At 68.6% G+C, this 54,059-nt stretch carries 58 protein-coding genes (2 of these 58 only partly in view); 24 read left to right on the top strand and 34 right to left on the bottom strand.

Annotated elements, in window-relative coordinates:
• Positions 1 to 103: the 5' portion of a transglycosylase SLT domain-containing protein gene (locus tag P0Y50_10985; GenBank protein ID WEK39070.1), read on the bottom strand. 695 nt of this gene lie to the left of the window's left edge; only the first 103 of its 798 coding nucleotides appear in the window; its start codon is at positions 101 to 103; the stop codon falls past the left edge of the window.
• A gap of 166 nt (positions 104 to 269) precedes the next feature.
• On the opposite strand from P0Y50_10985, the gene P0Y50_10980 reads away from it, so the two are divergent.
• Positions 270 to 1,004 (top strand): TonB family protein, encoded by a 735-nt coding sequence (locus P0Y50_10980; GenBank protein ID WEK39069.1) that lies wholly within the window; start codon positions 270 to 272, stop codon positions 1,002 to 1,004.
• Here the strand turns inward: P0Y50_10980 and P0Y50_10975 are convergent.
• Together P0Y50_10975 and P0Y50_10970 are read right to left on the bottom strand one after the other, a co-directional pair.
• Positions 1,001 to 2,014 (bottom strand): FAD-binding oxidoreductase, encoded by a 1,014-nt coding sequence (locus tag P0Y50_10975; GenBank protein WEK39068.1) that lies wholly within the window; start codon positions 2,012 to 2,014, stop codon positions 1,001 to 1,003. The genes P0Y50_10980 and P0Y50_10975 overlap by 4 nt on opposite strands.
• Before the next feature lie 47 nt (positions 2,015 to 2,061).
• A complete protein-coding gene (locus tag P0Y50_10970; protein WEK39067.1) occupies positions 2,062 to 3,909 on the bottom strand; it encodes a phosphoenolpyruvate carboxykinase (GTP) in 1,848 nt (615 codons plus the stop codon).
• A 195-nt stretch (positions 3,910 to 4,104) separates the two neighbouring features.
• Here P0Y50_10970 and P0Y50_10965 point away from each other — a divergent pair, with 195 nt between their 5' ends.
• Entirely contained in the window at positions 4,105 to 4,740 is a 636-nt protein-coding gene (locus tag P0Y50_10965; GenBank protein WEK39066.1) for a DUF938 domain-containing protein, read from the top strand.
• A gap of 14 nt (positions 4,741 to 4,754) precedes the next feature.
• Here P0Y50_10965 and P0Y50_10960 read toward each other — a convergent pair whose 3' ends face one another.
• On the bottom strand, positions 4,755 to 5,252 hold the full coding sequence (locus P0Y50_10960; GenBank protein WEK39065.1) for a hypothetical protein: 498 nt from the start codon (positions 5,250 to 5,252) through the stop codon (positions 4,755 to 4,757).
• Positions 5,253 to 5,531: 279 nt separating this feature from the next.
• Between P0Y50_10960 and P0Y50_10955 the strand changes: the two genes are divergently transcribed.
• A complete protein-coding gene (locus tag P0Y50_10955) occupies positions 5,532 to 6,305 on the top strand; it encodes a pseudouridine synthase (GenBank protein WEK39064.1) in 774 nt (257 codons plus the stop codon).
• Positions 6,306 to 6,401: 96 nt separating this feature from the next.
• On the opposite strand, the gene P0Y50_10950 is transcribed toward P0Y50_10955, so the two are convergent.
• Genes P0Y50_10950 through P0Y50_10920 form a run of 7 tightly spaced genes read right to left on the bottom strand, consistent with a single transcriptional unit; the run spans position 6,402 to position 11,630 of the window.
• Entirely contained in the window at positions 6,402 to 7,154 is a 753-nt protein-coding gene (locus P0Y50_10950; protein WEK39063.1) for an ATPase, read from the bottom strand.
• A 40-nt stretch (positions 7,155 to 7,194) separates the two neighbouring features.
• Positions 7,195 to 8,220 carry an RluA family pseudouridine synthase gene (locus tag P0Y50_10945; GenBank protein ID WEK39062.1) on the bottom strand — a complete coding sequence of 342 codons (1,026 nt, stop codon included), beginning with the start codon at positions 8,218 to 8,220 and terminating at the stop codon, positions 7,195 to 7,197.
• Positions 8,217 to 8,612 carry a fluoride efflux transporter CrcB gene (gene crcB, locus P0Y50_10940; GenBank protein ID WEK39061.1) on the bottom strand — a complete coding sequence of 132 codons (396 nt, stop codon included), beginning with the start codon at positions 8,610 to 8,612 and terminating at the stop codon, positions 8,217 to 8,219. Before crcB ends, P0Y50_10945 begins: the two co-directional genes overlap by 4 nt.
• A gap of 40 nt (positions 8,613 to 8,652) precedes the next feature.
• The gene (locus tag P0Y50_10935) at positions 8,653 to 9,141 is read right to left on the bottom strand and encodes a hypothetical protein (GenBank protein ID WEK39060.1); all 489 of its coding nucleotides are present in this window, start codon (positions 9,139 to 9,141) and stop codon (positions 8,653 to 8,655) included.
• 49 nt (positions 9,142 to 9,190) lie between these two features.
• A complete protein-coding gene (locus P0Y50_10930; GenBank protein WEK39059.1) occupies positions 9,191 to 9,544 on the bottom strand; it encodes a DUF1304 domain-containing protein in 354 nt (117 codons plus the stop codon).
• A gap of 27 nt (positions 9,545 to 9,571) precedes the next feature.
• Complete coding sequence (locus tag P0Y50_10925; protein WEK39058.1) at positions 9,572 to 10,297, bottom strand: RluA family pseudouridine synthase; 726 nt, start codon at positions 10,295 to 10,297, stop codon at positions 9,572 to 9,574.
• A gap of 16 nt (positions 10,298 to 10,313) precedes the next feature.
• Positions 10,314 to 11,630, bottom strand: coding sequence for a replication-associated recombination protein A (locus tag P0Y50_10920; protein WEK39057.1), 1,317 nt, complete (start codon positions 11,628 to 11,630; stop codon positions 10,314 to 10,316).
• A gap of 75 nt (positions 11,631 to 11,705) precedes the next feature.
• On the opposite strand from P0Y50_10920, the gene P0Y50_10915 reads away from it, so the two are divergent.
• Positions 11,706 to 12,128, top strand: coding sequence for a VOC family protein (locus P0Y50_10915; protein ID WEK39056.1), 423 nt, complete (start codon positions 11,706 to 11,708; stop codon positions 12,126 to 12,128).
• Positions 12,129 to 12,140: 12 nt separating this feature from the next.
• Here the strand turns inward: P0Y50_10915 and P0Y50_10910 are convergent, their stop codons facing one another.
• A complete protein-coding gene (locus P0Y50_10910) occupies positions 12,141 to 13,544 on the bottom strand; it encodes a Do family serine endopeptidase (protein WEK39055.1) in 1,404 nt (467 codons plus the stop codon).
• A gap of 161 nt (positions 13,545 to 13,705) precedes the next feature.
• Between P0Y50_10910 and mutL the strand changes: the two genes are divergently transcribed.
• The gene (mutL, locus tag P0Y50_10905) at positions 13,706 to 15,607 is read left to right on the top strand and encodes a DNA mismatch repair endonuclease MutL (GenBank protein WEK41565.1); all 1,902 of its coding nucleotides are present in this window, start codon (positions 13,706 to 13,708) and stop codon (positions 15,605 to 15,607) included.
• 7 nt (positions 15,608 to 15,614) lie between these two features.
• Here the strand turns inward: mutL and P0Y50_10900 are convergent, their stop codons facing one another.
• A complete protein-coding gene (locus P0Y50_10900) occupies positions 15,615 to 17,117 on the bottom strand; it encodes a hypothetical protein (protein WEK39054.1) in 1,503 nt (500 codons plus the stop codon).
• Positions 17,118 to 17,320: 203 nt separating this feature from the next.
• On the opposite strand from P0Y50_10900, the gene P0Y50_10895 reads away from it, so the two are divergent.
• On the top strand, positions 17,321 to 17,782 hold the full coding sequence (locus P0Y50_10895) for a low molecular weight phosphotyrosine protein phosphatase (GenBank protein WEK39053.1): 462 nt from the start codon (positions 17,321 to 17,323) through the stop codon (positions 17,780 to 17,782).
• On the opposite strand, the gene P0Y50_10890 is transcribed toward P0Y50_10895, so the two are convergent.
• Positions 17,763 to 18,053: a hypothetical protein gene (locus P0Y50_10890; GenBank protein ID WEK39052.1), complete on the bottom strand. Its 291-nt coding sequence runs from the start codon at positions 18,051 to 18,053 to the stop codon at positions 17,763 to 17,765. The genes P0Y50_10895 and P0Y50_10890 overlap by 20 nt on opposite strands.
• 96 nt (positions 18,054 to 18,149) lie before the next feature.
• Here P0Y50_10890 and P0Y50_10885 point away from each other — a divergent pair, with 96 nt between their 5' ends.
• Both P0Y50_10885 and P0Y50_10880 read left to right on the top strand, forming a co-directional pair.
• On the top strand, positions 18,150 to 18,668 hold the full coding sequence (locus P0Y50_10885; GenBank protein WEK39051.1) for a sigma-70 family RNA polymerase sigma factor: 519 nt from the start codon (positions 18,150 to 18,152) through the stop codon (positions 18,666 to 18,668).
• Positions 18,665 to 19,249 (top strand): hypothetical protein, encoded by a 585-nt coding sequence (locus tag P0Y50_10880; GenBank protein ID WEK39050.1) that lies wholly within the window; start codon positions 18,665 to 18,667, stop codon positions 19,247 to 19,249. Before P0Y50_10885 ends, P0Y50_10880 begins: the two co-directional genes overlap by 4 nt.
• A 161-nt stretch (positions 19,250 to 19,410) precedes the next feature.
• Here the strand turns inward: P0Y50_10880 and rsmD are convergent, their stop codons facing one another.
• The 3 genes from rsmD to P0Y50_10865 are packed head-to-tail and all read right to left on the bottom strand — an operon-like array spanning position 19,411 to position 21,988.
• Positions 19,411 to 19,983, bottom strand: coding sequence for a 16S rRNA (guanine(966)-N(2))-methyltransferase RsmD (gene rsmD, locus P0Y50_10875; GenBank protein ID WEK39049.1), 573 nt, complete (start codon positions 19,981 to 19,983; stop codon positions 19,411 to 19,413).
• Positions 19,984 to 19,987: 4 nt separating this feature from the next.
• Positions 19,988 to 20,398, bottom strand: a complete 411-nt coding sequence (locus tag P0Y50_10870) for a GFA family protein (protein WEK39048.1) — start codon at positions 20,396 to 20,398, stop codon at positions 19,988 to 19,990.
• 21 nt (positions 20,399 to 20,419) lie between these two features.
• Positions 20,420 to 21,988: a pseudouridine synthase gene (locus P0Y50_10865; protein ID WEK39047.1), complete on the bottom strand. Its 1,569-nt coding sequence runs from the start codon at positions 21,986 to 21,988 to the stop codon at positions 20,420 to 20,422.
• On the opposite strand from P0Y50_10865, the gene tadA reads away from it, so the two are divergent.
• From tadA to P0Y50_10850, 3 genes are read left to right on the top strand one after another with little or no spacing between them, the layout of a single operon-like run.
• Entirely contained in the window at positions 21,977 to 22,459 is a 483-nt protein-coding gene (gene tadA, locus P0Y50_10860) for a tRNA adenosine(34) deaminase TadA (protein WEK39046.1), read from the top strand. The two genes, P0Y50_10865 and tadA, sit on opposite strands and share 12 nt — an antisense overlap.
• A gap of 37 nt (positions 22,460 to 22,496) precedes the next feature.
• Positions 22,497 to 22,922, top strand: a complete 426-nt coding sequence (locus P0Y50_10855) for an MliC family protein (GenBank protein ID WEK39045.1) — start codon at positions 22,497 to 22,499, stop codon at positions 22,920 to 22,922.
• A gap of 40 nt (positions 22,923 to 22,962) precedes the next feature.
• Positions 22,963 to 24,009, top strand: coding sequence for a nitronate monooxygenase (locus P0Y50_10850; protein WEK39044.1), 1,047 nt, complete (start codon positions 22,963 to 22,965; stop codon positions 24,007 to 24,009).
• 167 nt (positions 24,010 to 24,176) lie between these two features.
• On the opposite strand, the gene P0Y50_10845 is transcribed toward P0Y50_10850, so the two are convergent.
• From P0Y50_10845 to P0Y50_10835, 3 genes are read right to left on the bottom strand one after another with little or no spacing between them, the layout of a single operon-like run.
• On the bottom strand, positions 24,177 to 24,764 hold the full coding sequence (locus P0Y50_10845; GenBank protein WEK41564.1) for a GNAT family protein: 588 nt from the start codon (positions 24,762 to 24,764) through the stop codon (positions 24,177 to 24,179).
• Positions 24,764 to 25,870: a 3-dehydroquinate synthase gene (aroB, locus tag P0Y50_10840; protein ID WEK39043.1), complete on the bottom strand. Its 1,107-nt coding sequence runs from the start codon at positions 25,868 to 25,870 to the stop codon at positions 24,764 to 24,766. Before aroB ends, P0Y50_10845 begins: the two co-directional genes overlap by 1 nt.
• Complete coding sequence (locus tag P0Y50_10835; protein ID WEK39042.1) at positions 25,867 to 26,433, bottom strand: shikimate kinase; 567 nt, start codon at positions 26,431 to 26,433, stop codon at positions 25,867 to 25,869. Before P0Y50_10835 ends, aroB begins: the two co-directional genes overlap by 4 nt.
• 125 nt (positions 26,434 to 26,558) lie before the next feature.
• Between P0Y50_10835 and P0Y50_10830 the strand changes: the two genes are divergently transcribed.
• From P0Y50_10830 to P0Y50_10805, 6 genes are all read left to right on the top strand, one after another.
• Positions 26,559 to 27,470, top strand: a complete 912-nt coding sequence (locus tag P0Y50_10830) for a site-specific tyrosine recombinase XerD (GenBank protein ID WEK39041.1) — start codon at positions 26,559 to 26,561, stop codon at positions 27,468 to 27,470.
• Between the two features lie 17 nt (positions 27,471 to 27,487).
• A complete protein-coding gene (locus P0Y50_10825; protein WEK39040.1) occupies positions 27,488 to 27,712 on the top strand; it encodes a DUF1902 domain-containing protein in 225 nt (74 codons plus the stop codon).
• A 68-nt stretch (positions 27,713 to 27,780) separates the two neighbouring features.
• On the top strand, positions 27,781 to 27,972 hold the full coding sequence (locus P0Y50_10820; protein ID WEK39039.1) for a type II toxin-antitoxin system HicA family toxin: 192 nt from the start codon (positions 27,781 to 27,783) through the stop codon (positions 27,970 to 27,972).
• A 91-nt stretch (positions 27,973 to 28,063) separates the two neighbouring features.
• On the top strand, positions 28,064 to 29,011 hold the full coding sequence (locus P0Y50_10815; protein WEK39038.1) for an acetyl-CoA carboxylase carboxyltransferase subunit alpha: 948 nt from the start codon (positions 28,064 to 28,066) through the stop codon (positions 29,009 to 29,011).
• A gap of 127 nt (positions 29,012 to 29,138) precedes the next feature.
• Entirely contained in the window at positions 29,139 to 29,690 is a 552-nt protein-coding gene (locus P0Y50_10810; GenBank protein ID WEK39037.1) for a response regulator, read from the top strand.
• Complete coding sequence (locus P0Y50_10805; protein ID WEK39036.1) at positions 29,687 to 30,166, top strand: chemotaxis protein CheE; 480 nt, start codon at positions 29,687 to 29,689, stop codon at positions 30,164 to 30,166. Before P0Y50_10810 ends, P0Y50_10805 begins: the two co-directional genes overlap by 4 nt.
• On the opposite strand, the gene P0Y50_10800 is transcribed toward P0Y50_10805, so the two are convergent.
• From P0Y50_10800 to P0Y50_10770, 7 genes are all read right to left on the bottom strand, one after another.
• On the bottom strand, positions 30,151 to 31,974 hold the full coding sequence (locus tag P0Y50_10800) for an ABC transporter ATP-binding protein/permease (protein WEK39035.1): 1,824 nt from the start codon (positions 31,972 to 31,974) through the stop codon (positions 30,151 to 30,153). The two genes, P0Y50_10805 and P0Y50_10800, sit on opposite strands and share 16 nt — an antisense overlap.
• A gap of 137 nt (positions 31,975 to 32,111) precedes the next feature.
• Entirely contained in the window at positions 32,112 to 33,128 is a 1,017-nt protein-coding gene (locus P0Y50_10795) for a beta-eliminating lyase-related protein (protein ID WEK39034.1), read from the bottom strand.
• Positions 33,128 to 34,051 (bottom strand): mechanosensitive ion channel family protein, encoded by a 924-nt coding sequence (locus tag P0Y50_10790; protein WEK39033.1) that lies wholly within the window; start codon positions 34,049 to 34,051, stop codon positions 33,128 to 33,130. Before P0Y50_10790 ends, P0Y50_10795 begins: the two co-directional genes overlap by 1 nt.
• Positions 34,052 to 34,114: 63 nt before the next feature.
• Entirely contained in the window at positions 34,115 to 35,803 is a 1,689-nt protein-coding gene (locus P0Y50_10785; protein ID WEK39032.1) for a cisplatin damage response ATP-dependent DNA ligase, read from the bottom strand.
• Positions 35,804 to 35,901: 98 nt separating this feature from the next.
• Positions 35,902 to 36,432 carry an RcnB family protein gene (locus P0Y50_10780; GenBank protein ID WEK39031.1) on the bottom strand — a complete coding sequence of 177 codons (531 nt, stop codon included), beginning with the start codon at positions 36,430 to 36,432 and terminating at the stop codon, positions 35,902 to 35,904.
• Positions 36,433 to 36,567: 135 nt separating this feature from the next.
• On the bottom strand, positions 36,568 to 38,388 hold the full coding sequence (locus tag P0Y50_10775) for an ATP-binding protein (GenBank protein ID WEK39030.1): 1,821 nt from the start codon (positions 38,386 to 38,388) through the stop codon (positions 36,568 to 36,570).
• 74 nt (positions 38,389 to 38,462) lie between these two features.
• Positions 38,463 to 38,762: a BolA family transcriptional regulator gene (locus tag P0Y50_10770; protein WEK39029.1), complete on the bottom strand. Its 300-nt coding sequence runs from the start codon at positions 38,760 to 38,762 to the stop codon at positions 38,463 to 38,465.
• Between the two features lie 45 nt (positions 38,763 to 38,807).
• On the opposite strand from P0Y50_10770, the gene P0Y50_10765 reads away from it, so the two are divergent.
• Positions 38,808 to 39,476: a J domain-containing protein gene (locus P0Y50_10765; GenBank protein WEK39028.1), complete on the top strand. Its 669-nt coding sequence runs from the start codon at positions 38,808 to 38,810 to the stop codon at positions 39,474 to 39,476.
• A 20-nt stretch (positions 39,477 to 39,496) separates the two neighbouring features.
• Here P0Y50_10765 and P0Y50_10760 read toward each other — a convergent pair whose 3' ends face one another.
• Positions 39,497 to 40,675, bottom strand: coding sequence for an N-acetylmuramoyl-L-alanine amidase (locus tag P0Y50_10760; GenBank protein WEK39027.1), 1,179 nt, complete (start codon positions 40,673 to 40,675; stop codon positions 39,497 to 39,499).
• 509 nt (positions 40,676 to 41,184) lie between these two features.
• Here P0Y50_10760 and P0Y50_10755 point away from each other — a divergent pair.
• The 4 genes from P0Y50_10755 to P0Y50_10740 are packed head-to-tail and all read left to right on the top strand — an operon-like array spanning position 41,185 to position 46,726.
• On the top strand, positions 41,185 to 43,887 hold the full coding sequence (locus tag P0Y50_10755; protein ID WEK39026.1) for an Rne/Rng family ribonuclease: 2,703 nt from the start codon (positions 41,185 to 41,187) through the stop codon (positions 43,885 to 43,887).
• A 59-nt stretch (positions 43,888 to 43,946) separates the two neighbouring features.
• Positions 43,947 to 45,347 (top strand): M48 family metalloprotease, encoded by a 1,401-nt coding sequence (locus P0Y50_10750; GenBank protein ID WEK39025.1) that lies wholly within the window; start codon positions 43,947 to 43,949, stop codon positions 45,345 to 45,347.
• Positions 45,348 to 45,369: 22 nt separating this feature from the next.
• Complete coding sequence (locus P0Y50_10745) at positions 45,370 to 46,161, top strand: thioredoxin domain-containing protein (GenBank protein ID WEK39024.1); 792 nt, start codon at positions 45,370 to 45,372, stop codon at positions 46,159 to 46,161.
• Positions 46,162 to 46,168: 7 nt separating this feature from the next.
• Positions 46,169 to 46,726 carry a CDP-alcohol phosphatidyltransferase family protein gene (locus P0Y50_10740; protein ID WEK39023.1) on the top strand — a complete coding sequence of 186 codons (558 nt, stop codon included), beginning with the start codon at positions 46,169 to 46,171 and terminating at the stop codon, positions 46,724 to 46,726.
• 88 nt (positions 46,727 to 46,814) lie between these two features.
• Here the strand turns inward: P0Y50_10740 and P0Y50_10735 are convergent, their stop codons facing one another.
• Positions 46,815 to 48,536, bottom strand: coding sequence for a hypothetical protein (locus P0Y50_10735; protein WEK39022.1), 1,722 nt, complete (start codon positions 48,534 to 48,536; stop codon positions 46,815 to 46,817).
• A gap of 67 nt (positions 48,537 to 48,603) precedes the next feature.
• Positions 48,604 to 49,848, bottom strand: coding sequence for an ectonucleotide pyrophosphatase/phosphodiesterase (locus P0Y50_10730; protein WEK39021.1), 1,245 nt, complete (start codon positions 49,846 to 49,848; stop codon positions 48,604 to 48,606).
• Between the two features lie 99 nt (positions 49,849 to 49,947).
• Between P0Y50_10730 and P0Y50_10725 the strand changes: the two genes are divergently transcribed.
• Both P0Y50_10725 and P0Y50_10720 read left to right on the top strand, forming a co-directional pair.
• Complete coding sequence (locus P0Y50_10725) at positions 49,948 to 50,859, top strand: ABC transporter ATP-binding protein (GenBank protein ID WEK39020.1); 912 nt, start codon at positions 49,948 to 49,950, stop codon at positions 50,857 to 50,859.
• Positions 50,849 to 51,706 (top strand): ABC transporter permease subunit, encoded by an 858-nt coding sequence (locus tag P0Y50_10720; GenBank protein ID WEK39019.1) that lies wholly within the window; start codon positions 50,849 to 50,851, stop codon positions 51,704 to 51,706. The genes P0Y50_10725 and P0Y50_10720 overlap by 11 nt, the downstream gene beginning before the upstream one ends.
• Here the strand turns inward: P0Y50_10720 and P0Y50_10715 are convergent.
• The 4 genes from P0Y50_10715 to P0Y50_10700 all read right to left on the bottom strand — a co-directional run.
• Positions 51,678 to 52,592 (bottom strand): LysR substrate-binding domain-containing protein, encoded by a 915-nt coding sequence (locus P0Y50_10715; protein WEK39018.1) that lies wholly within the window; start codon positions 52,590 to 52,592, stop codon positions 51,678 to 51,680. The two genes, P0Y50_10720 and P0Y50_10715, sit on opposite strands and share 29 nt — an antisense overlap.
• 176 nt (positions 52,593 to 52,768) lie before the next feature.
• On the bottom strand, positions 52,769 to 53,143 hold the full coding sequence (locus tag P0Y50_10710) for a DUF4180 domain-containing protein (GenBank protein ID WEK39017.1): 375 nt from the start codon (positions 53,141 to 53,143) through the stop codon (positions 52,769 to 52,771).
• A gap of 76 nt (positions 53,144 to 53,219) precedes the next feature.
• The gene (gene rplQ, locus P0Y50_10705) at positions 53,220 to 53,639 is read right to left on the bottom strand and encodes a 50S ribosomal protein L17 (GenBank protein ID WEK39016.1); all 420 of its coding nucleotides are present in this window, start codon (positions 53,637 to 53,639) and stop codon (positions 53,220 to 53,222) included.
• 109 nt (positions 53,640 to 53,748) lie between these two features.
• A protein-coding gene (locus P0Y50_10700; GenBank protein ID WEK39015.1) for a DNA-directed RNA polymerase subunit alpha crosses the window boundary here: on the bottom strand, positions 53,749 to 54,059 show its final stretch. Its footprint extends 709 nt past the window's final position; 311 of the gene's 1,020 nt are visible here — the last part of the coding sequence; the start codon falls outside the window, past its right edge; the stop codon is at positions 53,749 to 53,751.

Below are 54,059 nucleotides of genomic sequence, written 5' to 3'. Positions count from 1 at the left end.
GAGCGGTCTTGACCATGAAGTCGTAGTCGACGCCCACGGCCGCCGAGGCGCGCCTGATCGCCGCCTCCACGCCGCCCGCCGATGGAATCGCTCCGATGCCCATGCGCGCGATGGTCGGCGAACGTGGTTAACCAATCCCTAATCCTTAACGACAGCGTAACGGATCGACATTGGTCGAACGCGGGCGTCCTGCCGCAAAGCCGCCACAACCTGCGCGCTCAACTTGGCCTTACGGGCGCTGCGGGGGCGGTGAACGAGGGAGTTAGGCCATGATGATGCAAACCGCCGGCGGACCCGGCTTGATCAGCCCCATCGACTTCGGGGAACGCAAGAAACCCATCCCGCGCTGGATGCTGGCCGCCATCGGCGTCTCGGTGATCCTGCACGTCGGGGCCGGGATCGTGCTTTACAATCAACGGTTCGAGCTGAGCGGCCTGGCCGATCAGCCGGTGGTCGATGACCCGCCCTTCATCGTCACGATGGAGACGCCCAAGCCCAAACCCCTCCCGCCCACGGTCACGGCGGCCCCGCCGACGCCGATCCACAAGCCGACCCTGACCGTGCCGACCACCGTTCCGCCCGTCGCCCTGACCCCGCCCGAGAACCCGGCGAACACGGCCCCGCCCGGACAGCTGATCGTCAGCACGGCGCCCACGGGCGTCGAAGGCGGCACGGCGACGGTCGAGACCCCGCCCCGTGCGCCCTCGGTGATCAACAATCCGAGCTGGGCCAGCCGTCCGTCTGCGGCGCAGATGGCGCGGGCCTATCCGACCCGCGCGGCCGAGAACGGCACGCCGGGCTCCGCCAGCCTCAGCTGCGTGGTGCGGGTGGACGGCGGCCTGACCGGCTGCCGCGTCGTCGGTGAAACCCCGAACGGCCAGGGCTTCGGCCGCGCGGCCCAGAGCCTGACGCGCGACTTCCGCATGAACCCGCGCACCGTGGACGGCCGCCCCGTCGACGGCGCCACGGTCAACTTCACCGTCCGCTTCGCGATGGCGGACTAGAACCGGCCGGGATCGAGGGTGCGGGCGTGCGGCGACGCAGGCTCCCCCTCGATCGCATCGGCGACCGCCGCCCCGACCAGCGGCCCCAGCAGCCAGCCGTTGCGACGCGGCGCCAGGGCCATGAACACCCCCTGCCCGCCCGGCGCGGCGCCCGCCAGCGGCAGGCCGTCGGCGCTGGACCCGCGCACGCCCGCCCGCCATTCGATCTCCAGGGGCTCGGGCGGTCGGCCCAGCACGCGCCAGGCGGCCTCCAGCAGCCGTTCGCCCGTCGCCACATCCGGCCTCGTATCGCGACGCCCCGACTCCATCGTCGCGCCCACGACCACCCCCGCCCCCATCGGCGCGATATAGGCGCCCGGCCCGCGCACCACATGGCCGGCCAGCGCCTGTTTCGTCATCCCGATCTGACCGCGAACGGGCTGGATCGTGTCGACCTGTTCGCGCACCGCCTCGGGCAGGCCCGGAATGGCGGGATCAGCGCCCGTCGCCAGCACCAGGGCGCTCGCCGTCAGCGTCCCGCGATCCGTCGTCACGCGCCAACCGTCGGTCCAGCGCGAAACCGCCTCCACGCGGCCGATCACCGCCGCATCGCCCAGGGTCGCCCTCATCGCCGCCAGCGCCTGGGCGGGATCGACCTGATAATCCTCGTCCGTGACGACCCGGTCGCCGTGCAAATGCGCCTGAAACCCCAGCGACCGCATCCGCGCCGCGATCCCGGCCGCATCCCCGCCGCGCCACTCCGCCCGGCGTCTCGCCAAAGCGATTCCGGCGGCCGTGGCGAAATCGGGCCACAGGTCGCGCGCGGCGCGAAACAGGGCGGCGCATTCTGGCGAGGCGTCGTCGATCGCCGCCTCCATGGCCGGGGCGATCATGCCCGCAGCAACGGCCGAGGCGTTCGCTCCGCCCGGATCGATCACCACGACGGATCGCCCGCGCCGATGCAGTTCGAACGCGGTGCATAGGCCCAGCACGCCCGCGCCGACGATCACGATGGGAGGAGAAGACGTCACGGCCCGTCTGATCGGCCCGCGACGCCCTCAATGCAAGCCTCGGCTGACTATTCCGCCGCCATAGCCGCGCCCGCCGCCCGGTCCAGCCGCGCGACCAGCGCCGCGTGCTGGTCCCACAGGGCGGTCGGCAGCCGCTCGCCGAACCGGCGATAGAAGTCGGGGATCAGCGCCGCCTCCTCGACCCAGACGCCGGTGTCCACGTCCAGCAGGATCGCCATCTGCTCCGGCGTCAGCGTCAGACCCGACAGGTCCAGCGCCTCGGGCGACGGCGTCCGGCCGACCGGCGTGTCCACCGCCTCGGCCTCGCCGTCGATCCGCTCGGCGATCCACTTCAGCACACGAAGGTTGTCGCCGAAGCCCGGCCAGACGAACCGCCCATCCTGATCCTTACGGAACCAGTTGACAAAGAAAATGCGCGGCAGTTTCGACGCCTCGCGCCCCTGCCCCATCTTCAGCCAGTGGGCGAAATAGTCCCCCATGTTGTAGCCGCAGAAGGGCAGCATGGCGAACGGGTCGCGACGCAGTTCGCCGACCTTGTTCTCGGCCGCCGCCGTGCCCTCCGACGCCACGGTCGAACCCATGAAGACGCCGTGCTCCCAGTCGAACGCCTCCGTCACCAGCGGCACCGCGCTGGCCCGACGCCCGCCGAACAGGATGGCGTCGATCGGCACGCCCTTCGGGTCTTCCCATTCCGGCGCGATGGCCGGGCACTGGCTGGCGGGCGAGGCGAAGCGCGCGTTCGGATGCGCCGCCGGTTCGCCCGACGCCGGATCGTGCGGCTGCCCCTTCCAGTTGGTCAGGCCCTCGGGAGGGGTCCTGGTCATCCCCTCCCACCACACGTCGCCGTCGGCGGTCAGGGCGGTGTTGGTGAAGATGGTGTTGGTCGCCAGGGTCTCGAGCGCATTGTGGTTGGTGTCGCGGCTGGTGCCTGGCGCCACGCCGAAGAAGCCCGCCTCCGGGTTCACCGCATATAATCGCCCGTCGTCGCCGAACCGCATCCACGCGATGTCGTCGCCGATGGTCTCGGCCGTCCAGCCCGGCAGGCTGGGCTGAAGCATCGCAAGATTGGTCTTGCCGCACGCACTCGGGAAGGCCGCGGCCACATATTTCGCCCGGCCCTTCGGATCGGTCAGCTTCAGGATCAGCATATGTTCGGCCAGCCAGCCCTCGTCGCGGGCCATGACCGAGGCGATCCGCAGCGCATAGCATTTCTTGCCCAACAGGGCGTTGCCGCCATAGCCCGAACCATAGGACCAGATTTCGCGCGTCTCGGGGAAATGGACGATCCATTTGTCGTCGTTGCAGGGCCAGGCCACGTCCGCCTGCCCCTCGGCCAAGGGCGCGCCCAGCGTATGGACGGCGGGCACGAACACCCCCTTGTCGCCCAGCTGATCCAGCGCCGGCTTGCCCATCCGGGTCATCACCCCCATCGACAGGGCGACATAGCCGCTGTCGGTGATCTCGACGCCCAGGGCGCTGATTTCCGAGCCCAGCGGCCCCATGCAGAAGGGCGCGACATACATCGTCCGCCCGGCCATGCAGCCGTCGAACAGGCCCGCCAGACGGTCGCGCATCTCGATCGGATCGGCCCAGTTGTTGGTCGGCCCGGAGTCCGCCTCGTCCTCGGAACAGATGAAGGTCCGGCTTTCGACCCGCGCCACGTCGCGCGGATCGGAGGCGGCGTAGTAGCAGCCCGGCCGCCTGTCCTGATCCAGTTCCTTCAGCGTGCCCTTGGCCAGCAGATCGGCGACGATGGCCTGTTTCTCGGCCTCCGATCCGTCGCACCAGTGCACGCGGGCGGGCCGGGTCAGGGCGGCGATCTGCTCGACCCAGGCGATCAGCCCGGCATGGGCGGTGGGCGCCGGACGCAATCCGGGCGTGGTGGAAATGGACAAGGACGTCTCCTGAGCAAAGGAGGCCTGGCGATCTGACGCCGCCATGGCCCGAAAACATTACGATCACGCACTGTTACAGGCGAATTGCGCCCCCGGCCCTTCGGCGTCAAATCGTGCAAGAAATCGGCGGATCGTCCGTCTTTGGCGGTGAGAAATCACAGATGCCCTGAGCGCCGTCTGGCGGTATCAGGGCGTATGAACAGTCTGGATTCCATCGCCGCCCTGCCGGACGGCGCCCTGACCTCGCCGGCCGCGCGCCGCAATGCGGAGCCGATCCTGCGCGTCCTGCGCGCCCATCTCCCGGCCGCCGGATCGGTGCTGGAGATCGCCTCGGGATCGGGCGAACACGCCGTCGCCTTTTCGTCAGCGATGCCCGGCCTGCGCTGGACGCCCAGCGACCCCAGCGCCGAGGCGCGCGACAGCATCGCCGCCTGGACCCGCACTGCCGCCCTGCCCAATCTTGCGGCGCCGCTAGACCTGGACGGCCAGGACCCGACGACATGGCCGACCGGACCGTTCGACGCCCTCTATTGCGCGAACATGACGCACATCAGCCCCTGGTCGGCGACCGAGGGGCTGATGGATCTGGCGGGCCGGGCCCTGAGACGTCCGGGCGGCCTTCTGGTTCTGTACGGCCCCTATCGCGAGGCGGAAGTCCCATTGGCGCCGTCCAACGCCGCCTTCGACACCAGTCTGAAGTCGCGCAATCCCGACTGGGGCCTGCGCGACCGCGACGCCGTTCAGGCCCTGGCCCGCGCCCACGGCCTGATCGCCACGCTGCGCGTCCCCATGCCGGCCGAGAACCTGATGCTTCTGTTCAGAACTGTCTGATCAGGTCCATTCAATCAGGACAGGGCCGCGACCGCCTTGGACAGGTCCGCCCGTTCGTTCAGCACGGTCGGCTGACCGCCGCCAAAAATGGCCGCCTCGGCCTCGGCTTCGACCTCCACCCCGAACCGTTCGGCCGTCAGGGCGACGCCGTCGGCGAAGGCGAGGATGGTCAACTCATTGGCGCGGGCCAGATCGATCAGCGAACGCACCGCCGCCAGCGACGCCTCGTCGCTCGATCCGCCGGGCACGACCAGCCCCTTCAACCGGCCTTCCGCAATGTCCCTGGCCGTCGCGGTGGCCAGCACGGTCACGCCGCCCGCCGACAGACTGGCCTCGCCGGTCGACATCGGCGCCAACCCGACGCCCTCGCCCCGCAACGCCCCTTCCACATCGCCCAGCGCCCCGAACTCCATATTGCGCCGCATCACCAGACCCATGCGCAGACGGATGGGAACGGGGCGGTTGAAGCCGTTGCGGCGCGGTCCAGCGGAAGATTTGTTTTGAGCGTACAAGACGTATCCTTTGTGGGTTTCAATAATGTCTCGGATTCACCGCCCGAAGCGCACAAATCCTTCACCCCGATCGCCAGAAAAACAGACATCGACGGACCCGACAAAAGCCGTCCGGCACTCTGACTGATTTGGGGTGTTCCGAGGGATATAGTGTCGATGCGTCGCGCATCAACCCGCAGACCGGGAATCACATGGCCATGATTGCTGAAATCCAGCCCCCGCCTTGCCCGCGCCAGGCCCCGCCCCTAGACAACCGCATCGACTGGACGACGGAATCGCATGGCCTTCACCCGCACCTATGACGGCGACGAACCCGTTCGCGTGAACAAATGGCTGGGCCAAACCGGCGTCTGTTCCCGGCGCGAGGCCGACAGCCTGATCGCCAACGGCCTGGTCTCCATCGACGGCGAGACCATCGCCGATGCGGGGCGCAAGATTCAGCCCGGCGAAACCCTGACCCTGAACGACACCGCCCAGGCCGCCCTGGCCACCGGCATGACCCTGGTGCTGCACAAGCCGGTCGGCTTCGTCTCGGGCCAGCCCGATCCCGGCAAGGTTCCCGCCGTGCGCCTGTTGAAAACGCCCAATCGTATCGGCCAGGGCGAAACCCCCGCCCGCGACGCCTCCCTGCCCCCCATCGGCCGCCTGGACGAGGATTCGCGCGGTCTTCTGCTGCTGTCGTCCGACGGCGTGGTGGCCAAGGCCGTGATCGGACCCGCGTCGGAACTGGACAAGGAATACCTCGTCGTCGTCGAAGGCCAGATCACCGAGGGCAAGCTCAGCAAGCTGCGCCACGGCCTGTCCCTGAACGACAAGCCGCTGAAGCCCGCCCGCGTCACCCAGATCGAACCGCAACGCCTGCGGTTCATCCTGACCGAGGGCAAGTATCGCCAGATCCGTCGCATGTGCGAGCTGGTCGGGCTGGAGGTCGTGGACCTATACCGTATCCGCATCGGCCCGCTTGAGTTGGGCGACCTGCCCGAAGGCCGCTGGCGTCACCTGACCGATCAGGAACGCGCGGCTATCATCGCGGCTTCTACGGCCTCGGCCTGACACCGGGTTCAGTCGACCGGAATCCCAGGTCATCATTCCGGGGCGTCCGAAGGACGAACCCGGAATGACGTTATCCGGCTGAATGTCGTTTGGCCCTCAGTCCAAGGCCCTGAACCACCGATCCAGCAGCTCCGCCTCGGCGCGGCGCGCCTGGGTGCGTTCGGACGCCTCGGCGTCCACGCCCCATTGATCCTCCTGGAACGCCTCGTCGATCCGCGACAGGTCGAACGCCTCTCCCCCGCTGAGCGCGCCCCGCTCGACCGCCAGCGCCAGCACCGCCGACCCCAGCAGGGGCACGGCCGTCGCAAGGCCGGTCAGGCGGAAATCATCCAGCGTCAGGGCGTGGGCCTTGACCCTCGCGATGGCCTCGGGCGACTGCGGCCGGTGGACGATGCCGCTGGTCGGCTCCAGCACGACCCCCATCTCGCGCGCGGCCCAGTCTCGCCAAGGCCCCCATTCGCGGGCCTGCCGCTCGACCAGGGTGGTCGGATGCTCGGCCAGGTAACAGACCACGTCCGATCCGGCATAGGCCGCGATCTCGTCCGCCACAGCCTCGCGCGCGGCTCCGATGCGGTCGATGGCGGTCGAGGCCAGCCGCGTCGCCGGCATGGTCGACGGGTCCAGAAACTCCCCCTGCGCCGCCCACTCCTCCGCCGCCATCCGGGCCGCCGCCTCGGTCGGCAGCGTCAGCGGCGCCTTGTCCGGCGTCTTGGGCGTGCGCCCATCCAACTGCACCGCCCACCCCCCGCCTGGATGCGCGCCCACGCTCGCCTCGGTCCAGAACCGCGCAATACGATCCGGCGAAAGCTCCACGAAGCGCGGACGATGCGGGGCAGGCTGGTCGGTCATGGAAACTCCGTCGAAGATCAGAGGTGGAACGGCCGGACCGTCACCGGATTCGCTTCACGCCCAGGAAGGGGTCGTCTTCGGCCTCGTCCTCGGTGAAGCCGAAGTGGGCGAAGCCGGCCTTCATTTCGGGGCTGAGGGGCGCCGTGACCTTCAGGACGCCGCCGCGCGGGTGGTCCAGTTCGATGCTGCGGGCGTGCAGTTGCAGCTTCAGCGGCCCCGACAGTTCGCGCGACTTCTCGTCGCCGTATTTCGGGTCGCCCAGGATCGGGTGGCCGATCCCCGCCATATGGGCGCGCAGCTGGTGCGTCCGACCGGTGAAGGGCCGCAGCGCCATCCACGCCGCCCGGTGCGAGGCGCGGCTGATCGTCGAGAAGGCGGTTTCCGCCGGTTCGGCGCGCGGGTCCTTGCGCTCGGCCGGGCGCATCATCTCGAAGTCGTTGATGCCGGTCTTCTTCAGCGGCATGTCGATCTGGCCCGAATAGGGTTTCGGATTGCCGATGACGATGGCCCAATAGGTCTTCTTGGCCTGACGCCGCGCAAAGGCGCCCGCCAGCCGCTTGGCCGCCTCTGGCCCCTTGCCCAGCAGCAGGACGCCGGATGTGTCGCGGTCCAGCCGGTGAACCAGACGCGGCCGCGCCAGCCCCTCGCCCCAGGCCGACAGCAGCCGGTCGACGTGGCGGCTGGTCTTGGTGCCGCCCTGAACCGCCAGCCCGTGCGGCTTGTTGATGGCGATCACCATATCGTCTTCGTACAGCACCAGCGACTTGGCGAAGGCGATGTCCTTCTCGGTCAGGGTGTGGGCGTCCCCGGCCTGGCGCGAAGTGTCGTCAGGGATCGGCGGCACGCGCACGGCGGCCCCGGCGGTCAGGCGGCCTTCGGGCTTGATGCGGGCGCCGTCCACGCGAATCTGGCCGCTGCGGGCCATCTTCTGCACCTGGATGTTGGACAGGTGCGGCCAGCGCCGGCGGAACCAGCGGTCCAGGCGGATGCCGTCCTCGTCCTCAGCGACATAGATCGTCAGGACTTCGCGCTTGGGGGCGTCTGCTGCGGGTGGCTGGTCGGTCAAACGGAAACTCCAAGGGCGCGGCGGGCGATCATCAGGCCGACAAACAGGGCGCCGATAGCCAGAACCACCGAGCCGATCACATAGGCGGCCGCCAGGCCGATCTGACGGCGCTCGATCATCTGCACCGCCTCCAGCGAATAGGACGAAAAGGTCGTGAACCCGCCCAGCACCCCGACGGCGGCGAACAGCCTGACCGCCTCCTGCTGCGCGCCGCCCCGGAACGCCAGCCAGCCGGTCAGCAAGCCCATCAACAGGCCGCCCGCGACATTGGCGGCGAATGTGCCGACCGGCCATCCGGCGTTCGGCGCCCATCGACCGGCCGCGACGCCCAGCCCATAGCGCGCCATCGAACCGATGGCGCCGCCGGCCGCGACAAGAAGAAAACGTGTCATCGTGCGGCCTTCTATACGCGGACCGCGGCGAAAGCGATGGTCAGCGCGGGATGGAGCTCTGCACCGACCGCGCATCGTAGGCATAGGGGCTGTCAGGCTTGGCGCCCCGGCCCATGACGACCTCCAGCGTGGTCGAGGTCGGCTGCGGCCCGCTGAAGTTCAGGCCCACGCCCACCCCGACGCCCGATGCGGAATAGCCGCCGTAACGGCTGCTGCCGCCGCCGATGGATACGCTGGGGCTGACGCCGCCCGCGCCGCCGGGACGGCCGTCGGTCCAGCTCTGCGTCACCTCGAACCAGCTATAACCCTGTTCGGTGGTCAGGTCCGCCGCCCGCACCAGCGCCCAGTCGGCGACACGACCCGCCGCGCCCACGCCATTATAGGTCACGCGGTATCGGTTGCTCTCGATCCGCTGCTCGGAATACCCCTGCCCGCCGCTTCCCCGCTGCTGGCCATAGGGCGCCAGGCTGGCGCAGGCGGTCAGGGCCAGGGCGGACAGGCCGGTCAGGGCGATGGCGAGACGTTTCATCGGGTGAATCCTTTCAACGACATAGCGTCGCAATGAGACGGGCGTTCCCTCATACACGCAAGGCCAGCGCGATCAGAGCCAAGGCCGCAGGAACCGCCTGCACCAGCAGAATCTTCCGGCTGACCGTCGCGGCCCCGTAAAGCCCCGCGACCACCACGCAGGCCAGAAAGAAGACCTTGATCTGAAACCCGCCCGCGCCCAGCCACAGCCCCCACGCCAGACCCGCGACCAGAAACCCGTTGTACAGGCCCTGGTTGGCGGCCATCACCTTGGTCGCCTCGGCCTTTTCCACACTCAGGCCAAAGGCTTTTCGCCCGCGCGGCGTGGTCCACAGCGCCATTTCCAGCACCACGATATAGGCGTGGATCAGCGCCACGATGACGATCAGCAGGGTCGCGATCACGGGCGGCTTCTTGAGGTTCGAACCGTCTTATAGACCCAGCGCGCGCCGCAGCGTCTGGAAATCTTCCGGCGGCGGGGCCTCGACTGTCGTGGTCCCCCCTTCGGGATGCGGAAAGCTCAGTTTCGCCGCGTGCAGCATCAGGCGCGGCGCGGGTCCGACCGGCGTGGTCAGGGCCCCGCCATAGCGCACGTCTCCGATCAGCGGCCGCCCCAGATGCGCCATATGCACCCGCAACTGATGCATCCGCCCGGTCAGCGGCTCCAGTTCCATCACCGCCCCGTGATCGCTGGCGGCCAGGGTGCGGTATCGGCTCTGTGACCCTTGCGCGCCCGGCGCGTCGAAGGCGACGACCCGCATATAGGATTCGCGCCCGATCTCCTCGCGGCGCAGGGGCGCATCGACCGTGCCGGATCGCGGGTCCGGCGCCGCCGACAGCAGGGCCAGATAGGTTTTCCTGAACCGCCGCATCTGCAACGCCTTGCCCAGAAAACCGGCCGCCGGCTTGGTCTTGGCCGCCAGGATCACGCCCGAGGTGTCGCGGTCCAGCCGATGCACCAGTTCCGGCCGCTTGCCGTTCGACCGCGCAAACGCCCACAACAGGTCGTCCAGCGTGTGCGCCTTGATCCGTCCGCCCTGGCTGGACAGGCCGCTGGGCTTGGAAAAGGCGAAGATATGGGCGTCCTCGTGGATCACCCACGACCGGACGGCGGCGATCTCATCTTCGGACAGGGCGACGGGCTGGCGTTCGGACATCGGGCGCTTCTAGAGGTCAGTCCGCCGGATCGTCCACCGCCATCCGCGCCCGCATCGCGGCCCAGCGCTCCAGCCGCGCCTTGACCTTCTCCTCGTGCCCCTCGCCCTTGGGCTGATAGAAGGTGCGACGCTCCATCTCGTCGGGGAAGAAGTTCGCGCCCGAAAACCCCTCGGGCGTCGAGGGGTCGTATTGATAGCCCTTGCCGTAGCCCAGCGACTTCATCAGCTTGGTCGGGGCGTTGCGGATATGGGCGGGCGGCATCAGCGATCCGGTCTCATAGGCCGCCTTCTTGGCCGCCTTGAACGCCTCATAGACCCCGACCGACTTGGGCGCAGTGGCCAGATGCACCACTGCCTGCGCCAGCGCCAGTTCGCCCTCGGGGCTGCCCAGGAAGTCGTAGGTGTCCTTGGCCGCATTGGCGACCAGGATCGACAGGGGGTCCGCCTCGCCAATGTCCTCGACCGCCATCCGCACGATCCGCCGCGCCAGATACAGCGGATCCTCGCCCCCGTTCAGCATCCGCGCCAGCCAATAAAGCGCCGCGTCCGGGTCCGACCCCCGCACCGATTTATGCAGGGCTGATATGAGGTTATAGTGTTCTTCTCTACTCTTGTCGTAGGCGGGCGCCCGGCGCTGCAGCACCCCCGCCAGCCCCTGCACGTCCAGCCGCTCGTCCTCTGGCAGGTCGAACAGCACCTCCGACATGGTCAGCAGATAGCGCCCGTCCCCGTCCGCCAGCGCCAGCATCGCCTGACGCGCCTCGGGCGTCAGCGGCAGGGCCCGCTCCATATGCGCCTCGGCGCGGCCCAGCAGCTGATCCAGCGCCGCATCGTCCAGCCGTTTCAGCACATAGACCTGGCTGCGCGACAGCAGGGCCCCGTTCAGCTCGAAACTGGGGTTCTCGGTCGTGGCCCCGACCAGTGTGACCACCCCCGCCTCAACGAAGGGCAGGAAGCCGTCCTGCTGGGCGCGGTTGAAGCGGTGAATCTCGTCCACGAACAACAGGGTCGACTGCCCCGCCGCCCGTCGCATCCGCGCCGCCTCGAACGCCTTTTTCAGGTCCGCGACGCCGGAGAAGACCGCGCTGATCGCCTGATATTCATAGCCCGCCGCCTGGGCCAGCAGCCGCGCGATGGTGGTCTTGCCCGTCCCCGGCGGCCCCCACAGGATCATCGACCCCAGCCGCCCGGCCTCGATCATGCGCCGGATCGGCCCGCCCGGCCCCAGTAGATGGTCCTGCCCCACCACCTCGTCCAGCGTGCGCGGGCGCAGCCGGTCGGCCAAAGGGGCGTCGGGGGGCAGAATGCCGGAGGCTTCGAACAAATCGCTCATGGGTGCGACCTATGTAGGCGTTCGCCTTCGGCTTTTCACGCGCTAGTATCGCATCCCGACACGGAGACCGCCCTCATGACCGACGCCCGCCCCGACCAAGGCCCGACTTCCGGCGTGACGCCCCGTCTGACGATCCCGTCGCGCGGCGCCTCGGCGGCGGTGGACTTCTACATCATCGCCTTCGGGGCCGAGGTTCTGGATCGCCGCCTGGCCGACGACGGCGAGCGGCTGATGCACGCCCATCTGCGGATCAACGGCGCCAGCGTCATGGTGAACGACGAGTTCCCGGAATACACCGGCGTCCAGGACGTACGTCCCGCCGGCGTGACCCTGCATCTTCAGGTCGCCGACCCCGACGCCTGGTGGACCCGCGCCCTGGTCGTCGGCGGCGCCGAACCCGTCATGGACATGGCCGATCAGTTCTGGGGCGACCGCTACGGCGTCCTGCGCGACCCCTTCGGCCACACATGGTCCATCGGGGGCCCGACGAAGGGCTGAAGCGCCCTTCCCTTATCTCAGCACGCCCCGGATCTGACGGCCGCCGCGGTTGATGACGACCTCCCACGGGCCGCGACCGGAACTGGCGGCCTCGACGTCGCGGGCCGAGGCGATGGCGCGGCCGTTGATGCTGACGATCAGGTCGTTCTGGCGGAAGCCCGCCCGCGCTGCATAGCCGCGCCCCGACAATCCGGTGACGATCACCCCGCTGGCGAACGGATCGCCGCCCAGCCGGTCGGCCAGCGCCGGGTTCAGCGCCACCACCTCGGCGCCCGCGAACGGACCGGACGTGATGGTCACGCCCCCGTTGGGATCGGCGTCGCCCGGCAGGGGCTGCACCCGCGCCGTCAGGGTCTGGGCCCGCCCGTCGCGCAGGATGACGACCTGCACCTGATCGTTCGGATTGCGCGAGCCGACGCGATAGTTCAGCCCGCCCTGATCGTTGATCTCCTGGCCGTCGACGGCGGTGATGACGTCGCCCTGGCGCACGCCCGCGCGCGCCGCCGGGCCGTTGGCGTAAACCTCCGTGACCACCAGCCCCTGCGGCCGGCTCAGGCCCAGGCTGCCGGCGATGTCGCCGGTCACAGTGTCGCCCTTCACGCCCAGCCAGGGCCGCACCACCTGTTTGGCGCCGCCCAGGGCCGAATCCACCACCCGCTTGACCATGGCGGCGGGCACGGCGAACCCGACCCCGGCCGAGGAGCCGGATCGCGAGAAGATGGCGGTGTTGATGCCGATCAGATCGCCGTCCATGTCCACCAGCGCCCCACCCGAATTGCCCGGGTTGATGGCCGCATCGGTCTGGATGAAGGAGCCCGAATCGGAAATCCCCGTCTCGGTGCGGTTCAGGGCCGAGATGATGCCGTTGGTCACCGTCTGGCCCACGCCGAACGGATTGCCGATGGCCAGGACCAGATCGCCGACCTGCTGCTGCTCGCGATCGTCGATGGCCAGCACCGGCAGGCGGTCGCTGACATTCTCCAGCCTCAGCACGGCGATGTCGCTGCGCTCGTCGGCCAGGATGACCGTGGCCGGAAACTCGCGCCGGTCGTTCAGCACGACCTTGATCTGCTGGGCGCCGTCGATGACGTGGTTGTTCGTCACCACGATTCCGTCCGAACGGACGATCACGCCCGACCCGACCGATTCCGCCACCCGCGCCTGGGGAATGCCGCCGCCGAACAGCTGGAAGAAGGGATCGGCCTGCACCCGCTGCACGCTGCGGGCCGAGATATTGACCACGGCCGGCGCCGCCGAACGCACCACGGGCGCGAAGCTGGACTTCATTCCCCCGGCGTCGCTGGGCACGTTGCGCGTCGGCTGGGCGAACTCGCCCTCCTGCGCCTTGGACGGTTGAGGATTGCCGCAGGCTGACAGGGCCAGTGTGGCGGCGAGCACGATCGATCGGGTCTTCATCGTCATCCGAGGCTGCAAGGCTTCACGCCGCGCCATTCCGCACCCGGTTTCGGGCTGGATCAAGGCGCGTTTGCGTCTTAACGGTCAAGCTGTCGCCCCGTTCCCCGCCGGTGGAACGCCGCATGGCGCGAATCCCCCGCGCGCCCTATCTTGGGCTGCTCATGCCCATCCGTCGCCTCTCCCCCGAAACCGTCAACCGCATCGCCGCCGGCGAGGTGGTCGAACGGCCCGCCAGCGCCATCAAGGAGTTGGTCGAGAACGCCCTGGATGCGGGCGGGACCAATATCGAGATTCAGGCCGACGGCGGCGGCCTGTCGCGCATCCTGATCGCCGATGACGGCAAGGGCATCCCGCGAGCGGAACTGCCGCTGGCCATCGAACGCCACGCCACATCCAAGCTGGAGCCGGATGACGCGGGCGACGTGGACCTGCTGCGCATCCACACCTTGGGCTTCCGGGGCGAGGCCCTGCCCTCCATCGGCTCGGTCGCCCGTCTGTCCATCACCACCCGGTCCCGCGACGAGACCAACGCCTGGGCCATTCAGGTCGAGGGCGGCGAGACCCGCCCCCTGACGCCCGCCCCCTTCCCCGGTCCGCACGGCGCGCGGGTCGAGGTGCGCGACCTCTTCTACGCCACCCCCGCCCGGCTCAAGTTCATGAAGTCCGAGCGGGCCGAGGCCATGGCCATTTCGGAAGAGATCAAGCGTCAGGCCATGGCGCACGAGGCCGTCGCCTTCACCCTGTCGCTGGACGGCAAGGTGACCCTGCGCCTGCCCGCCGAACATCCCGGCGACGAAGGGCGGCTGAAACGCCTGTCCGCCCTGCTGGGCCGCGACTTCGAGGCCAACGCCCTGTTGATCGATCAAGAGCGGGACGGCGTGCGCCTGTCCGGCTATGCGGGCCTGCCCACCTATTCGCGCGGCAATGCGGCGCATCAGTATCTGTTCGTCAACGGCCGCCCGGTGAAGGATCGGCTGCTGCAAGGGGCCCTGCGCGGCGCCTATGCCGACTTCTTGGCGCGGGACCGGCACCCGGCCGCCGTCCTCTTCCTCGACATCGATCCCCTCTATGTCGACGTCAACGTCCACCCGGCCAAGGCCGAGGTCCGGTTCCGCGATCCGGCCCTTGTGCGCGGCCTGATCGTCGGCGCCCTGAGGCACGCCCTGCACGCGGCGGGCCACCGCGCCTCAACCACCGTCGCCGCCGACGCCCTATCGGGATTCCAGCCCCACACCGGCGTCGCCACACATCTCGGTTCCGGCCCCGCCTACAGCCCCAGCGCCCCCTCGGCCCGGGGGTTCAGCGGCTGGACCGGCTGGTCCCAGCCCGACGCCGCCGCCCAAATCATCCCCGGCCTCAACGAACGCAGCGCCCGCGTCGAACCGACTTGGGGCGGCCCGTCATGGCCATCGCAACCCGCCCCGGACAGCGACCTCGCCACCCGCCACCCGCCACTCGCCGCTCAACCTCAAGACCCCCTCGACTATCCGCTGGGCGCCGCGCGGGGCCAGCTTCACGCCAACTACATCGTCGCCCAGACCCGCGACGGCCTGGTCATCGTCGATCAGCACGCGGCGCACGAACGGCTGGTCTATGAGCGGATGAAGGCCCAGATGGCCGAGGGGTCCGTGACCCGTCAGGCCCTGCTGACGCCTGAGGTGGTCGATCTGGACCCCGCCGAGGCCGAGCGCGTCGCCGCCCGCGCCGAGGAACTGGCCGAAATGGGCCTGATCGTCGAGGCGTTCGGCGCCGGCGCCGTCCTGGTGCGCGAAACCCCGGCCATGCTGGGCGACACGGACGTTCAGGGCCTGATCCGCGACATCGCCGACGACTTGGCCGAACACGGCCAGGCCCTGTCGCTCAAGGAACGCCTCGCCGCCATCTGCGGCACCATGGCCTGCCACGGCAGCGTCCGCTCAGGCCGCATCCTCTCCGCCCCCGAAATGAACGCCCTCCTCCGCCAGATGGAAGCCACCCCGCATTCGGGCCAGTGCAACCACGGCCGCCCGACCTACGTGGAGCTGAAGCTGCACGACCTGGAGAAGCTGTTCGGGAGAAGGTGAGGCGCGATCAACCAGTGCTGCGCGCATCAATGCTGGCAACCAGCCGCTCCGCGATAAACTCGCGCAATTCGCTGTCGTTGAGGTGTGTAAGCGATGCGTCGTCTGGACTCAGACCAAGCTGTCGGGCCAGCTGTTCCCGATTATAATCGGCGTAAATATCCATCATCCCGCAAAACATCTCGTATGCATTCTTTGCGACCCCGCCATTTCGGCCGACTTCTCCGAAATAATTCTCACCGTACTCCGCATAATCGGCAGCAGCGGCCTCGCTCATCGTTTCGTGCAGAATGTGACCTTGGCCATCCGACGTCATCGCGACAGCCATTACGGATCGAGATTTTTCGCAGGCAGCAACCGATGTAACAGTAGCGATCAAACCGCCGGGTATCGCGTCGGCGAAATTATAAGTCTCACCTACCACCAAGCGCTTCTGTTCATTCGGCCTCAATTCAGAGGAAGGTCGCCCGTCAAAACTGTTCGGAAACACAGCAGCGTCAGCCAACGCCTGTGCAATTTCTAGCGCATCCTTGTGCTTCTGTTCCTGTCGGTAACGGTCAACATGGCGGAATATCCCTTGGCGATTGAAGTCAGGGATATTGAAGCCAAATGGGGCAATCGCCAGCACAGGCAGATCGTCCAAATAGCGGTGGCAGGCAATGTTGGTCACAAAAAGATAGGCGCTTTCCTTCGGGGCATTCTTGTTTCTTTCGAAACGTTCCAATGAACGGATTGCTGCCGTCATGCATTCGGGGCGGTTATCTTCGCTGATATTTTTATCCATCGGAGCATTGATATCGATAAATACCAACCGCTCTGCCTCTGACGGCTTGCGGAGCGCAGCGCACAGATGGGGGATCAGCCTACCAAGGGGTTTTTCGTCACTCCCTCCATCGTGGGTAGTGCGGCCGAGCATGCCTGCGACCGCTCGCATTTTGGCTTCAACTGAGTAGCGCTTACCTGTTGATTTCTTGATGGCAGCAAATTCGCAGTGCTTCGACTGCCTATCTGCCTCGTCCTCTAGAACCAGTTCGTATCCTGCCCGAATAAGCGAGCCAGCTACTACAAGCTCGTAGAATGCGCCCTGAAAATTTGCCGGATCTTTGAGGCGAGCAATCATGCGCGCCTGAAGCTCCACATTGTGCTCCATAAGATAGAGATTGTAGGCAAGACCAAGATAGCAGAACACGGCACCAGTCACATGGCCTGATGCAATCTCGCCGGGCGTTTTGATGAATTGCCGTTGATACAGACAGTATGCTTGGTACCACTGAATAATCGGATGCCGTTCAGGAAATGGCTTGGCAAACTCTTCCTTACCCCAAGCGCCCGGAAAAACTTGCTTGATGTAGTCGCTGAGGAAGTCTGGGAATGTCTTCCATCGATCCGACCAGACTAGGCGATTCTTGACCGCTATAAACTGCTGCTCGCCATCCTTAAAAGCGACGATGGGCTGGCCAAGCCCCTGCTGTCTTTGTCTGATAAGCTCGTCAGCCTGAACTCGCTGAAGCATTGCGGCGGCCTGGCGCGAGCGCGCGTCTGAAAACTCCGCGCGGCCATGACATCGCTTGTATTTCTCCCCGCTACCGCAGGGACATTTCTCATTTCGCCTAGGCTTTTTCATTTTTTGCGACCGAAGATATGTCGAGATTTATTCGAAATCACCATTCGAGCAATAGCATCGCATTTGATCTCGACTCCTCGTTCACGGTTCCCATGCCCTCCATCCTCTTCGTCTGCCTCGGCAACATCTGTCGCTCTCCCCTCGCCGAGGCCGCCCTGCGCGCGGAGGCCCAGCGGCTCCACCTCGACCTGATCGTGGATTCCGCCGGGACCGGGGACTGGCATGCGGGCGAGGCGCCGGACGCGAGGGCGCAGGCGACGGCGCGGCGGCATGGAGTGGAGATTTCGGGGTTGAGGGCGCGGCAGGTGACGCAGGCGGACTTTCGTCGCTTCACCCACATCGTCGCCCTGGACCATGACAATCTGAAAAACCTGCGCCGCCTGCGTCCCGACGACGCTGTCGCCGAACTCAGCCTGCTGCTCGACCACGTCCCCGGCCGCGAGGGCCAGGCCGTCGCCGATCCCTATTTCGGCGACGACGACGGCTTCGAGACCACCTGGGCCGAGGTCACAGCCGCCGCCCGCAATCTGGCGGTCAGGCTTCGCGGCGCGTGATCCGCCGCCAGATGCGCTTGCGCGCCTCGACCACCGACACGCCCAGCAGGGCCGCCACGGTCCAGAACAACGCCTCGGTCGACACCGCCGCCACGATCGCCAGGGTGATCCGCGCCCCGCGATCCACATCCAGATAAAGCCCGATCCCCAGAGAGCCCCAGGCGCACACCGCCGCGACCGCCAGCAACCCGGCCAGCAGCTTCAGAAGCCCTTTGCCGCGCGTCAGCACGCCGGATCTGGCCTTGTCCGTGGTTCCGGTTTCAATCGTCATGGCGAACTCCCTTGGTTTTTCGACGCCTGGGGTGAAAGTCTCGGCGATCTTCCGAGTCTTTCATCGCGACCGACGATTTCACGGAGACCCCCGCGATTGGGACGCGACCAGACCTTTGAGGCCCTGCTGAGCGAACATGGCGCCATGCTGCGCCGGATCGCCTCCGGCTATGAGGCGGATCGCGAGCGCCGCCGCGAGCTGGAGCAGGAGATTCTGCTGGCCGTGTGGCGGGCCGCGCCCCAACATCGGGGCGAGGCGCCCTTGCGCGCCTTCATCGCCCGCGTCGCCCACAACCGCGCCGTCACCCATGTCGCGCGCGAGGCCGCGGAACCGCGTCGCCAGCCGCTGGACGAAGCCGCACCCAGCGGCGACCCCACGCCCCATGACTGCGCCGAGACACGCGACCTGCACCTGCGGCTGGAGCAGGCGGTGCGCGCCCTGCCCCTGTCGCTGCGCCAGCCCGCCCTGCTGACTCTGGAAGGCTTCACCCCCGCCGAGATCGCCGAGATGCTGGGCCTGAACGCCAACGCCGTCTCCATCCGCCTGACCCGCGCCAAGGCCGCCCTGCGGCGAGCGCTCAATCCCGACGACCCGGCCCCAGAGGTTCGCGCATGACCGATCCCGACAAAGACTGGTCCGACCTGACCCAGGTCTGGACCGCGCCCGCTGTGGGCGAACCGGCGCTGGACGCCCATCTGATCCGCGAGTTGCGAATGCGTGACCGGCTGGCGCGGCTGAACTTCGCAGGCGAGATCGCAGGCGGCGTCGCCGTCATCGCCTTGATCGCCTGGGCCACCTGGACGAAGGGCCTGCCCTGGTCTGTCGCCTTGACGGCCCTGGGGTTCGTCGGCTTCGCCCTGGTCATGACGCTATGGTCCCGAAGCGGCGATCCCGGCCTGCTGACCGACACGCCCCAGGTCGCCCTGCGCTCGGCTCTCGCCCAGGCCCGCGCCGGGCTGCGCTGGGCCTGGGCGGGCGTTGCGATCAGCATCGCCGGGATGGCTTTCATGACCACAGCCGCCCTGCTGTTGCCCGGCCAGCGCGGAACGGACCATAGGCTGATGGCGGGGTTGGGCGGGGTCCTCATCCTGTGCATCGGATTTTATCTGCGTCACGCCAAACTCTGCCGACAGCGCATGGCGGCGCATGAGGCGACGCTGAACGCCCTGGCCGACGGATCCACGAAGACGCTTTAAATCAGCGACTTGGCGTCAACAGGCGTCGACCGGCGCAACAGCCTGCGCGGCCCGGTCTATAATTGCCGACGGTTTGACGCCGCCGAGGAGCACCGCCTGAAATCGCACCTTGTTACGCATTGCACTGTTTTCGGTGGCGCCATGCAGGTCGCAGCCAGCCCTCAGGCCGCCGCTCCCGCGCGCAGGAACAGCACCCGCGCCGCGCCATAGTCGCGGGCGTCCAGACGCTGATAGCCGGGGGTGTCGATGTCCGGCTCGTCGGACCCGCGCTCGAACACCACCAGGGCGCCGGGTTTCAGCCAGTCGCCTTCGGCCAGACGCGCCAGCGTCTGTTCGCCCAGCCCCTTGCCGTAGGGCGGGTCAAGGAAGGCCAGGTCGAACGCCTCGGCGATGGGGCCGGGCCTGACGCCCAGGTCGGTCGCGCTGCGGCGATGAACCCGCGTGCGGCCCATCAGGCCATAGGCGTCGGCGTTCTCGCGGATGGCGCCGCGCGCGCCGTCGTCCGTCTCGACGAACAGGCAGAAGCCCGCCCCCCGGCTGACCGCCTCGAACCCCAGGGCGCCCGATCCGGCGTACAGGTCGATGACCCGCATCCCGTGCAGGCTCTCGCTCCAGGCGGCGTGTTCCAGCACGTTGAACACCGCCTGACGCGCGCGGTCAGAGGTCGGGCGCGTGCCCTGCCCCTCCGGCGCTACGATGGCGCGGCCCTTCAGGCCGCCGGCGACGATCCGCATGGCGTCAGTCCTGCGGCGGCGCGAACTGGGCGTACAGTTCGGCCGTGGTCAGGCGCGGCCGGTCCCCCGCCAAGGCGTAGGTATCGGGCTTGCTATCGATGCAGAACTCGTCCTCCAGCGCGAAGACGCCGGGGTCGTCGAACGCCTGGGCCGAGACCATGGTCATGGCGCCGTCGTTCGACCGCCAGAACAGGCCGGTCCCACAGGCCGGGCAGAACTGGCGCACAGCCCATTCGGACGAGGCATAGGTCGCGACCTCGCCCCGGACCTGGACGCTGTCGCCGCAGTCCACGCTGAACAGGACGCCGCCCGACAGGCGGCGGCATGCGCCGCAATGGCAGGCGTGCATCCCGCCCCTGGGCGTGGCGCTGAAGGTCACGCCGCCGCACAGGCATCGTCCGGTCGAACGGGTCATGTTCAGTTCCTCGCCGACGACCTAGCGCGGGGTGCGCGGCTTGCCGCCCGGCGCGCGACCGCTCGTTCCCGACGGGCCCGCGGGCTTGCCGCCCCCGCCTGGACCACTACGGGGTTTGAAGTCCCGACCGCCGGTCCCTACGCCGCCCGCACGGGGCCCCGGTCCGGCGCGACCACCGGGCTTATGACCGCCCGGCTTGCCGCCGGGGGACGTCCTGCGGTCGTCGATGAACTGGTCGTCGCGCGGTTTGAAGGCGCGCTTGGGCCGATCGCCGTCCTCACGCGACGGGCGGTCGCCGGCGGGGGCGGTGCGTTCGCGCGGCTTGAAGGTCTTGGCGTGTTCGAACTTCGGGGCCGCCTTGGCCCAGCCTTCCTTCTTGGGCGGCCGCTCGCGGCGTTCGACCGCATCCGCCTGGGCGGTTTCGGCGGCGCGGACGCGGCTGGGCTTCCTCGACGGGTCGGACATGGCCGATCCCGAGCGCCCCTTGACGATAGGGGTGGAGACCCGGCGGCCGGGGATGGGCGCGGGCGTCTCGACCGTATTGCCGGTCGGCAGGTTCTCGGGTCGGATGTAGTCGGCCAGCAGTTCGCGGATCACGCGCGGCCCGACCTCCTCGACCGCCCCGATAGGCAGGACGTCCAGGCGGAAAGGTCCATAGGCCAGGCGGATCAGGCGGTTGACCGTCAGGCCGACCGACTCCAGCACCTTACGAACCTCGCGGTTCTTGCCCTCGGTGATCGAGACCGAGATCCACAGGTTGGCCGGGGCCTTGCCGTCCTCGGACTTGCTTTCCTTGGCCTTGTCCAGCGTCGCCTCGATGGGGCCATAGGACACGCCGTCCACGACCACGCCTTCCTTCAAGGCGTCCAACTGGGCCTGGGTGATCTTGCCCCGGGCCCGGGCCCGATACTGACGCACCAGCGAGGTCGAGGGCAGCTCCAGCGCCCGGCTCAGCTCACCGTCGTTGGTCAGCAGCAGCAGGCCTTCGGTGGCCAGGTCGAGCCGTCCGACCGAGATCACGCGCGGCAGACCGGCCGGCAGGGCGTCGAACACCGTCGGGCGACCGGTCGGGTCGCTGTGGCTGGTCAAGAGGCCGGCGGGCTTGTGATAGCGCCAGACGCGCGTCGCCTGCGCCCCGCCGATGGGCTTGCCGTCCACAGTGATCACGTCATCGCGCGTCACCAGGGTCGCGGGCGTGTCCAGGATGCGGCCGTTCACCGCCACCTTGCCCAGGCCGATCAGCCGTTCGACCTCGCGGCGCGAGGCGATGCCGGCGCGGGCCATGGTCTTGGCGATTCGCTCGGCGCGCAGGGGCGTCTCCGGCGTCTTGGACTTGGCGTCCTTGCCGCCTCTGTCGGTGCGCGGCCCGTCGGAGCGGGGCTTATCGCTGCGGGGCCGGTCGCTGCGGGGCCTGTCGGGCTTGTCGCCAAACCGTTTGGCGCCGTCGTCGCGAGGGCTGCGTGGCTTGTCGCCGAATGATTTCGTCCCGTCGCCGCTCTTGCGGGGACCGGAGGATTTAAAGGGCCGGGGCGACCGTTCGTCTTGACGGGCGCGGGGCTTCTTGTCGTTGTCGTCTGTATGGCGGACCATGATGAGCGGTTCATGCGCATGGCGCTGGACCTAGCGCAAGCGGCGGCGGACGCAGGAGAGGTGCCGGTGGGCGCAATTCTTGTCGATCCGACCACCGGAGACGTGATCGCGACGGGCGCCAACGGCCCGATCGGCGCCCACGACCCGACGGCCCACGCCGAGATCGTGGCGATGCGGCGGGCCGCGACGGCGCTGGGCAACTATCGCCTGACGGACCTGACCCTGTATGTGACGCTGGAGCCGTGCGCCATGTGCGCGGGCGCCATCAGCCACGCCCGCATCGGCCGCGTCGTCTGGGCGGCGGACGATCCCAAGGGCGGCGCCGTCATCCACGGTCCGCGTCTGTTCCAACAACCCACATGCCACTGGCGTCCGACGACAGACTCAGGCCTTCTGGCGGATGAGGCGTCCAGCCTGCTCAAGTCCTTCTTCCGTCAACGGAGGGGAACGGCGGCAAACGGCGCACGTTAGAACGCCGCGCCAAGCGGCGCCGCTGGAGGAAATCGCGTTGTTCAAGCCGGATCTGCCGCAGTCGATCGTGTTCAGCGGCCTCGCCGCACTGGCTCTGCTCACGGCCTGCGGTCCCGACCCCGACAAGGCGCCCCGCACCGGCGACGAGGTCAAGGAACGCGCCATCGAGGCCCAGACCGCCCGCCAGCGCACCGGCGCCGAAATCCAGGACCGCACCCTGAACCGCGTCGTCCACACCGTCTATCTGTGCGACAACGGCGAGCGTCTGTCGGTCGATTTCGACAATCCGCGCCAGATGGCCACCGTCCGCAACTCGTCAGGCGAGGCCGTGGACCTGTATCAGGAGCGGGCCGCCGACGGCATCTGGTATCGGGCCTCCAATGTCGAGCTGCGCGGCAAGGGCGTGCTGGCCACCTGGTCGGTCGAGGGTCGCCAGCCGACCGACTGCCGCGCGGTCGACTGAGCCGGTTGCGACGCGCGCCCTCGGCGCCCAACTCCAGGCCATGTCGCTGATCGACCGCCTCGGACTGTCCGTCCCCATCATCCAGGCCCCGATGGCGGGCGTCTCCACGCCCCGGATGGCGGCGGCCGTGTCCGACGCCGGCGCCCTGGGCTCCATCGCCGTCGGCGCCGTCGATGCGAACGGGGCCGCCCGGATGATCGCCGAGACCCGCGCCCTCACCGAACGTCCTTTCAACGTCAATCTGTTCGTTCACGCCGCGCCCCGCCGCGACCCGGCCAGGGAGGCGGCCTGGCTTGACGCCCTGACGCCCCAGTTCGCGGCGGTGGGCGCCGCGCCGCCGACCCGTCTGGGCGTGATCTATCGCAGCTTCGCCGATGACGACGTCCTGTTGGCCCGGCTGCTGGCCGATGCGCCTGCTGTGGTCAGCTTCCATTTCGGCCTGCCCGACGCGGCCCGCATCCGCGCCCTGAAGGCGGCCGGCTGCCTGCTGCTGGCCAGCGCGACTTCGCTGGACGAGGCCCTGGCCTGCAAGGCGGCCGGGGTCGACGCCGTGGTGGCCCAGGGGTGGGAGGCCGGCGGCCATCGCGGCCTGTTCGATCCCGAGGCCGAGGACAGCCGCCTGGGCATGGCGGCCCTGACCCGCCTTCTGGTCGTCCGCGCGGGCCTGCCGGTCATCGCCTCGGGCGGCGTCATGGACGGGCGCGGCGTGCGCGCGGCCCTGGATCTGGGCGCCATTGCAGTCCAGATGGGCACCGCCTTCGTCGCCTGCCCCGAGAGCGCGGCCGATGACGCCTATCGCGCCGCCCTGACCGGCGAGGCCGCCTTCCACACCGTCATGACCCGCGCTATCTCAGGCCGCCCCGCCCGCTGTCTGGCCAATCGCTTCACCGAATGGGGCGCGACGGCCGCCGCCGTTCCGCCCGATTATCCGGTCGCCTATGACGCCGGAAAGGCCCTGAACACCGCCGCCAAGGCCGTCGGCGAGTTCGGCTTCGGCGCCCAGTGGGCCGGTCAGGGCGCGCCCCTGGCCCGCCCCCTGCCCGCCGCCGACCTGGTGGCGACGCTGGTTGGAGAAATGGGCGCCTAGGTCCAATCGACATTCAGTCTCGAACGTCATTCCGGGACGTCCGAAGGACGAACCCGAAAGCCAGGAACGCGTAACCGGCGTCTATCGCCTTTAGAGCGAAGCTGACGGGGCCCCTGGGTTCCGGGTTCTTCGCTTTGCTCAGCCCCGGAATGACGCGTTGGAAGGACCTAGCCGAACGCCGCCAGCCGCCGATCCAGCCCTTCACGGACCGCGGGCCAGTCGTCGTCGATGACGGCGAAGATGGCGGTGTCGCGCGCCCGGCCGGTCCAGGTGGTCTTGTGCTTCCTCAGTACCCCTTCAGGCTTGGCGCCCAGCTTCAGGATGGCGGCCTGGCTCTGGGTGTTGACGGCGTCGGTGATGATCTCGACCCGCACCGCCCCGGCCTCGAAGGCATGAGCCAGCAACAGTCGCTTGCACGCCGGATTGATCGCCCCGCCCCGCGCCTCGGGCCGATAGAAGGTGGAGCCGATCTCGCAACGGCGATGGGCGGGATTGATCTCGTACAGGCTGGTCGTGCCGATTACCGACCCGTCCGACCGCTGCCGCACCGCATAGGCGATCCGTGTCCCCGCCCGCATCGCCGCCAGCGCCGCCGCCCACCAGCCGTCGAAATGCTCGCCCCAGGCGGGCGCCACCATGATCGCCCAGGCGTCAGGGTCGCAATCCAGGGCCGCCCTCACCTCGGCCCGCAGAGCGTCGTCGAACGGCTCCAGCCGCACGAACCGATCCTCCAGCGGCCCGGCGCCGATCTGCATCACGCCGTCGCGCCTTCCTCGATCAGGAAGCGCCGCACCCTGGCCGCATCAACGCCCTTGGCCACGAAGGCCCGGCCGATCCCGTGCGTCAGGATCAGGGTCAGCGCCCCGCCCTCGGCCTTCTTGTCGCCCGCCATGAGGGCCAGCAGCCGATCCGCCGCGAATGTTCCCGCCTGGTCCAGCCGCGTCGGCAGGCCCGCCGCCGCGACCACCGTCTCGACCCGCGCCACATCCTCAGTCGAACACAGCCCCTCTGCCGCCGAATAGCGGAACGCCATACAGCAGCCCAGCGCCACCGCCTCGCCGTGCGCCAGGGCGTCCTCGTCGAAACCGACCTCGGTCTCCACCGCATGACCGAAGGTGTGGCCCAGGTTCAGCAGGGCGCGCCGCCCCGCCTCCTTCTCGTCCTCGCCGACCACCGCGCTCTTGATCTCGACCGAGCGGATCACGGCCCGCTCCAGCGCCGCCGGATCGCCCCGCGCGCCCGCCGCCCCTTCGCCCGCCAGCCAGTCGAAGAAGGCGGCGTCGCAGATCAGTCCGTGCTTCAGCACCTCGGCCCAGCCCGAGCGCACCTGACGCTCCGGCAGGGTGGCCAGCACATCGATATCGGCCAGCACCAGACGCGGCTGGTGGAAGGCGCCGACCAGGTTCTTGCCGCGCGGCGTGTCGATGGCCGTCTTGCCGCCCACGGACGAATCCACCTGGGCCAGCAGGGTCGTGGGGACCTGAACGAAGTCGATGCCGCGCATATAGAGCGCCGCCGCCAGACCGGCCAGATCGCCCACGACCCCGCCGCCCAGCGCCACCACCACGTCCTTGCGGTCCAGCCCGATCTCCAGCAGCCGGTCCAGCACCCGCTCCAACTGGACGAACGACTTGGACCCCTCACCCGCCGGCACGGCGACCATCTCGGTCCTCACGCCCGCCGCCGCCAGCGATCCGGCCAGGGCCGCGCCGTGGATGGCCGCCACCGTCTCGTCCGTGACGATCACCGTGCGCCCCTTCGCCAGCGGCGCGATCTGCGCGCCCGCCTGGGCCAGCAGGCCGCGTCCAACCACGACGTCATAGGCGGCGAAGGCGCCGCCGCTCACGGGAAGGGTGGTCATGTCCGGGTCTCCGCACGCTTTCGGTTGCGCCAGTGCCGGCGCAGGTTCTTGTGGATGGCGTCGACCGCCTGGCCGTGCGAGCCGTGGCCCACATCGACCGTCACGTCCGCTTCGCCATAGATGGGATAGCGGACCTCGGCCAAGGTCGTCAGCACCTCCAACGGGTCCTTGCCGCGCAACAGGGGCCGGGTGTCGCGTCGCGCCACCCGCTCGGCGATCACGGCCAGATCGGCCCTCAGCCAGATGGTGTCGGCGCGCTCCTTCAGCAGCGCCCGCGTCTCGGGGTTCATCATCGCCCCGCCGCCGGTGGCCAGGACGATCGGCGGTCCTTCCAGCAGGCGGCGGATTACCCGCGCCTCCCCGGCCCGAAACTCCTCCTCGCCCAGGGCGGCGAAGATTTCCGACACCGTCATCCCGGCCGCCTCTTCGATCTCGACGTCCCCGTCCGCGAAGGGCAGCTTCAGCCGGTTGGCCAGACGTCGCCCCACCGACGATTTGCCCACCCCCATCAGGCCGACCAGGGCTATGGTGCGGCTCGGTCCCGGATTCGCGCGCCGCCTCATCCGGCGGCTCCGGCGGAACGGGCGGTAAACGGAACGACGAAGGCGAAGGCGCGGGCAGGCATGATCCCTGAAACCTCTACACCAAGCCAGACCTTGCGCCATCCGTTCGGCGCGCGGATCGTGCGATGACGCCCCAGATCGAGGCCTTTCTGGAGATGATGGCGGTCGAGCGCGACGCCTCGCCCCACACCCTGTCGGCCTATGGCCGCGATCTGGCCGACGCCGAGACCGCCCTTTCGGACGCCGGGGGCCTGATGGGCGCGGACGCCGAGGCCGTCGAGACCTGGTTCGCCGACCTGTCGCGGCGCGGTCTGTCGGCCGCCACCGCCGCGCGCCGACGATCCTCCTCGCGCCAGTTCTACCGTTTCGCCCTGGCCGAGGGCTGGCGCCTCGACGATCCGTCACGCCGCCTCGACGCGCCCAAACAGGGTCGCTCCCTGCCCAAGGTCCTGACCCGCGCCGAAATCGACGCCCTGCTGACCGCGGCGGCCGCGCGCGACGCGACGGCGGGCCTGCGTCTGGTCGCCCTGGTGGAGATGGCCTACGCCTCAGGGCTGCGGGTGTCCGAACTGCTGGGCCTCAAGGTCGAGGCGGTGCGTCGCGATCCGGCCTATCTGATCGTGCGCGGCAAGGGCGGCAAGGAACGGCTGGCCCCCCTGAACACCGCCGCCCGCGAGGCGATCAAGGCCTGGCTAGCCGCCCGCGACGCCAGGCGCAAGGCGCGAACGCCCGACGCGCCCGACAGCCCCTGGCTGTTCCCCTCGTTCGGCCGCACCGGCCACCTGACCCCGCGCCGCTTCGCCCAACTGCTGGACGAGGCCGCGATCACGGCGGGCATCGATCCTGCCCGCGTCAGCCCCCACGTCCTGCGCCACGCCTTCGCCACCCACCTGCTGGAAGGCGGAGCGGACCTTCGCATCGTCCAGACCCTTCTGGGCCACGCCGACATCGCCACGACCCAGATCTACACCCACGTCGCCACAGACCGCCTGGCCCAGGTCGTCCACCAAAACCACCCCTTGGCGCGCGAGGACTGACGGCGCATATTCAGGCCATGGCGCACTCATTCTATGTCAGGGCGATCTGGGACGCTGAGGCCAGCGTCTGGTACAGCGAGTCCGACATTCCCGGCCTCGTTCTTCAAACCGACACGTTGGAAGAGTTCGAAGATCTCATCCGGCACTTCGCGCCCGAACTTCTCGCCTCCAATCTGGATATCCACGAACCCGTCGCCATTCGCTTCGAGGCCTCTCGGCAACTTGATCTGGTTGCAGCCTGACCTGTGATGGTGCGGCGTTTCAGACCGCGCGAGAATCGGTTCCGGGTTCGACTTCTGGGTGCGGATTGATGGTTCAGGACTACTACCGTGACCTGACGCGTCGCCTTAGAGACGCCGGCTTCGAGCGTGTTCCAGGCGACAAAGGCAGTCACGAAAAGTGGCGTAATACAGCAGGTCGCCAAGTCACCGTACCCTCCAAACCCATGCGGATCACGGCCAATGAAATCCTCAAACAGGCCGGTTTGCCCAAGGCCTTCTGAACCGTCGCTTGCCCGGCGGCGTCGACCTCTCTAGTTTCGCCCGCCTTCCCCCAGGGGCGCTTTCGCCCGTTTGCAGTTCCCGGACGCCTTGATGGCCACGCACTATCTCGACTTCGAAAAGCCGATCGCCGATCTGGAAGCCAAGATCGAGGAACTGTCGCTGCTGTCCGACACCTCGGGCGACTTCGACAGCGAGATCGAGGCCCTTCGCAAGAAGGCCGATCAGATGCGCAGGAAGACCTACGCCGGTCTAGACCCCTGGATGAAGACCCAGGTCGCGCGCCATCCGCAGCGGCCGCACTTCATCGATTACGTCGAGGGGCTGTTCACCGACTGGAACGAACTGCACGGCGACCGTCAGTTCGGCGACGACCAGGCCATCCTGGGCGGTCTGGCGCGTTTTCGCGGCCGGCCGGTGGTCATCATGGGCCACGAAAAGGGTCATGACACCGCGACCCGCATCACCCACAACTTCGGCATGGCGCGGCCCGAGGGATACCGCAAGGCCGTGCGCCTGATGGACATGGCCGAGCAGTTCGGCCTGCCGGTGCTCAGCTTCATCGACACCGCCGGGGCCTATCCGGGCCTGGGCGCCGAGGAGCGCGGCCAGGCCGAGGCCATCGCCCGCTCGACCGAGCGCTGCCTGACGCTGGGCGTGCCCTCCATCGCCACCATCACGGGCGAAGGCGGTTCGGGCGGCGCCATCGCCATCGCGGCGGCCAGCCGCGTGCTGATGCTGGAGCATTCGATCTATTCGGTCATCTCGCCCGAGGGCGCGGCCGGCATCCTGTGGCGCGACGGCGCGCGGGCCAGGGACGCGGCCATGGCGATGAAGATCACCGGCCCCGACCTGATCCAGCTCAAGATCGTGGACCGGCTGATCGAGGAGCCGACCGGCGGCGCCCACACCGACCGCACGGCCGCCATCGCCAGGGTCGGCGACGTCCTGGCCGAGGAGCTGCGCGGCTTCGCCGGCCTGTCGCCCCAGCAGATCAGGAAGCAGCGCGCCGACCGTTTCTACGCCATCGGCGCCTTGTAGAGCGCCAAGCGCCAGCGTTAACGCAGCGTCCATCATCGTCTGACAGGCTGACGCCCTACTCACAGCGGTTACGGGGCGCGCGACCAGCCATGATCAAGACGGCGGTTTCGATGCAGGGTCAGGCGGCGTGAGCGGCGGCGAGGCCCTGCGCGACAGCGCCGTCTTCAACCTGGCGGGCGCGGTGACGATGGTCGTCGATGATTCGCCCTTCTCGCTGACGCTGACGGCCAACGCCCTGGCCGGTTTCGGCATCCGGCCCAGCTTCGCCATCGGCAGCGGCGCCGAGGCCAAGCGGCTGCTGGCTGAAAAGAGCGTCGATCTTCTGGTCCTCGACACCGACATGCCCGACATCGACGGGTTCGAACTGATCCGCTGGCTGCGTCGATCCGGCCCCAATCCCAACGCCTTCATTCCCGTCATCATGACCGCCAGCCACATCCGGCGCGGTCGGGTGGCTGAGGCGCGCGACTGCGGCGCCAACTTCGTCGTCACCAAACCCTTCAGTCCGGCGCTGCTGCTGGAGCGGATCCTGTGGGTGGCGCGCGACACCCGGCCCTTCCTGGAGGTGGGCGACTATCTGGGGCCGGATCGCCGCTTCCGCCATGTCGATTACGACGGCGTCGAACGTCGCGCGGACATGTTGCGCCGCAAGACCGCGATAGAGAGGGTGGCTCTATGACCGTCATCACCCACAACCAGAAGCGCTCTCGCCTGTCGGAAATGATGGATCGTCCCGGCGGCATCAGCGTCGGCATGGCCCTGGCCCAGGCCAAATCCAACCTGGACGCCCTGCAGGGGCAGGCGCGCGATATCATCACCCAGAACATCGCCGTCCTGCTGGCCCGGCCCGATCCCGACCAGATCGAACCGCTGCGGCTGGACGCGGCCTATTCGGCCTCCAACCAGATCATCGACGCGGCCAGTCCCTTTTCGATGGACGACCTGTGCACGGCGGCCAAGGGGCTGTGCGACCTGCTGGACGCCGCGCCGCGCCAGGGCGGCTTCGACTGGCGCATCGCCACCGTCCACGCCCAGGCCATGAAGGTGCTGCTGTCCCTGCCGCCCGAAGAGGCTCGGGCCCGCACGGCCATCCTGACCAATCTGCACGAGGTCCTGCGCCGCAAGCTGCCCCCTGCGGATCAGTCGGCGGGCTGAGCGGCCTTTCCGGCGCGGGTCTGCTTCTTCCACAGGGCGGCGTATTCCCCGCCCTGACGCGCCACCAGCTCATGGTGGGCGCCGCGTTCGACGACCCGCCCGGCCTTCAGCACCAGAATCTGATCGGCGTCCGCCACGGTGGACAGTCGGTGCGCGACCACCAGGGTCGTGCGGCCGTTGCGGGCCTTGCGCAATGTCTTCTGGATCGCCGCCTCGGTGCGGCTGTCCAGGGCGCTGGTCGCCTCGTCCAGGATCAGGATGCAGGGATCGGCCAGCAGGGCGCGGGCGATGCCGACGCGCTGACGTTCGCCGCCCGACAGTTTCAGTCCGCGTTCCCCGACCTTGGTCTGCATTCCCTCGGGCAGGCCCCGGATGAAGCCGGCCAACTCCGCCGCCTCGGCCGCCGCCCAGACCTGCGCCTCGTCGGCGTCGGGACGGGCGAAGGCGATATTGGCCGCCAGCGTATCGTTGAACAGGGCCACGTCCTGCGGCACCAGGGCGACCGCCGCGCGCAGCGACGCCTGGGTCACCTGACGCGCGTCATGACCGTCGATCAGCACCCGCCCCTCCTGCGGGTCCAGAAGGCGCAGGGCCAGTTTGACGATGGTGGATTTGCCGGCCCCTGACGGGCCGACCAGAGCGGTGGTGGTGCCGGGCGCGGCGAAGAAGCTGACATCCTCCAAACCGTTGGCGCGGGCGTCGTGGCGGAACCCGACGTGTTCGAATCGCACCGCGGCGCCGCGCGCATCGACCGGGCGCGGCAGGGCGACGGCGTCCCTCGCATCCGCCACCTGCGGCGTCTGGCGCGTCACCTTCAGCATCTCCTCCATGTCGATGAAGGACTGGCGGATTTCCCGATAGGCGAAGCCCAGGATGTTCAGCGGCGCATACAGCGAAATCATGATCAGGACGGCGGCGGTCACATCCCCCGGCCCCATCCGTCCGGCCGCCGCCTCGAACCCGGCCATCACCGCCATGACGCCCAGCCCCAGGTTCATGACAAGGGCCTGCATCCCGTTCAGCATGGCCAGCGAACTGTTGGCCTTCAGCGACGCCGCGGCATAGTCGCCCAGCGCCCGTTCATAGGTCTGGGCCGCGCGGGTCTCGGCCCCGAACGACTTGACGGTCTCATAGTTCAACAGGGCGTCGACCGAGACGCCGGCGGCCTCGGAATCGGCGGCGTTCATGATGCGCCGATGCTCCAGCCGCCAGTTGGACATGGCGAAGGTGGCGATGGTGTAGACGACCACCACCGCCACGGCGACGGCGGCGAAGCGCCAGTCGTATTTGCCGCCCAGAACGGCCGCCGCCAGCACCAGCTCGACCCCGGTGGGAACCAGGTTGAAGGCCAGGATGCGCAGCAGGAAGTCCACCGCCCGCGAGCCGCGATCCATGGTCCGCGACAGGGCGCCCGACCGTTTGGTCTGGTGGAAGTCCAGCGACAGGCTGAGCGCATGGGCGAAGGCCTCGGCCGCCGTGGCGCGCTGGGCGGCGGCGCGCACGGGGGCGAACACCACGTCCGACGCCAGGGGCGACACCGCAGACAGCAGCCGCACCAGGGCCCATCCGACCGCGAAGGCCGCGAAGCCCCAGCCGACGGCCGCCGCCGCCCCCTGCCCCGCCGCCAACCGATTGACCGCAGCGCCCAGCACCAGGGGCGCCAGAACGCCCAGCCCCTTGCCCGCCAGCGTCAGGGCGATGGCCGAGATCAGCCGCAGCCGTAGCTGAGGCGCGCCGGAACGCCCCACCAGCCGCGCCAGGTCCGCAAGCGCCGTCAGCGTCGTCGGTCCGTCCGTCTTGTCATCCATGCTCCCGGCCTGCTGCGCCTTGACCATCGGGTCGCGCCGGCCGCCTGAGCGCTCACCACGCATCGTCATGGGCCGCATATGGAAAGCCATTGCGACCGGGGAAAGGCCACGCTGGCGCGCGACAGGGGATTATCGGGTCAATCCAGGCCGGCGATCGTTTCGATCAGGTCGTCCACCGCCGCCGACGGCGTGGCCCAGGAACAGACGAACCGCACCGATCCGTCGTCGAACGGATAACAGGCCCAGCCCAGGGTGTTCAGACGGGCGTGCGCCTCTGGCGACATCCGCACGAAGACGGCGTTGGCCTCGACCGGGTGGGCCAGGACGAAGGAGGACCGCGTGGCGATCCCCGCCGCCAGCCGCTGCGCCATCAGATTGGCGTGGGCGGCGCCCGCCTCCCAGTCGCCGCTTTCCAGCAGGCCCAGCATCGGGCCGGACAGCAGCCGGGTCTTGGACGCCGTCTGACCGGCCTGTTTCAACCGATTGTCCAGCCGTCGGGCCAGGGTCTTGTCGAACAGCACGATGGCCTCGGCGCAATTGGCCCCGGCCTTGGCTCCGCCGAACACCAGCACGTCCACCCCCAGGCGGGGAATGTCCTTCAGGTCGAATCCGGCCGCCGCCGCATTGGCCAGTCGCGCGCCGTCCATATGCACGCGATAGCCCAGCGCCTTCACCGGCTCGATCAGGTGGCGCAGTTCTTCCTCGGTATAGACCGCGCCATATTCCGTCGCCTGGGTCAGGGACAGGGCTGCGGGCGGCTGGCGATGACCGACCTCGGCCTCGGCCAGCTGCGCCTGCAGGGCCAGCGGGTCGATCTTGCCCGAAAAGCCCGGCAGGCCGATCAGGCCCAGACCGTGGCCGAAGAAGCCCGGCGCTCCCGTCTCGTCGGTGCAGATGTGGGCCGCATGATGCGCCAGCACCGCCTCATAGGGCTGGGCCAGCATGGACAGGGCGATGGCGTTGGCGGCCGTGCCGCTGAACACGAACCGCACCTCGGCGTCCGCATCCAGCCGCTGGCGGATCTGATCGGCGGCGCGCGCGGTGACGTCGTCGGCGCCATAGGCCCTGGCAAACCCCTTGTTGGCGCGCACCAGCCCCTCGATGGCGCTCAAAGCCATGCCCGCCGTATTGTCGGACCCGAAGTCGTAGCGCATCAGCCGGCCTTGCGCGCGACCGGCGCGTCGATCGGGTCGTGATCGGCGTCGCCATAGGGCACGGCGACCTGATGCGGGAACGGGATTTCGATGCCGGCGTCGTCCAGCGCCTCCTTGCCGCCCTGCATCAGGTCGGCCTGGGTCTGCCACCAGTCGCCGACCTTCACCCAGGCATGCAGGGTGACCTGCACCGAACTGTCCAGCAGCGCGGTCACGCCCGTCCAGGGCCTGGGATCATGCAGCACCTTGTCGTGCGCCTCGGCCACGTCCGCCAGCACCTGGCGGGCCCGGTTCAGGTCGTCGCCATAGCCGACGGTGAATTTGATCTCGATCCGGCGTGTCTGCTGGCCGGTCAGATTGGTCAGGGAATCGCTCAGGACCTTGGAGTTCGGAATGACGATCTTGTGGTTGTTGGCGTTCGACAGCTGGGTCGTGAACAGGTCCAGCCGCTGAACCGTGCCCGACATGCCGCCCACGTCCACCACGTCGCCGACGCGATATGGCCGCAGCACCAGCAGCATGATCCCGGACGCCACGTTCGACAGGGTGCCCTGCAACGCCAGGCCGACCGCCAGCGACGCCGCGCCCAGGACCGCAATGATCGACGTCGTCTGCACGCCCAGCCGCTGCAGTACGGCGATCATGCCGATGACCGTGACCACCACCCGCACCACCTGCACGGCGAAGCTGAGGACCGTCGGATCGTGCCGGAAACCGCGCACCCGCGACAGCGCCTTGCGCGCCGCGCTGGACGCCCATTTCGCCGCGAACAGGGTCGCGACGAAGATCAGGATGGCGATGGTCAGATTGACGGCGAACTGGCCCGCCAGATCGGTCAGCTTGGTCAGCATCACCGCATCCACGGCGATGGCCTTGCGGCCGGCGGCGACCGCCTGGTCCAGGGAAGCGACGTCAAGAGGCATGGGCGAAGACATGGGTCGGGTCTAACGCCTGACGCCACGATTGGAAGCCCTCAAAGCCCGTTTTCATGCCTTGGCGATGCGTCCGCCGCCGCTTTCGATGGCGTCCAGCAGGTCCATCACATTGTCCAGCGTGTCGGCCTCACGGGCGGGCTTGTCCCAGCGGATACGGCTGACGCGCGGAAACCGCATCGCCACCCCCGACTTGTGCCGGGTCGAGCGGTTCAGCCCCTCGAAGGCGATCTCCAGCACCAGGCCGAAATCCCGCTCGGCCCGCACCGATCGCACGGGGCCGAAGCGGTCGATCGTGTGGTCGCGCACGAACTTGTCCAGTTGCTTCAACTCCTCGTCGGTGAAGCCGAAATAGGCCTTGCCCACCGGAGTCAGCGCCCCCTCCCCGGTCCAGACGCCGAAGGTGTAGTCGGAATAGAAGCTGGAGCGTTTGCCGTGCCCGCGCTGGGCGTACATCAGCACCGCGTCGATGACGTGCGGATCGCGCTTCCATTTGAACCACGGCCCCTTGGGCCGTCCCGCCAGATAGGGACTGTCCCAGCGTTTCAGCATCAGCCCCTCGGCCGCCGCCCCGACCGGCGGATCGGCCCTCAGCCGCGCCAACTGGTCCCAGTCGGCATAGTCGACCAGGGGCGACAGATGCAGCCGGTCCCCCGCATGGTCGGCTGCCAGCGCCTCCAGCCGCGCGCGGCGCTGGCGCAACGGCAGGCTTCGGATGTCTTCGCCATCCTGGGCCAGCAGGTCATAGGCCACCACCGCCGCCGGAAAGGCCTGCATCGCCTTGGCGTCGACGGTCTTGCGGTTCAGCCGCTGCTGCAGGTCGCCGAACGGCGCCACCGCCCCGTCGCGCCAGACGATCAGTTCGCCGTCGATCGCGCCCTCGAACGCCAGCGCGTCCATGACGTCGGGAAAGGCGGCGGAAATCTCGTCCCCCGTGCGGGAATACAGCTTTCGCACCTCGCCCTCCAGCACGGCCTGGACGCGGATGCCGTCCCACTTCCATTCGGCGGCGTAGTCGGTCGGCGACAGTTTCGGCAGGTCCACGGCCTCGTCTATGGCCACGGCCAGCATGACGGGACGGAACCGGCCCGGCGCGTCGGGGCTGGGGCGTTCGGCGCGCCCTTCCAGCCAGGCGAACAGATCGGCGTAGGGCGGCTCCACCGCGTGCCAGACCTCCTCGATGGCCGAGGCGTCCAGCGTCTCCAGCGCCGTCTCTCCCTCCTGCCCGTCCGGCGACGGCGGGGCGGGCGCGACGTCGGGGCGCATCATCGCCGCCGCGGTCTTGGCCAGCCGCGCGGACAGGCCGACCCGCAAGGCCCCGGTCATCAGCTTCAGCAGCGCCCACCGTCCCTTTGGCTCCAGCGCATCCAGCCAGTTTTCCAGCAGGCCCCGCACCTCGGTCCGGCTGGCGGTCCTCAGGGCCTCCACGACCTCGGCCAGATCCGGCTCTCGGTTTGGGCGGCGGTCGGGCGTCACCGGCCAGATCAGGGCCACCGTCTCGGCCAGATCGCCCACATAGTCGTAGGACCAGCCGAACAGCACGCTGTCCACCCGCCCCTCCACCGCCTTGCGGATCATGGCCGGCTTGGCGGCGTCGAACGTCAGATCGCCCGTCAGGGCGGCCAGGGCCCACCCCCGGTCCGGGTCCGGCGTCGCCCGCAGATAGTCGCGAACCAGCACCAGTTTGGCGTTGCGCGACGCGGTCAGGGACAGACGATCCAGAAGCTCTGCGAAGGCGCGCATTTGCATCCCTGTTCAGGCGCGCCAACCGTCGCCGTCCGTCCAGAACGAAAAACGCCCCGGAGGTTTCCCTCCAGGGCGCAAACCAGCCTTGCGAACGATCAGTTGAACAGACCGGCGATCACGGCGGTGATCAGACCGCCCGCCACGGCCGCCAGCACGACGTCGTTGCCGCTGCGGACATAGTTGTAGCCCTGGGGCGGCGGACGCAGGCCATAGCGGTCATAGTCCCGGACCACATAGTCGCTGGTGCGATAGTAGGACGGCATCCGCTGACCATAGCTCCACGTCCGAACCGCATAGCCACGCGGCGGCTCATAGCGGGGGGCGTAATACCGGCGCTGCGCCTGCTGCCAGCGGGCGTAGGCGCGCTGCTCCTCGCGATAGGCGTGGCGTTCGCGGCGCTGCTCGTGGCGGAAGTCGCGGCGCTCATGCCTTTGCTCGCGACGGAAATCGTGCGGGCCGGGGCCGTGCGGGCCAGGGCCACGCGGGCCGTACGCGCCCGGTCCGTGGGGCCCGGGCGGGCCATGGGGGCCATGCGGCGGCATCGGCTGGGCCGAGGACGCGCCCGCAGCGCCCAGGGCGCCGGCGGCCATGACTGCAGCGATCGCGGCGGTGAGGGTCTTTCTCATGGTCGTGTCTCCATCTGCGGCCGAAACGTTTCGACGTCTCGCCCTTATGGAGGCTGCGGCCTGAGGCCAGTCTGAACCGCGTCGTTCGGGCGGGGTTCATGAAGCGGCCATGTCCCGGCCGCAATTCGGCGGCCCTCAGGCGGCGGCCGAGGTCTCCGACGGCGGTTCGAACGCCTGCGCGACGGCCTCGCGTCCTCCGCCGACCCGCCCCATCAGGAGGGCCAGCGCGCTGAAGTCGATCGGCTTGTTCAGATAGGCGTCGGCCCCGGCGTTCAGACCCGCCTCGTGATCCTCCGACCGCGCCGAGGCGGACAGCACGACGATGGGCGTCTCGGCGTTCAGACCGCCGCCGTCACGGATCAGGCGCGTCGCGCTCAATCCGTCCATCACCGGCATGTTGACGTCCATGATGATCAGGTCGAACGGCTGGGCGGCGGCGCTGTCGACGGCGATCTGTCCGTTTTCGGCGGTGACGGCGACATGATTGGCCGAACTCATCCACGCCTCCAGGATCATGCGGTTGACCGGATGGTCCTCGACCACCAGCACCCTCAGCGATTCCCCGCCCTCGATCTCGGCATGGACTTCTTCGGCCGGCGCCGGTTTGGCCCATTCCACCACCTCGGCTTCGATCTCCAGGGTGAAGCGCGAGCCTTCGGCCAGTTTGGAGGTGACGGTGATGTCGCCGCCCATGATGTTGGCCATGCGGCGCGCGATGGTCAGGCCCAGGCCCGTGCCGCCGAACCGGCGGGTGGAGGAACTGTCGACCTGGGTGAACGGCAGGAACAGCCGCTCCAGGTCGGCCGAGGCGATCCCCGCCCCGCTGTCCTGGACCACGAACTGGAAGCGCACGCGCTGGTCTGAAATCCGGTGCGCGCGCACGATGTAGTGGATGCGCCCGGCCTCGGTGAACTTGACGGCGTTGGACAACAGGTTCTGCACCACCTGGCAGACGCGCAAGGGGTCGCCGCGCACCACCGTCGGCATCTCGCCCTCGAAGGTGGAGACGAACTCCAGCCCCTTGGCCTCGGCCTGGGCTTCGAACGGGCCGGTGATGCGTTTGTGCAGGCTGTCGAGGACGACATCCACGACCTCGAAATTCATCTTGCCCGCCTCGATCTTGGTCATGTCGAGGATGTCGTTCAGCAGCGACAGCAGATTGTCGCCCGAGTTGCGGATGATCGACAGATATTCCCGCTGGGTCGTCTCCAGCCGCGTGGAGCCCAGCAGTTGGGCGGCGCCCAGCACCCCGTTCATCGGCGTGCGCAGCTCGTGCGAGATCACGCCGAGGAAGTTGGATTTGGCGTCATTGGCGGCGTTGGCCTTGTCGCGTGCGGCCTCCAGCTCCGCGATCAGATGCGCCTGGCGGGATTGGGACACCCGAATCCGCTCTTCGCGGAGCAACGTCATCGTGACCAGGACGAACAGGCCCGCGGCCGTGAACGGCAATACAGCCAGCATGGACCAGAATTCGTGGCTGCCCCAAAGACTGCCGAGAATGACCGCCGCCGCCGCGCCATAGGGCGAGGAAATGATCAGGGCCTGACGCGGCGAGCTGCGCAGTTGCGCAAAGACCAGCACATAGCCGGAAATGATCAGCGCCAGCGCCAGGGGACGGCCGAAATCCGACGGGGAAAACCAGGCCAGCAAGGGCGCGATCGCCCAGGCGCCGGTCGTGGCCGTCGCCACGATGGGAAACACCATGCCCCAGCCGGCGTCCACGCGGTGGCTCAGTCGTCTCTCCACCAGGCCGCGCAGCGATCCGGCCGCCAGCGTCACCCCGAACCAGAGGGCGGCCTGCCACCAACCCACCGTGCCCAGCAGCCCCACGGCCCAGGAGGCGATGATCATATAGCGCAGGTACTGCGTCTGCAGGATGGCGGTCAGCGCCTGGGACGCATCCCCGGCACGCTGATCGCCTGGCAGCGCCTCGGCCACGCCATCCGAATCCACCATAGCCCAGAGCCCCGCCTTCTGTTTGGTGGCGTGACGCTATGACGAAGGTTCTAAGACGATGTGAACGCTGGTTTTTACGTGGCGGCCTCATCCGGGGTCAGAGCCTTGACCGACAGGGCGTGAATCGGACCGGACAGTTCGACCTTCAACAGTGCATTGACCGCGCGCTGGCGCATCAGTCGCGACTGCCCCTGGAAAGTGTCCGACACGATCACCAGATTGAAGTGGCTTTCTCCGCCAGGCTTGGCGTCCATCCCGCCCTCGTGGTGGTGGCCGGCGTGCCGCCAGCTGTCATCCTCGATCTCCAGCCGCCGGGGGGCCAGGCCTTCCGTCAGTTTTGCACGAATAATTGCAGCGACCGGGCCTTCTGACATGATCGATTCCTTGATGCCGTCCAATTCGGCCCTACACTTCGGCTGATGTCCGCCTCCTTTCAATACAAGCCGCGCTTCACCGACATTCGCGTGAAGCCGCCGAAGCCCGAGGAAGAGGCGGCCCAGGCCGACGTCCTGCACCTCAAGCCCGGCGAAAAGCCGTGCCAGTGGCCCGACTGCCGCAAGGCCGCGACCGCCAGGGCGCCCAAGTCGCGCGACCGGCTGAACGACTTCTACGAATTCTGTCAGCCCCACGCAGGCGAGTACAACAAGGGCTGGAACTTCTACGCCGGCATGAGCGAGGGCGAGGTCCGCGCCGCCCAGGAGAACGAGGCCATGACCGGCGGCCGCCCGACCTGGGAGATGAAGGCCGGCAAGTTCACGCGCGAGGCGGCCGCCTTCGCCTCCAAGATGGGCACGTCCAACACCACCGGCGCCGGCTCATGGCGCGACAGCTTCGGCCTGTTCGGCCGCAAGGGCGACCAGACGCCCCAGTCCCCGACCGAGGATCGCCGCGTAGGCAAGCTGGAACGCGCGGCCCTGGCCGACCTGGGCCTGGACCCCGGCGCCGACAAGGCCAAGGTCAAGGCCAGCTATCATGAGATGCTGAAACGCTTTCACCCCGACACCAATGGCGGCGACCGCGGCGCCGAGGCCAAGCTACAGCGCGTCATCAAGGCGTGGAAAACGCTCAAGAAGGCGGGACTGGCCTAGACTCCGCTCCCGCGATCCGCTCAGGGCTGACCGGCGGCCACGGTGTTCGAGGCGGTCATCATCGGCGCGGCCGGCTCGCGGAAATAGCGGTCTATGCCATCCGCGACCGTCTTCATCAGGCGGCGACGGGCGCGTTCGTCGGTCAGCATCCGCTCGTCTTCGGGATTGGTGATGAAACCCATCTCCAACAGCACCGCCGGCACGTCGGGCGCCAGCAGCACGGCCAGGCCCGCGTCGCGATGGCTGCGGCGCAGCAGCGGGGTTTCGGACCCTTCCAGATGGGTCAGCAGGACCCGCGCGAACTGGGCCGAGCGATTCTGGGTGGCGCGCTGGGTCATGTCCAGCAGGATGCGGTCCACCGAGGGATCGCGTCCGGGCAGGTGCAGTTCGCGGTGCCAGTTGTCGCCGCGCGTGAACTCGCGCACCGCCCGACCGGCGCCCTGTTCGGACAGGGTATAGACGCTGGCCCCGCGCAGGGCCGGGTCGGAACCGGCGTCGGCGTGCAGAGAGATGAACAGGTCCGCATCCGCCTGGCGCGCGATGGCCACCCGGCGATACAGGTCCACATAGCGGTCGTCCTCGCGCGTCAGCCGCACGCGATAGCGTCCGGTCCGCTCCAACTCGCTTTTCAGCGCCAGGGCGGCGGCCAGGGTGACGGTCTTTTCGCGCGCGCCGGCTCCGCTGGCGCCGGGATCGGCGCCGCCATGACCGGCGTCGATGACGATCAGCGGCTTCTGGGCGCGGCGCGGCGCGGGCGGCGGGGCCGATGGCGACGGCGCGCGGGCGGCGGCCACGGCGCCGCCCACAGCCTTCAGGTCGATGACGTAACGATAGTGGCTGACCCCGTCGCCGGGCGGCAGCAGGAATCGCCGCTCGATCTCACTGCCGCGCGCCAGCTCCAGCTGGATGCGCGACGATCCGCCGGACGCGGAGACGGCGTAGGATCGCACCAGGCCCGATCCGTCCCCGTTCAGGCCTCGCCCCGGCGCCACCCCGTTCAGCGCCAGCGTCACCCGCCCCTCGCCGCCGGCGTCGACGACGCGGCCCTGCGCCGCCTTTTCCAGATCAATGACCACGCGGGTCCGGTCGCCATCCGCGCCGAAGCGGACGCTGAGGACGTCGCCCTGCGCGCCCCAGGCGAAACCGCGCGTTCCGAACAGACCGACGATGCAGATGACCGTGAAGGCCAGGGCGGTCATCGCCCATTCCTTCGCGCGCCAGCGCATCAGACCTGTCAAAACGCGACCGCTCATTTGCGCCGACGAACCTACTGAAAGCCTACTCTGACCGCAGGATGCCAGATGCTCGTATTCAGGGGGTTAAGGCCGACGCCTTTTAATTCGCGAGTTGCGTGACTATGCTGTGACCGCTCGCGAACCGATCGCGCCGATTTCGCCCCCTGCGAAGCCTGGCGCGCCCTCCTCGCGGCGCTGACTTTCACCAATCCTAGAATCTCCCGGCATCGCCGAGGATTCGAAGAGCGGACCAGGGACGCGGCCTTCCCAAGGGATTGGCGCGCCCGGTTCAGGACCGACGACCTCCATGGGCCTTAACGCCTGCGCACCCCAACGGCTTGAACAAGCCCGCTTCGCCGTTTTCGGCGAGGGGATGTCGCGCGCGCCGGCCCCTAGCTTCATTCGGCGAGCCGCCATGATCCGACCCGGTGTTCCGGGCCGGTCGGCCAGCGCGCGCCAGAGAGAGATATTCCATGTCAAAGACAATGCTGATCGACGCGGCCCACCCGGAGGAAACCCGGGTCGCCATCGTGGACGGGCGCCAGATTGAGGAATTCGATTTCGAATCCCGTGCGAAGCGCCAGCTTCGCGGCAACATCTACCTCGCCAAGGTCACCCGCGTAGAGCCCAGCCTGCAGGCCGCCTTCGTCGAATACGGCGGCAATCGCCACGGCTTCCTGGCGTTCAACGAAATCCACCCGGACTATTACCAGATTCCGGTCGCCGACCGCGAAGCCATCATGGCCGAGGCGCAGGATGACGAGGACGAGGACGATCTGGATCGCGAATCGACCAGCGACGACGTCGATCCCGACGCCGCCCTGGCCGACGAGGAACGCCTGAAGCGCCGCCTGATGCGTCGCTACAAGATCCAGGACGTCATCAAGCGTCGCCAGATCCTGCTGGTCCAGGTCGTCAAGGACGAACGCGGCGCCAAGGGCGCGGCCCTGACCACCTGGCTGTCGCTGGCCGGCCGCTACTGCGTGCTGATGCCCAACACCGGCAAGGGCGGCGGCATCAGCCGCAAGATCACCAACACCTCGGACCGTCGTCGCCTGAAGAGCGCCGTCGCCGCCCTGGACGTGCCAAAGGGCATGGGTCTGATCATCCGCACCGCAGGCGCCAAGCGCACCAAGGCCGAGATCAAGCGCGACTATCAGTATCTGCTGCGCCTGTGGGAGACGATCCGCGAGACCACCCTGGCCTCTCACGCCCCCTCGGTGATCTATGAGGAAGAAAACCTGGTCCGCCGCGCCGTGCGCGACATGTTCGACAAGGATTTCGACGGCATCCAGGTCGAGGGGGTCGAGGGCTTCAAGGAGGCGCGCGACTTCATGCGCGTGCTGATGCCGGCTCAGGCCAAGAAGGTTCACCTGTATCGCGGCTCGCGGCCCCTGTTCGCGGCCAACGGCATCGAAGAGCTGTTGACCCAGATTCACCAGCCGGTCGTGCCGCTGAAGTCGGGCGGCTATCTGGTCATCAACCAGACCGAGGCCCTTGTGGCCATCGACGTGAACTCGGGCCGCGCCACCAAGGAACGCAACGTCGAACAGACGGCGTTCAAGACCAATATGGAAGCGGCTGAAGAAGCCGCCCGTCAGCTGCGCCTGCGCGACCTCGCCGGCCTGGTCGTCATCGACTTCATCGACATGGATGAAGGCAAGAACAACCGCGCCGTCGAGCGTGTGCTGAAGGAAGCTCTGTCCTCTGATCGCGCCCGCATCCAGATGGGCCGCATCTCGCCCTTCGGCCTGATGGAGATCAGCCGCCAGCGTCGCCGCCTGGGCGTGATCGAGGGCGCCACCGAGGCCTGCCCCCACTGCCAGGGCACCGGCCGCATCCGCTCGGCCGAATCCGCCGCCCTGATGACCCTGCGCGCGGTCGACATCGAGGCCGGCAAGAACGGCGCGGGCGTCGTGGTGCTGAAGGTCTGCACCGCCGTTGGCCTCTATATCCTGAACCACAAGCGCGCCTATCTGCAGGCGCTGCTGGAACGTCGCGGCCTGAACGTCATCGTTCAAATCGACGACAGCCTGGGTCAGGGCGAGCACAATATCGAGCGCACCGAGACCAACGAGGACTTCCTCGCGCCCGAGGTCGAGATGCCCGACCTGGACGACGATTTCGACGCCTCCTCCTATGAAGACGAAGAGGACGACGAGGACGAGGAGATCGTCGCCGACGACGAGGACGACGACGAAGATTCGCTGGAGCGCGAAGACACCGACGACGACGAACCGCGCGAGCGTTCGGAACGTCACGACGGAAACGGCCGCGGCCGCAACCGTCGCCGCCGTCGCGGCGGCCGGCGCGACGACGAGCCGGTGGACGCCGTCGTGGCGGACGACGCCTCGGACGATGAGGAAGACGAGAACGGCCGTCGCCGCCGTCGCGGTCGTCGCGGCGGTCGCCGGATGCGCGAGGATGGAGAGCGCGACGTCTATACCTGGGTGCGCGGCCGCACGCCGTCGCTGGACGACCCCTATGTGTGGTTCGACCCGCTGAACCCCGGTCAAGGCGAAGGCCGAGGCGAGCGTCCTGAGCGCGCCGAACGCCCTGTCGCCGACGCCAATGTCGAAAACCTCGCCGTCACGGCCGATCAGGCCAATGACGATGCCGCCAACGAGGAAGGCGGCCGTTCGCGTCGCCGTCGTCGTCGCGGTCGCGGTCGTGGCGGCGAAGCCGGCGCCCTGCACGAGATCAAGGTCGAGAACCGCGCCACCAACGAAGGCATGCCGCCCGACGGCTCGCCCGAGACGCCGATGGCGGTCATGGTCGAACCGGCCAGCGAGACCGTCGAAGCCGCCGCGCCCGTCGTCGCCCCCGAACCTCAGCGCCGCCGCGTGCGCCGCAAGTCGGCCAGCGCCAGCGTCGAGATCGCGACCGAACCGCACCCCGACACGGCCATCGAGCCGAACGAGGCGACGGTCGACGGCGAACCCGTCGAACTGGACGTGACCCCGCACGAGGCGCTGGTGTCGGAAACGGTCGAGATCGCCCCAGTCGAACAGCCGGCCACGCCCGCCCCGGCGCCGGTCGAACCGTCGCCCGCCGTCCTGGCCGACCCCTTCGTCGCGCCCAAGCCGGAGATCGACGTCGAGGCCATCATCGCCGAAGATCCCAACCAGATCGTCGCCCCGCCCGAAAAGCCCAAACGCGGGTGGTGGCGCCGCTGATCGGTCACGATTAGATTGTCAGGATGCAGGCGGGGGCCGGTCGCTATTGGAGTTCAGCCATGAGGTGGCTTCCCCGATCTGCATCCCGTCTTCTGGCGGCGACGGCGACGGCCTTGATGGCCCTTTCCGTCGCCGGCCAGGCCGCCGCGCAGAGCCTGATCCGCGACACCGAGGTCGAGGGCATCGTGCGGGAATGGGCCGACCCGGTCTTTACGGCCATGGGACTGAATCCGTCCGATATCCAGGTCATCCTGGTCAATGACGACGACCTGAACGCCTTCGCCACGCGCGGGCGGATCATGGGCGTCAACACCGGTCTGATCCTGCGCACCAAGACGCCCAACGAGCTGCTGGGCGTGATGGCGCACGAGGCGGGCCACATCAAGAACCGCCACACCCTGCGCGACGGCGTGCAGAACGCCGGCAAGCAGCCGATGTTCATGACCATGGCCCTGGGGGCGCTGGCCATTGCGGCGGGCGCGCCCGACGCCGGCGTGGCCCTGCTGGGGTCCAGCCAGTATTTCGGCGCCCTGGGCGCCTTGCGCTACATGCAGGGTCAGGAGGGCGAGGCCGACCTGACCGGCGCGCGCGGGCTGGAAGCGGCCGGCGAATCCGGCGCGGGACTGGTGTCCTTCTTCGACAACTTCCGCTCACAGGAGGTCTTCTCCGACGCCCGGCGCTACCCCTATTTCCGCAGCCACCCCCTGTCGTCCCAGCGTATCGAGACCCTGCGCCGCTATGTGCAGGAACAGCCGCACTATGATCATCGCGACAGTCCCGAGCGGGTGGCCCAGCACGCCCTGATCCTGGCCAAGATCCACGCCTTCATGGACGCGCCCAATGCGACGCTGCGGGACTATCCCTCCACCGACGTCTCCCTGCCCGGCCGTTATGCGCGCGCCATCGCCTGGTATCGGGACGGCCAGACGGACAAGGCCCTGACGGCGGTGGACGCCCTGATCGCCGGCGACGTCGCCAACCCCTATTTCCAGGAACTGAAGGGCCAGATCCTGTTCGAGGAAGGCCGCGCGGCCGAGGCTGTCGCCTCGCACCGCGAGGCCGTGCGGTTGAAGCCAGAGGCCCCTCTGCTGCGCATCAACCTGGCCCACGCCCTGATCGAGACCAATGACAAGGCCAATCTGGACGAAGCCATCGACCAGTTGAAGCGCGCGGTCGTCGCCGAAAAGGACAACACCATGGCCTGGCGCCTGCTGGCCCAGGCCTACGCCTCTCAGGGCAAGGAGGGCGAGGCCCGCCTGGCCTCGGCCGAATATTATTTCGCGGGCGGCGACGAGAAACAGGCGACCCAGTTCGCCCTGCGCGCCCGGTCAATGCTGGACCCCGGCTCCATCGAATGGCGCCGGGCGGTCGATATCGTCCTGGCTTCCGGCGCCACGCCCGACGATCTGCGCGATCTCGACCGACGCGACGCCGCGCGTCGTCCCACGACCCTGAACTGACTTTCCCCGACTGCGAGCCTTCATGACCGACGACGCCCCCGCGCCTGCCCCCGAGTCCAAGACCGTTTCCGAGCCGAAGACGACGGGCGTCCTGAGCGGCGCGCGCGCCGGCTATATCGCCCTGGGTGTCGCCGTCATCGCCCTGGGTCTGTCCGCCGCCCCCTATTTCACCGGCGGGTCCAACGTCCGCGCCTATCTGCTGGAACACCCCGAGGTGTTGCAGGAGGCCAGTCAGGCGCTTCAGGCCAAGGAAGGCCAGGCCCGCGTGGACGAAACCAACGCCGCCGCCGCCGCCAACGCCGGGCTTCTGGCCCCCGACAGCCGCGACCCCGCCTTCGGGCCGGCGAACGCCAAGGTGACGGTGATCGAGTTCTTCGATTTCCGCTGCCCCGGCTGCAAGGCCGTGGCCCACGACTACCGCGCCCTGATGGCCGCCCACCCGGAGGTCCGCTTCGTCTTCAAGGACTGGCCGATCCTGGACCGGGGCGACGACATCACCTCGCAATACGCCGCCCGCGCCGCCTTGGCCGCGCACCAGCAGGGCAAATATCTTGAGGTCTACGACGCGCTGATGAACGAACGCGCCCTGACCCTTCAATCCATCGACGCCATCCTGGCCGCCCATGGGGTGGACATGACCCGCGCCAAGGCGACGCTGGCCTCGCCCGAGACCACGCGCCACATCGCCGACATCCACACCATCGCCGCCGCCCTGCGCCTGCAGGGCACGCCCACCTTCTTCGTCAACGGCAAGGCCGCCGCCAGCATCGACCCCGCCGAGATCGGCAAGATGATCGAGGCCGCCAAGAAATAGCCCCGCCATGCTGAACCGCCTGCCCTGGGCTCTCGTCATCTTCCGGCTGCTGTGCGCGCCTGCGCTGGTGGGCCTGGCGCTGATCGCACCCAGGGCGGGCGGGGCTGCGGCCGTCCTGTTGTCCCTGGCCGTGCTGTCCGACATCTTCGATGGCGTCATCGCCCGGCGGCTGAAGGTGGTCACCCCGACGCTTCGACGCTGGGACGGTCGGGCGGACGTGATCTTCTGGCTGGGCGCGACCTTGGCCCTGTGGATTATGCATCCCGCCCTGGCCGGGGTGGTGGGGCCTTTGGTTCTGGCCCTGACGGTCCTGGAGATCGTCAACCACGCCGTCAGCTTCGCCCGCTTCCGGCGCGAGGCCTCGCCGCACCACTGGCTGTCAAAACTGTTCTGCCTGTGCCTGTGGGCGCTGTTCGTCCAGCTGTTCGTGTCTGGCCAGGCGGGCTGGCTGCTGTGGCTGACCTTCGGGCTGGGCGTGCTGTCGCAGATCGAGGCCTTCGCCATAACCCTTCGGCTGAAGTCCTGGCGCTGCGACGTGGCTTCCGTGTTCGCCCTGCGGCGCTAGGTTTCAACGGACCGCCATCCCGGCGCGTCATTCCGGGGCTGAGCGGAGCGAAGAACCCGGAATGACGGCTAAGGCGTGTCGATTGAACCTAGGCCTCAGCCAGGCTCATCTGGCCGCCGATCCATTCCACGCCCGCATGACGCAGGGCATCGTTCGCCGCCGCCTCGTCGCCCCTCGCCTGTTCGGCCCGATACAGGACGTAATAGCTGTAGGGGTCGTTGGGCCAGTCCTTCAGCAGTTCGCCGATCTTGGCCTTGGCCCCGGCTGCATCGCCTGACGCCAGGAGGGCGGCCGCCAGGCTGCGGCGGGTGGGATACCAGATCATCGGCGGGTCGCCGCCCTCGGGGTTCATCGCCTGGATTTCAGCGGCCCGGCCATAGGCGGCGATGGCGGCGGGATAGTCGGCCTCGATCATGGCCGCCCGCCCCTCCAGCACCTTCTGGAACAGTTCGGCGAAGCCGGTCTGGCGCTCCGTCATCGGTCCCTTGAACGCCTTGTCGGCCAGCAGGGCGGCGATGCCCGCCGCCTCGGCCCGCACCGCCCGCGCGTCGCCGCGTCTCGCCGCCGCCTCGCCGCGCGCATAGCGCCAGCCCACCCGCATCAGCGGCCGTCCCGCGTCCGGCTCAGACAAGGCGGCGACCTGGGCTGCCGTGCCGAACCGGCCGTACAGGGCATAGGCGTCGGCCGCCATGATCTGGCGATAGGCCCAATAGTCGTCCTCGCCCGCTTCGGGCGCGGCCAGCAGCTTCGGATAGGTCGACATATACCAGTCGGCCAGCTCCAGCCCCTTCTCGGCCCCGCCCGCCATCAGGGCGCCGCCCATGCCGAAATGGATGTTGTGGGCGTGCAGCCGCATGCCGCCAATACCGCCCGGCGGCCCCACCAGCCGGTCGTAGTTCTTGTCCAGCGCCACGGCCTGGACGTTGGACATCATCGCGTCCCTGTAGCGCCCGACGCGATAGAAGGTGTGCGACGGCATATGCACCAGATGGCTGGCCCCCGGCGCCAGCAGGGCCAGCCGCTCGCCATAGGCCAGGGCGCGCTGCGGATCGTCCGACCATTCGGTCAGGTGGATATACAGGTGGATGGCGCCGGGATCGTTCGGCTTGACCGTCAGGGCGTGTTCCAAAATCCTCATGGCGCGCGTCACGGCCGGATCGGTCGCCTTGCCGGTCTTGTCCCACCACTCGCCCTCGGGCTGAAGCATCCAGGCGTCGGCGGCGATGCTGGCGATGGAGACGTCGTCGGGATGGCGTTTGGCGATCCGGTCCATGGCGCGCGCGAACCGCAGGGCGCGGGTGTCTTCCTTGCCGGAATAGCGCTGGATCAGGGCGTCGATCATCTGGCGCTGCACCGGCGTCGCGTCGCGGGCCAGTTGACGCGCCTCGCGCGCGACCCTCAGGCCGGTGGCCAGGGATTCAGGATCGCCGCCTCCCCCGTTCAGGTTCGGCCCGATGGCCCAGGCCTCGCCCCAGGCGCACATGCCGCACGACGGGTCCAACTGTCGCGCCTTTCGGAACGCGCGCACCGATTCGGAATGTTCGAACGCCCAGCGCAGCCGCACGCCATAGTCGAACCAGGCCTGGGCCTCGGCCGTCCTGGCGTCCACCGGAAAACCGTCGCTGCCGAAGCCGGGAACCATGACCATATCGGCCGTCGGCTGCACGTCGCCCACCGCCCCGACCCGGCCGCAGACCTGGGGATTGGCGATCAGGGCCAGGGTCGCCGCCGTGGCGGTCGCATCGGCGACGGCGACCGGCGCGATCAGACAGGCGACAGAAACCGTCGCGACCCACAGACCCTTGCGCATTGCCGCCTCCCCGCGTGTGCGGGGACTATTGTGCGCTGAAATCCCCGGCGCGCCAATCCGCCGCCGATCAGGGCCGGGTGACGGCCAGGGTGTCTTCGGCCCGACCGTCGCCCGCCGGCGCCGAAATGCCCAGCATCCGCGCCAGGAAGGGCTGCACGTCCACGCTGTCCAGGTCGCTCAGCCGCCGTCCGGCAATCACGCCCGGCCCGTGGGCGATGAAGATCGCCGCCATCTCGGGCACCTGGTTGTCATAGCCGTGCGCCCCGCCCGCGCGGGTCACGGGCCGGTCGCGCGTCGCCGTCAGCCAGCCGGTCTCGACCAGGCAGACGATCCGGCCCACGCGCGGGTTGGAGCCATAGACCAGGCGCGCGGGCACGTCGGCCTTGTTCCAGCATTCCATGTGCGGGTGTCGGCCGACCAGCTTCTGCTGCACCTCCGCCTCGCGGCCGGGCGCCGGGTCGGCGGTCAGCACCGCCCCGCCATAGCCGATGTTCAACGCCGCCGGGTCGATGATGTCGTCGATCCAGATCACCCGGTCCGGCGAGGTCGCCGCCATGCCGTGATCGGACACCACCACCAGCATCGTCCGGTCGTACAGCCCCCTGGCCTTCAGCCCCTCGATCAACCGCCCGATCGACGCATCGACCGAGGCGACGGCCGCGCGCGTCTCCGGCGCATCCGGCCCGTTGCGATGGCCGGCGGTGTCGACGATGTCGAAATACAGGGTCTCCAGTTTAGGCCGCTGGTCCGCCGGAAGGTCCAGCCACGACAGCACCCGGTCCACCCGCGCATCGCCCGGCATCCCCTGATCGAAGGGCGCCCAATGGCTGGGGCGCACGCCGTGGATTTCGACCTCGGATCCCGGCCAGAACATGGTCCCGGTGCGTAGGCCCGCCTTTTCGGCCGTGACCCAGATCGGCTCGCCCTGATCCCAGAAGCCGCTTTCCTTGCTGGCCATGGTGAAGACGCCCAGCCGCGCGTCGGTGAAGCGGTTGGCCACCACCCCGTGATGGTCGGGATGCAGCCCCGTCACCAGCGTATAGTGGTTGGGGAAGGTCACGCTGGGGAACGACGGCCGCATCGGTCCGAACGCGCCCCCGGCCGCCAGTCCGTCCAGCACCGGCGTCTGCCCCTTGCCCAGATAGTCCGGCCGGAAGCCGTCGATGGAGACCAGGACCACCCGATCCGGCAAGGCGGCCTGAACCGCGGCGCTCGCCACGCTTTGCGGCGCCGGCGCAGGCGGCGTCCCGGCGCAGGACGACAGGGCCAGGGCGCCGACGGCGATCAGACCGGCGAGGGGGAAACGAAACATGGGCGACCTCGGATACGACACGAAACCATTGCCTAAACTTAATGCGCGACAGGCGCACGACGGCTTGTGGGAACATCGTTCTCGCGCCAAGCTTGCATTATGGACACCGTCATCGAAATCCGCGGCCTCACCAAGACCTATGGGGCGGTGAAGGCCCTGGACGGTCTGACCCTGTCGATCCCGCGCGGCGGGGTTTACGGGGTGCTGGGCCCCAATGGGGCGGGCAAGTCGACCCTGTTCCGCACCCTGCTGGGTCTGATTCGCCCGACCCAGGGCGACGCCACGGTGATGGGCGGCCGGATCGGCGATCCGGCGGCGATGCGCCGCATGGGCTCGATGATCGAGACGCCGCGCTTCCCGCCCTTCATGACCGCGCGTCAGGTGCTGGTCTGGCTGGCCCAGGCCCACGGCGGCGTCAGCGGGGCCGAGATCGACAACTGGCTCCAGCGGGTCGGTCTGGCCGAGGCGGCGAACCGTCGCGTGCGCGGCTTCTCGGTCGGGATGCTGCAACGCCTGGGCGTCGCCGCCGCCCTGATGACCCGGCCCGATCTGGTCATCCTGGATGAGCCGACCAGCGGCATGGATCCGCCCGGCATCCAGGAAATGCGCGCCCTGATCCGCAGTCTGGCCGACAACGACGGCGTGACCGTCATCCTGGCCAGCCACCAGCTTCAGGAGGTCCAGCGCGTCTGCGACCGCGTGGCCATCTTCAACAAGGGCAAGGTCATCACCGAGGGCCGGGTTTCCGACCTGACCGCCTCGGGCGAGCGACTGCGCCTGTCCGTCACCCCCCTGGCCAAGGCCATGGCCGTGCTGGGCGAGCGGGCCACGCTGGACGGCGACGCCCTTCTGGCCTCTGCGCCCCGCGCCGAGGCCCCGGCCCTGATCAAGGCCCTGGTCGAAAACGGCGTCGACATCGAGGAGGCCCGCTGGATCGGCGCCGATCTGGAAGACGTCTTCATGAGCGAAACCGGCTGGACCGGCGTGCAGGAGCAGAACCGTGCTGGCTGACGCGATCCGATCCGAAACCTACCGCCTGACGCGCAACCGCACCGCCCTGTTCTGGAGCGTGCTGTTCGTGCCGATCGTGGGCGTGCTTCTGTCCACCCTCGGCTTCGTGGTCGCCAAGGCCAACGAGGCCAAGCTGGTCGGCAAGCTGCCGCCGGAAGTCCTGAAGGGCGGCCCGCTGGATCTGGGCCTGACCCTGGTCAAGAGCGCCGGCGACTTCGCCAACCCCGCCATCCTGATGTTCGTCCTGATCGGCGCGGCCACGATCTACGCCGGCGACTATCGGTGGGAGACCTGGCGGCTGATCAGCGCGCGCAACACCCGCTCGAACCTGCTGACCGGCAAGGTGGCGGTCGTGGCGCTGATGATCGTGCTGGCCACCTTCGCGGCCCTGGTGTCCGACCTGATCGCCAGCCTGATCCAGGCGGCGGTGTTCGGGCGGCCGCTCACCTTCTCGATGACGGGCGGAGCCGCCGCCGACTTCGGCCTGCTGGCCGTGACCGGCTGGGCGCGCATCCTGCAGTTCACCATGCTGGGCCTCCTGGCCGCGGTCATGACACGTTCGCTTCTGGCCGCCTTGTTCGCGCCGCTGGTGATCGGCGTGGGCCAGTTCTTCCTGCCGCAGATCCTGATGCCCATGGGCGTCATGCCCGACGGCTGGCTTCTGCCCCTGCTTTCCCCCGGCATGGCCACCGACCTGTTGAAGGCCGCCATTGAAGGCGGCGCGGCGGCCGCCCAACTGCCCGATCATGCGGTGCTGAAGGGCGTGCTCGGCCTGGGCCTGTGGATCGCGGTTCCCTTCGCGGGCGCAGTGGCCTGGTTCAACAAACAGGACCTGTCGAAGGAATAGGCGGCGGCGGACTGCGTTCGCCTTCTGCGACCAGCCAGTCGCGGAAGGCGTCCACGGCGACGTCGCGACGCCCCTCCGGCCGCAGGAAGGCGAACCACGACGCCCGCTCCACGAAGCCGAACGGCGCGACCAGCCGCCCCGCCATGACATCGGGCGCGACAAACGCCCAGGGCGCGATGGCCACCCCCAGGCCGGAGGCGGCCGCCTCGACCAGCGAATGGTTGTGGGCGAACTCCCGCTCCGACGCCTCGCTCAGCGTCACCCCCGCCAGGTCCGCCCACACCGTCCAGGCCTGCCGGAAGGTGGCCGAGCGCAGACGCGGCGCCGCGCTCACCGCCTGAAGCGTCGTCAGCCGCGTCATCACGTCCGGCGCCCCGACCGGCCCCTGATGCTGAGACAGGAACCGCGTGCTTTCGGTGCGAACGTGGCGCTGGTCAGGCTCCACGATGCGGATGGCGCCATCGAACCGGTCGCGGCGGAAATCGACGGGCAGATAAGATTCCGACAATCGCACCCTGATCTCGGGATGGGCGTCCAGAAAGCCCGGCAGGCGCGGGATCAGCCATTTCAGCGCGAAGGTGCCCAGGCAGGAGATTTCGATCTCCCGCACCGCCTCGCCCCGCGCCTGCGCCACCGCGTCGGTGATCGCGCCGAAAGCGGGCGTCAGCCCGTCCGCCAGTCGACGCCCGGCTTCGGTCAGGGTCAAGGCGTGGCGCGGCCCGCTGACCAGCCGCACGCCCAGCGACGCCTGTAGGGCCGCGATCTGACGGCTGACCGCGCCATGGGTAACGCACAGTTCGGCCGCCGCCCGCGTCATGCTGGCGTGGCGCGCAAAGACCTCGAAGGTTCGCAGCCCATTCAGCGGCGGCGGCGCACGGCCCGTCATGTGACCTCCCCTCACACAGTCCTCACCGCATAATCGATTTCGCGCCGCGCGCCTATCGGCTTCAAACTGGCCGATGTCGCAACCGCCGCCAAAACCCGAACCGCCCCGACTGTCCGACCACATCGCCTACGGTCTGTGCATCCTGATCATCTGGATGCTGGCCGTGATGGAGATGGTCAGGGCCTGAGCTCGTCCAGCGCCGCCTTCAGCGCCGACAGATTCGGCAGGAACCAGACCTGCTGACCGCGATTGCTCTCGCGCACATAGTCGCGCAGCGCGTCACTGTCGGCCACGGCCGGGCTGATGTCGCCGATCACGGCCAGGCCGATGCGGTAGTTGACGAACTTCTGCGTCGTCTCGCCCGCCAGACGTGTCCGCAGCTTCAGAAAGTCCGCGCCCAGCCGCGATACAGGCAGGGCCAGCCATTTCGCATCATGCCCCAGGGCCTCGCCCACAAAACCGTTGATGTCGCGCTCGTCCGCCAGCAGCGGGCCATCCTCGGCACAGACCACGACCCGCTCGCCGCCCCAAATTTCAACCGTCGTTTCCATGATCGTCTCCAAGCAAAAGGGCGACCGGATCGCTCCGGCCGCCCTTTAGGCACTCAATCAGAAAGAGACGTAAGGCTTAAGCCTCGTCGTCGCCTTCGAAGACCAGGACCGGACCGGAGTCCTTGCCCTTGGCTTCCACGTCGCGATCGACGAACTCGATCACGGCCATCGGGGCGTTGTCGCCGTGGCGGAAACCGGCCTTCATGATGCGGATATAGCCGCCGTTGCGCTCGCTGTAGCGCGGGCCGAGCGTCTCGAACAGCTTGCCGACCTGCGGTACGTCGCGGACCTGGCTGATGGCCTGACGACGCGCGTGCAGATCGCCCTTCTTGGCCAGGGTGACCAGCTTCTCGACGAAGGGACGCAGTTCCTTGGCCTTGGGCAGGGTCGTGGTGATTTGCTCGTGCTTGATCAGCGAGGCGGCCATGTTCGCGAACATGGCGGTGCGGTGGCTGGTCGTGCGACCGAGTTTACGATGGGCGGCGCCGTGGCGCATCAGGGTCTCTCCTACTCCGGGCCCGGTATCTCCCGGCAGGAGACCTAGGCCCGTAATCTTCTAACCGCCCCGTCATTCTCCTCGAGAGGAGACGGGCGGAGGGTTGAACTTAGATCTGGTCGTCGAACTTCTTGGCCAGATCTTCGATGTTTTCGGGCGGCCAGTTCGGCACGTCCATGCCCAGGCTGAGGCCCATGGTCGCGAGAACTTCCTTGATCTCGTTCAGCGACTTGCGCCCGAAGTTCGGGGTGCGAAGCATTTCGCCCTCGGTCTTCTGGATCAGGTCGCCGATGTAGACGATGTTGTCGTTCTTCAGGCAGTTGGCCGAACGGACCGACAGCTCCAGCTCGTCCACCTTCTTCAGCAGCGCCGGGTTGAAGGGCAGGTCGGGCTTGCCGTCCGACTGCTCGACAGCCTTCT

Source organism: Candidatus Brevundimonas colombiensis (genome assembly GCA_029202665.1).
Lineage (GTDB): Bacteria > Pseudomonadota > Alphaproteobacteria > Caulobacterales > Caulobacteraceae > Brevundimonas > Brevundimonas colombiensis.
The sequence above is the reverse complement of the archived record's forward strand: the minus strand, read 5'-3'. Positions and strand labels throughout refer to the sequence as shown.

Excerpts from the sequence above, each read along its gene's own strand:
- P0Y50_10980 (WEK39069.1), top strand. The coding sequence starts at position 270 with ATGATGATGCAAACCGCCGGCGGACCCGGCTTGATCAGCCCCATCGAC.
- P0Y50_10965 (WEK39066.1), top strand. The coding sequence starts at position 4,105 with ATGAACAGTCTGGATTCCATCGCCGCCCTGCCGGACGGCGCCCTGACC.
- P0Y50_10955 (WEK39064.1), top strand. The coding sequence starts at position 5,532 with ATGGCCTTCACCCGCACCTATGACGGCGACGAACCCGTTCGCGTGAAC.
- P0Y50_10950 (WEK39063.1), bottom strand. The coding sequence starts at position 7,154 with ATGACCGACCAGCCTGCCCCGCATCGTCCGCGCTTCGTGGAGCTTTCG.
- crcB (WEK39061.1), bottom strand. The coding sequence starts at position 8,612 with ATGACACGTTTTCTTCTTGTCGCGGCCGGCGGCGCCATCGGTTCGATG.
- P0Y50_10935 (WEK39060.1), bottom strand. The coding sequence starts at position 9,141 with ATGAAACGTCTCGCCATCGCCCTGACCGGCCTGTCCGCCCTGGCCCTG.
- P0Y50_10925 (WEK39058.1), bottom strand. The coding sequence starts at position 10,297 with ATGTCCGAACGCCAGCCCGTCGCCCTGTCCGAAGATGAGATCGCCGCC.
- P0Y50_10920 (WEK39057.1), bottom strand. The coding sequence starts at position 11,630 with ATGAGCGATTTGTTCGAAGCCTCCGGCATTCTGCCCCCCGACGCCCCT.
- P0Y50_10915 (WEK39056.1), top strand. The coding sequence starts at position 11,706 with ATGACCGACGCCCGCCCCGACCAAGGCCCGACTTCCGGCGTGACGCCC.
- P0Y50_10910 (WEK39055.1), bottom strand. The coding sequence starts at position 13,544 with ATGAAGACCCGATCGATCGTGCTCGCCGCCACACTGGCCCTGTCAGCC.
- mutL (WEK41565.1), top strand. The coding sequence starts at position 13,706 with ATGCCCATCCGTCGCCTCTCCCCCGAAACCGTCAACCGCATCGCCGCC.
- P0Y50_10900 (WEK39054.1), bottom strand. The coding sequence starts at position 17,117 with ATGCTTCAGCGAGTTCAGGCTGACGAGCTTATCAGACAAAGACAGCAG.
- P0Y50_10895 (WEK39053.1), top strand. The coding sequence starts at position 17,321 with ATGCCCTCCATCCTCTTCGTCTGCCTCGGCAACATCTGTCGCTCTCCC.
- P0Y50_10890 (WEK39052.1), bottom strand. The coding sequence starts at position 18,053 with ATGACGATTGAAACCGGAACCACGGACAAGGCCAGATCCGGCGTGCTG.
- P0Y50_10880 (WEK39050.1), top strand. The coding sequence starts at position 18,665 with ATGACCGATCCCGACAAAGACTGGTCCGACCTGACCCAGGTCTGGACC.
- rsmD (WEK39049.1), bottom strand. The coding sequence starts at position 19,983 with ATGCGGATCGTCGCCGGCGGCCTGAAGGGCCGCGCCATCGTAGCGCCG.
- P0Y50_10870 (WEK39048.1), bottom strand. The coding sequence starts at position 20,398 with ATGACCCGTTCGACCGGACGATGCCTGTGCGGCGGCGTGACCTTCAGC.
- tadA (WEK39046.1), top strand. The coding sequence starts at position 21,977 with ATGGCGGACCATGATGAGCGGTTCATGCGCATGGCGCTGGACCTAGCG.
- P0Y50_10865 (WEK39047.1), bottom strand. The coding sequence starts at position 21,988 with ATGGTCCGCCATACAGACGACAACGACAAGAAGCCCCGCGCCCGTCAA.
- P0Y50_10850 (WEK39044.1), top strand. The coding sequence starts at position 22,963 with ATGTCGCTGATCGACCGCCTCGGACTGTCCGTCCCCATCATCCAGGCC.
- P0Y50_10845 (WEK41564.1), bottom strand. The coding sequence starts at position 24,764 with ATGCAGATCGGCGCCGGGCCGCTGGAGGATCGGTTCGTGCGGCTGGAG.
- aroB (WEK39043.1), bottom strand. The coding sequence starts at position 25,870 with ATGACCACCCTTCCCGTGAGCGGCGGCGCCTTCGCCGCCTATGACGTC.
- P0Y50_10835 (WEK39042.1), bottom strand. The coding sequence starts at position 26,433 with ATGAGGCGGCGCGCGAATCCGGGACCGAGCCGCACCATAGCCCTGGTC.
- P0Y50_10830 (WEK39041.1), top strand. The coding sequence starts at position 26,559 with ATGACGCCCCAGATCGAGGCCTTTCTGGAGATGATGGCGGTCGAGCGC.
- P0Y50_10825 (WEK39040.1), top strand. The coding sequence starts at position 27,488 with ATGGCGCACTCATTCTATGTCAGGGCGATCTGGGACGCTGAGGCCAGC.
- P0Y50_10820 (WEK39039.1), top strand. The coding sequence starts at position 27,781 with ATGGTTCAGGACTACTACCGTGACCTGACGCGTCGCCTTAGAGACGCC.
- P0Y50_10815 (WEK39038.1), top strand. The coding sequence starts at position 28,064 with ATGGCCACGCACTATCTCGACTTCGAAAAGCCGATCGCCGATCTGGAA.
- P0Y50_10805 (WEK39036.1), top strand. The coding sequence starts at position 29,687 with ATGACCGTCATCACCCACAACCAGAAGCGCTCTCGCCTGTCGGAAATG.
- P0Y50_10800 (WEK39035.1), bottom strand. The coding sequence starts at position 31,974 with ATGGATGACAAGACGGACGGACCGACGACGCTGACGGCGCTTGCGGAC.
- P0Y50_10795 (WEK39034.1), bottom strand. The coding sequence starts at position 33,128 with ATGCGCTACGACTTCGGGTCCGACAATACGGCGGGCATGGCTTTGAGC.
- P0Y50_10790 (WEK39033.1), bottom strand. The coding sequence starts at position 34,051 with ATGCCTCTTGACGTCGCTTCCCTGGACCAGGCGGTCGCCGCCGGCCGC.
- P0Y50_10785 (WEK39032.1), bottom strand. The coding sequence starts at position 35,803 with ATGCGCGCCTTCGCAGAGCTTCTGGATCGTCTGTCCCTGACCGCGTCG.
- P0Y50_10780 (WEK39031.1), bottom strand. The coding sequence starts at position 36,432 with ATGAGAAAGACCCTCACCGCCGCGATCGCTGCAGTCATGGCCGCCGGC.
- P0Y50_10775 (WEK39030.1), bottom strand. The coding sequence starts at position 38,388 with ATGGTGGATTCGGATGGCGTGGCCGAGGCGCTGCCAGGCGATCAGCGT.
- P0Y50_10770 (WEK39029.1), bottom strand. The coding sequence starts at position 38,762 with ATGTCAGAAGGCCCGGTCGCTGCAATTATTCGTGCAAAACTGACGGAA.
- P0Y50_10765 (WEK39028.1), top strand. The coding sequence starts at position 38,808 with ATGTCCGCCTCCTTTCAATACAAGCCGCGCTTCACCGACATTCGCGTG.
- P0Y50_10760 (WEK39027.1), bottom strand. The coding sequence starts at position 40,675 with ATGACCGCCCTGGCCTTCACGGTCATCTGCATCGTCGGTCTGTTCGGA.
- P0Y50_10755 (WEK39026.1), top strand. The coding sequence starts at position 41,185 with ATGTCAAAGACAATGCTGATCGACGCGGCCCACCCGGAGGAAACCCGG.
- P0Y50_10750 (WEK39025.1), top strand. The coding sequence starts at position 43,947 with ATGAGGTGGCTTCCCCGATCTGCATCCCGTCTTCTGGCGGCGACGGCG.
- P0Y50_10745 (WEK39024.1), top strand. The coding sequence starts at position 45,370 with ATGACCGACGACGCCCCCGCGCCTGCCCCCGAGTCCAAGACCGTTTCC.
- P0Y50_10740 (WEK39023.1), top strand. The coding sequence starts at position 46,169 with ATGCTGAACCGCCTGCCCTGGGCTCTCGTCATCTTCCGGCTGCTGTGC.
- P0Y50_10735 (WEK39022.1), bottom strand. The coding sequence starts at position 48,536 with ATGCGCAAGGGTCTGTGGGTCGCGACGGTTTCTGTCGCCTGTCTGATC.
- P0Y50_10730 (WEK39021.1), bottom strand. The coding sequence starts at position 49,848 with ATGTTTCGTTTCCCCCTCGCCGGTCTGATCGCCGTCGGCGCCCTGGCC.
- P0Y50_10725 (WEK39020.1), top strand. The coding sequence starts at position 49,948 with ATGGACACCGTCATCGAAATCCGCGGCCTCACCAAGACCTATGGGGCG.
- P0Y50_10715 (WEK39018.1), bottom strand. The coding sequence starts at position 52,592 with ATGACGGGCCGTGCGCCGCCGCCGCTGAATGGGCTGCGAACCTTCGAG.
- P0Y50_10710 (WEK39017.1), bottom strand. The coding sequence starts at position 53,143 with ATGGAAACGACGGTTGAAATTTGGGGCGGCGAGCGGGTCGTGGTCTGT.
- rplQ (WEK39016.1), bottom strand. The coding sequence starts at position 53,639 with ATGCGCCACGGCGCCGCCCATCGTAAACTCGGTCGCACGACCAGCCAC.